Origin of the sequence: Corallococcus exercitus, from assembly GCF_042231735.1 — a bacterium.
Lineage (GTDB): Bacteria > Myxococcota > Myxococcia > Myxococcales > Myxococcaceae > Corallococcus > Corallococcus exercitus_B.
Genome location: NZ_CP102577.1, coordinates 9,773,008 through 9,828,935 on the forward strand (window position 1 = coordinate 9,773,008; position 55,928 = coordinate 9,828,935).

Genomic DNA, 55,928 nt, shown 5'->3' on the forward strand with positions numbered 1-55,928 from the left:
CCGAGCTCCTCCACGAGCTTGAGCACCTTCGCGCGGTGCTCGGGCGGATCCCCCGCGACCGGCAGCGCCACCCGTCCGGGCGTGCCCTTCGGCGTGCCCTTGTCCAGGAGGCTCTGGAAGAAGATGTTGTTGAAGGCCTTGATGACGGGGCGGCCGATGAGCTTCGCGACCCACTCGCTCTCCAGCGTGCCGGCTTCGAGCTCCGGGATGCTTCCGTCACGCACGGGGTAGTAGTTGCCCGTGTCGATGACCACGACGTCCTTCGGCACGCTCGCGAAGAGGCCCTTGGGCAGGTCGGGGACCGCCTTCTGGGGAATGGTCACGACGACGACCTCGCCGGCCTTCGCGGCCTCCTCCACGGTGACGGCCTTCGCGCCCGTCTCCTTCGCCAGGTCCTTGAGCGTCTCCGGTCCGCGTGAGTTCGCGATGAAGACTTCATGCCCCAGCTTCGTCCAGCGCCGCGCCAGGGTCCCGCCGATAAATCCCGCACCAATGATTCCAATCTTCATTGCGTCATCCTCCGGGAAAGTGAGCCCCATGACTCCAGGCGCCGGTCGGATGCGCGACCCGCGTCCGCGATGCGCACGACCTGCCAGGTCTTCCGGAAAGGGACGTCCGTTGTGCCCTGTCGCGAGGGGGGCTTCCGTCCTGGCCGACGCATTCGCTAGCATTCCTGCTTAACCGGAGCTTGGGGCCCGGCCGGTGCCATGACGAACATTCCATCCGAGTGGGTCGCGGCGTTCCGGGGAGCCGCGCGCCCCCTGACCTCCGAAGAGGGGGCGGGGCTGCTGACCGCGCTGACCGCGATCCTGGAGCGCTGCGAGGGGGCGTGGCCCGGCGTCAGGCTCGAGCCCGGGACCTTCGTCGCGCACCTGGGCCTGCACACGCCCGCGGGCGAGCCCCCCGCGCAGGCCCTGGCCGCGATGCACTGCGAGGACCTGTACTTGGCGCTGGCGGCGCTGGAGGGGCAGCGGGCCGCGCTGGATGCGCTGGAGTCCAGCGTGCTGGTGCCCGCGGGCCGCGCGGTGCGCCGCGTGGAGGCCTCGGATGCCTTCGTGGATGAGGTGCTCCAGCTCACGCGCCTGCGGCTGTTGGTGGACGAGGGGGGCCGCGCGCCGCGCCTCACGGAGTACGCGGGCCGGGGGCCGCTGCGCCGGTGGGCCGAGGCCGTGTCGCTGGGCATCGCGCTGTCGCTCAAGCGCAGGCCGGAGCGGAGCACGCCGCTGGATGACGCGCTCATCGCCGCGGACCTGGGCGCGGCGGATCCGGAGCTGGAGCACATCCGCCACCGCTACCGCCCGGCCTTCCGCGCCGCCTTCGCGGAGGCCCTGTCCGCGCTCTCCATGCGCGACCGCAACCTGCTGCGCATGGGGCTGGTGCAGGGCCTGGGCGTGGAGTCGCTGGGCGCGCTGCACCAGGTGCATGCCTCCACGGTGTCGCGGTGGATGGCGAAGGCGCGCGAATCCCTGCTGGAGCACACCCGCATGGCCCTGGCCCGGCGGCTCGCGCTCAACACCTCCCAGCTCGACAGCCTGCTGCGCGTGCTCGACGGCAGCCTGGAGATCAGCCTCGCGTCCCTCCTGAAGGAAGGGTGAGCCTTTCCATGCCTGATTCGACTCCGCACCTCGACGAGGTCGAGCTGCTCGACCTCGCGGACGGCATTCCGTCCCAGACCCTGCGCGAGCGCGCCGAAGCCCACCTGGACACCTGCGCGTCCTGCCGCGCGGCCCTGGCGGACTTCCTGCGCGTGCGCGCCGTCCCCGCGCCGGACGTGCACGCCGCGCGCACCGCGGTGATGGTGTCGGAGCCGCACACGCGCTCCGTCCGGCCGCGCATCCCCCAGGTCGCGCAGGGGACGCTGCTGGGCCGCTATGTGGTGCTGGAGCGGCTGGGCGCCGGAGGCATGGGCGTCGTCCACGCGGCGTACGACCCGAGCCTCGACCGGCGCATTGGCCTGAAGCTGCTGCGCGCGCCGCCCTCCACGGGGGGTTCGCAGGGCATGACGGAGCGGCTGCTGCGCGAGGCCCAGGCCGCCGCGCGCACCCGCCACCCGCACGTGGTCGCCGTGCACGACGTGGGGACGTTCGGGGACGTCGTCTTCATCGCGATGGAGCTGGTGGACGGCGGCACGCTGCGCCAGCACTTGAAGGAGGCTGCCCGGCCGTGGCGCGACGTGGTTCGGCTGTACGTCCAGGCGGGCCGGGGGCTCGCGGCGGCGCACGCGGCGGGCGTGGTGCACCGGGACTTCAAGCCGGACAACGTGCTCGTGGACAAGGAGGGCCGCGCCCGCGTGACGGACTTCGGGCTGGCCCGCCTGGAGTCCACGGAGCCCGAGGACGCCGCCTCGCCGGCCCCCGCCGACGCTGCGGCGCCAAGGGCTGCCCTCGCGCCAGCTCCCGGTGAGGCCGTGTCGCCGAAGGCGGCACCGCTGGTCACCAGCGTCGCGGGCACGCCCGGGTACATCGCGCCGGAGGTGCTCGCGGGCGCACCCGCGGACGCGCGCTCGGACCAGTACGCCTTCAGCGTCTCGCTGTACGAAGGGCTGCACGGCCAGAAGCCCTCCGCCTCCGAAGCCGGAGGCCTGGCGAACCGGAGCAACGTCCCGCGCGCCGTGCACGCGCTCATCGTGCGCGGGCTGTCGCCGGAGCCAGGGGCCCGTCATCCCTCCATGGCGGCACTGCTCGACGCGCTGGAGCGGACAGCCTTCCCGCGCATCGGCGCGAAGGTGGCGGCGGCGAGCGTGGGCGCGGGCCTGCTCGCCATCGCGGCCGCGGTGGTGGTCGCCCGGGGCCCGTCGCCCTGCGCGGACGACCCCACGCGGTTCCAGGGCATCTGGGACGCGGACCGCAAGTCGGCACTGCTCCAGGCCTTCCAGGCCACGGGCGCGCCGGACGCTGTCGCCATCCACGAGAGCACCGCCCGCGCGCTGGATGCCTATGTCTCCGGCTGGAATGACAGCCGCCGCGACGCGTGCCTGGCCACGCACGAGCACGGCACGCAGTCCACGGCGGTGCTGGACCTGCGCACGAACTGCCTGGAGCGCCGCCGCCGGGAGCTGACCGCGCTCACGGAGGTGCTCCTCTCCGCGGACCGGGCGGGCGTCGCCACCGCTCCGGAAGCCGCGCAGGCGCTGAGCCCGCTGTCGCGCTGCGCGGACGTGGAAGCGCTGTCCCAGCCGGTGCCCCCGCCGGAGCGGCCGGAGATCGCCGCTCGCGTGAAGGCCGCGTACGCGAAGCTGGACGAAGCGCGGGCCCGCCTCAGCGCGGACCGGTGGCAGGACGCCGTGGACCGCGTCGCCCCCATCATCAAAGAGGCCGAGGAACTGGGCTACAAGCCGCTCCTCGGCGAAGCCCTGCTCATCGAAGGCGAAGCCCGCGCCTTCCTGCGCGACGAGGCCGCGGAGCCGGCGCTGCGCCGCGCGATGCTCGCGTCCCTGTCCGGGCGCGACGACCTGCGCGCAGCGGAGGCCGCCGTCCACCAGGTCTTCGTCGACGGCGAAGTGACCCAACGCCCGGAGCAGGCGAAGGCCCACGCCGACGAGGCCCGGGCGCTCCTGGCGCGCTCCGGCGGCAACCCGGAGCTGGAGTCCCAGCTGCTCGTGTACGAGGGCAACTCGCTGGAACAGCAGTCGCGTTCCTCGGACGCGCTGCCGCTGATCCAGCAGGGGCTGGCGCTCCAGGAGCGGCTGCATGGCCGCGACTCACCCCGGCTCGCCCGTGCGCTGCTCACGATGGCTTCCACCCAGCGGTCCATGGGGCGCGCGGAAGAGGCGCTCGCGACCGTCCAGCGCGCCCGGGACATCCTGGAGGCCGCCTACGGCCCGGACCACCCGAAGGTCGCCATCACCCTCAACAACATGGGCGGCACCCTGGTGGAACTGCGGCGCTACCAGGAGGGCCAGGAGGCCTTCCTGGAGGTCCTGCGCCGCTATGAGCGCATCTATGGCCCGGATCACCAGCCCCTGCGCTACGTCGCCGGTCTGCGGGGGAACCTGAGCGCGGCGGCCTACCGCATGGGGCGCTACGACGAGGCCGAGCGCCACATGCACGAGGCCCGGGCCATCTACAACCAGCTGTTCCCCAAGGGCTCCGTCTTCCGCATCCGCACGGGCACCAACCTGTCCCAGATCCTCATGAACCAGAGCCGGATCGCGGATGCCCAGGTGCTGCTCCAGCAGATGGAGGAGGAGGCGGTGGCGGGCCGGGCCGCCGGCCGCAAGGACCCCATCTTCGCGGCGCCGGCACGCTGCCAGGCGGAGGCCTGGATGCGGCTGGGGCAGACCGAGCGCGCCGTCGCGGAGGCGAAGCGCGCCGTGGCCATCGTGCGGGAACTGGAGGGAGAGACCGAGCTGGGCGAAGCGCTGCGCGTCCTGACCGTGGCCCTCACCCGGGCGAAGCAGCTCAACGAGGCGCGGGACGCGGCGCGCGAGTACCTGGCCCTGCACCACAAGCTCGCGGGCGAAGAGGCCCGGCCTCCCATGGAGGTGGAGGAGATGATGGCGGAGCTGGCCCTGGCGCGAGGCGAGGTGGAGGAGGCCCGCCACTGGGCGGAGCGCTCCCTGGAGGCCTGGAGCCAGACGGCGGCCCCGCCCCTGGAGATGGCCAACATCCGCTTCATCCTTGCCCGCGCGCTGCGCCGTGCCCACCGCGAGCCGGAGCGGGCCCGGGCCCTGGCCACCGCCGCGCGCGACGCCGTGCTCCCCACCGCCGAGCCCCGGCTGCTCAAGCTCTCCGAGCTGGACGCGTTCCTGCGCGCGCCCTGATAGGGTCCCGCCCCCTATGCGAACCCTCGTCGGACTGACCTCGTCGGGCTGGACGGAGAAGGCCCGGTGGGCGTTGGACCACCACCGCGTCGCCTACCGCTACCAGGACTACGTCCCCCTCATCCAGGAGCGTTGGCTGCGCAAGCAGGTGGGGCCCGGCGTGAAGCCCTCGGTGCCGCTGCTCGTGGATCCGCCCCAGCCGGCCACGCACGGCTCGTTCGCCATCGCGAAGCGCGCGGAGGAACTGGGGCAGGGCAGCCCGCTCTTCCCGGCCGCGCACCTGGACGCCATCACCGCCTGGAACGACACCAGCGAAGAGGTGCTGAACGCGGCGCGCGCCTACGCCATGCCGCGCATGCTGACGAACGCCCGCGCCCAGGCGGAGATGCTGCCGAAGTTCGTCCCCGCCTTCCTGCGCCCGGTGTTCGCGCCCTCCGCGCGCCTGGGCATGCGCTACGTGGTGAAGAAGCACCAGGTGGCGGACGGCAGGCCGGAGGTCATCGAGTCCTCCGTCGCCCCCGCCTACGAGAAGCTGCGCACGGCGCTGGGCGGCCGGCCCTACCTGCTGGACGCGGGCTTCACCTACGCGGACATCACCACCGCGGCGATGCTCGTGCTCCTGGGGCCGCCGGCGGACCGGCACCTGCCCATGGGGGCGGGCACGCGCGAGGTGTGGACGCACGCGGGGCTCGCCGCCCGCTTCCCGGACCTGCTCGCGTGGCGCGACGCGCTCTACGACAAGCACCGCCGCACCTGAAGAAACACCACGGGCCGCCCTCCCGTGAGGAAGGCGGCCCGCGCTGGAATCACCGGTGTGCGTGAAGCGGACTACGCCGTCTTCTTCACGCCCTTGGAGTTGTCCACCAGCACCTTGGCGAAGGTGAGCCCGTCGGGGCCCGCGTCCGCCTGGATGTGCTCGCCCGGCGCGAACTCGCCGTTGAGCACCTTCAGCGCGAGCGGATCCAGCAGGTACTTCTGCACGGCCCGCTTCAGCGGCCGGGCGCCGTACGTCGGGTCGTAGCCGCGCTCCGCCAACAGCTCCCGCGCGCTGTCCGTGAGGTCCAGCGTGAGGCGCTTGGCCTGGAGCAGCTTCTGGAGCTTCCCGAGCTGGATGTCGACGATGCGGTAGATGTCCTTCTTGCGCAGCGGCTCGAAGACGACGATTTCATCCACGCGGTTGAGGAACTCCGGACGGAAGTGGCCGCGCAGCGCCTCCATCACCTCGCCGCGCGTCTTCTCGTTCAGCACGTCCGTGCCCGCCATGCCCTCCTGGATGGCCTGCGAGCCGATGTTGGACGTGAGGATGAGCACCGTGTTGCGGAAGTCCACCGTGCGGCCCTGGCTGTCCGTCACCCGGCCCTCGTCGAGGATTTGCAGCAGGATGTTGAACACGTCGTGGTGCGCCTTCTCGATTTCATCGAAGAGCACCACCGTGTACGGCCTGCGGCGCACGGCCTCCGTGAGCTGGCCGCCCTCCTCGTAGCCCACGTAGCCCGGGGGCGCGCCGACGAGCCGCGACACCGCGTGCTTCTCCATGTACTCGGACATGTCGATGCGGACCATGGCCGTGTCGTCGTCGAAGAGGAACTCCGCCAGCGCCTTCGCCGTCTCCGTCTTGCCCACGCCCGTGGGGCCCAGGAAGATGAACGAGCCGATGGGCCGGTTCGGGTCCTGCAGCCCGCTGCGCGCGCGGCGCACGGCGTTGGACACGGCCTCAATCGCGCTGCGCTGGCCGATGACGCGCTCGGCGAGCCGGTCCTCCATCTTGACCAGCTTCTGCATCTCGCCCTCCATCAGCTTGGAGACCGGGATGCCCGTCCACTTGGCCACCACGGAGGCGATGTCCTCGGAGTCCACCTCCTCCTTGAGGAACTTCTGGTTCTTCTGCAGCTCCGCCAGCTTCGTGTTCTGCGCCGCGACCTCCTTCTCCAGCCCGGGGAGGATGCCGAACTTCAGCTCCGCGGCGCGGTTGAGGTCGCCCTGACGCTCGGCCGCGGCCTGGTCGTTGCGCGCCTTCTCCTGCTTCTCCTTGAGCGAGCGCAGCGCCGCGATGGCCTTCTTCTCCTCGTCCCAGTGGGCCTTGAGCGAGTTGAACTTCTCGTTGAGGTTCGCGAGCTCCTTCTCGATGGTGGCCAGGCGCTCGCGCGAGTGCGGGTCGGTCTCCTTGCGCAGGCCCTCGCGCTCGATTTCGAGCTGCGTCACCTTGCGGCGGATGTCGTCGATCTCCGTGGGCATGGAGTCGATTTCAATGCGCAGGCGGCTGGAGGCCTCGTCGACCAGGTCGATGGCCTTGTCCGGCAGGAAGCGGTCCGCGATGTACCGGTGGCTGAGCGTGGCCGCCGCGACGAGCGCGGAGTCCTGGATGCGCACGCCGTGGTGCACCTCGTAGCGCTCCTTCAGGCCGCGCAGGATGCTGATGGTGTCGTGCACCGTGGGCTCGCCCACGAACACCGGCTGGAAGCGGCGCTCCAGCGCGGCGTCCTTCTCGATGTGCTTGCGGTACTCGTCCAGCGTCGTCGCGCCAATGCAGTGCAGCTCGCCGCGCGCGAGCGCCGGCTTGAGCATGTTGCCCGCGTCCATGGCGCCTTCGGCCTTCCCGGCGCCCACGAGCGTGTGCATCTCGTCGATGAAGAGGATGATCTCCCCGGCCGCGTCCGCGACCTCCTTGAGGACGGCCTTGAGGCGCTCCTCGAACTCGCCGCGGTACTTCGCGCCGGCCACCATCGCCCCCAGGTCCAGGGTGATGAGGCGCTTGTTCTTCAGGCCCTCCGGCACGTCGCCGTCCACGATGCGGCGGGCGAGTCCCTCCGCGATGGCCGTCTTGCCCACGCCCGGCTCACCGATGAGCACGGGGTTGTTCTTGGTGCGGCGGCTGAGCACTTGGATGCAGCGGCGGATCTCCTCGTCGCGGCCGATGACGGGGTCCAGCTTGCCGCTGCGCGCGGCCTCCGTGAGGTCGCGGCCGTACTTCTCCAGCGCCTGGTAGGTGGACTCGGCGTCGGCGCTCGTCACGCGCGCGGAGCCGCGGACTTCCTTCAAGCCCGCCTGCACGCGCTCGCGCGTCACGCCGGAGGACTTCATGGCCTCGCCGACGGCGCCCTTGTCCTGGGTCAGCGCGAGGAGCAGGTGCTCGGAGGACGTGAAGTCGTCCTTCAGCGCCTTGGCCTCATCCTCCGCCTTGTCGAAGGTCTTCATCAGGCGCTGGCTGAGCATGGCGCTCTCGCCGCCCTGGATGCGGGGGAGCTTCTGGAGCGCTTCGCCCAGCCGGCCCGCGAACAGCTTCACGTCCACGCCAATCTTGCGCAGCAGGGGGTCGACGATGCCGTCCTTCTGCCCCAGGAGCGCCGTGGCCAGATGCTCCGGCTCGTAGTGGGGATTGTCGGCCCGGCGAGCCAGGGACTGACCCTCCTGGATCGCCTCCTGTGCCTTCACCGTGTATTTGTCGAGTCGCATGGACTCAACGTAAGGGCCGGGGACCCCTTGGCAAGGCGACACTGCCCGTACGCCCTGCGTTTTCCCCGGAATACTTTGAGCCGCTGGAAGCAGCCGGGTAATCGTGGTGGCGAAGTTGCCAGGGGGTGGGGGGGTCGGTTATAGGCGGCGCCCATCCTCGGGGGCTTCACTCTGGACGCACACGGCGGCTATCTCGTTCGACTCGACACCTTTTCCGGGTTGGCGCTGGTGCGTCTGGCCCGGGAGGCCCTGTCGATGGACAGCGTGCCGGCCGCCACGGCGCTCCGCGTCACCATCAACCGCCGCCGCAAGGTGGTGCGCCTGGCCTTCCTGGGGCCCTTCTCCCAGGGACGGCAGGGCGCCCACTGGTACGCCGCGCACCACGCCCTTGCCCGCCTGCTGTCCGCCGCCGCCAACGCCACCGTGCACGCCTACGTGTACGACGCGGACGAGGGCGAGGAAGTCATCGCCTACGGCAACGGCCGCCGGGTGGGTGGAGAGAAGGTGGTGTACGAGGACGCGGAGCTGCCGTGTCCCCTGGAGGAGCTGGACGACGAGGCGTTCGCCAGGCTCCAGTCCCGCTGGCCCATGGGGCACCTGGCCTACGTCTACGGCCTGACCCGGGACGAGCTCTTGCGCATCCCCCGCGCCCCGCTGGCCCGCGTGCTGCCCCTGGAGGGCACGGCCGCCGGTTCCGAGGCGGACGCGATGGCCTCCCTGGAGGCGCTGCTCCTGGGGCCCGCGCAGCCCCGAGCGGAGACGGACGCGGGCTGAAGCGGGCGGACGGCCTTCCTCGCCGCGCCGCGTCAGCCCCGTGCCAACCCCCTCAGGGGTCTTCGGTGGGCCCGTCGAGCGTGGTGATGGCCTCGCGCACGCCCTCGCTGCGGAAGTACTGGGCGAGCAGGGCGAAGCCGCCGGCGACGAGCACCGTGGGCAGCACCGCGCTGAGGGTCATCAGGGACGGGACGAGCGCGTAGAGCTGCTGGGCGGCGTCCGGGTCCTTGAACTCGGGCAGGCCCTTGAGCCCCTCCACCATGGCCTGGCTGGTGTGCCGGGCCACCACGGTCCACTGGGCCCCGTCGATGGTGCGCATCAGCGCGGCGAAGATGCCCGCGCCGCCGAGCAGCTGCCGGAAGCCATCCCGGGGGATGCCATCCGGGGAGCGCAGCATGCGGCTGGAGGCGAAGAAGAGCAGGGTGCAGGCCACCGTCAGCCCGGTCAGCACCAGGGCGCGAGACTCGCGCATGGGGGAGAGCGCGGACAGCTGCGCCTCCATGATGGCCTGGGTGACGGCGGGGTCCTTGCCCAGCAGGGAGAGGGTGGGGGTGTGCTCCCGCTGCGCTTCCCGGTGGGCCTCGAAGTTCATCATGACGGAGGCCTCGCTGCAGGCGAGGAACCCCGTCAGGGTGGAGAGCACCAGGCACAGCCCGGCGGCGATGCGGACGCCCCGGGGCAGCGCCCCCGGGCGGGTGACTTCAGGGGGCTTCACTTCCGGCTCGCCTCCACGTAGCGCAGGCGCAGGTCGGACAGGAGGTTGTCCACCAGCTTCTCCTCCTCGGCGGTGAGGTTGCCGCGCGTCTTCTCGCGGAGCATCGCCAGGAGGTCCAGGTTCTGCCGGGCCGACGGCAGGTCCTTCTCCATGCGGCCCGTCTCCGGGTTCGGCGCGCCCCCCAGGTGGATGAGGACGGCGGAACCCAACCCGACGACGAAGGTGCTGAACGACAGGGACTCCTCGGAGGCGGGGCTCGCTTCCCCCGTCATCACGAAGGTCTCACCCCGCTTCTCCGAAGGGCTCATTCGGACGCCTTGTCCTCTTCGTCGGCTGGCTCGTCCGCGTCGTCCTCGTCGGAGGCGTCGTCGTCCGTGTCGTCCTCGTCCTCGTCATCGAAGTCGTCCTCGATGTCGCCATCCATCAGCGTCTCGATGGGGACGGCCTTGTCGGCCACGTCCGGCAGCTCCTCGAGGTGCTTCTTGTACGCGTCCTCGTCCACCTGGCCGCTGCGCTGGTAGCGATCCGCGGTGCGCTTGTCGAGGTGCTTCGGGTTGATGCCTTCGGCCATGATTCAAATCCTCGGAATTGCTTGGAAAACAGCGCGGCACCTTATAGCAGGAGGGACGCCTGTCAACGCCGCTGTCCCCAGGCCCGGAATCCGATGAACGTCTCGCCCCGCCCCCCGCTTCCCCAAGGCCCGTACCTGCTGGTGGACGACAGCGTCCGTCCGGAGCTGTCCCTGGTGGACAAGGCCGGGCGCCTGCTCGCTGGCGGCGCCCGCGTCCTCCAGCTGCGCATGAAGCACACCCCGCCCCGGGAGGCGCTGGCCGCGGCCCGGGCGGTGGTGGCCCGCTGCCGGGAGGCGGGCGCGGTGTGCCTCATCAACGACCGGGTGGACCTGGCGCTCCTGTCGGACGCGCACGGGGTGCACGTGGGGGACGAGGACCTGCCCCCGGAGGCCGCGCGGGAGCTCCTGGGCCCGGGCCGCTACGTGGGCGTCACGGCGCGGGGGACGGAAGGGGCCCGGGCGGCCCTGGCGGCGGGGGCGGACTACGTGGGCGTGGGGCCGCTGTTCGGCACCACCACGAAGGTGGTGCAGGCGCCGGTGCTGGGGCTGGAGGCCTTCCGGCGGGTGGTGGCGGAGAGCCCGCTGCCGGTGGTGGGCATTGGCGGGGTGGGCCTTTCGAACATCGCCCAGGTGGCGGCGACGGGGGCGCACGGCGCGGCGGTGGTGTCCGACGCCCTGCTCGCCCAGGACATCGCCGAGCGGGTGCGCCAGCTTTCCGCCGCGTTTGACAGCGTGCGGGGGACTGGCCTCTAACCCGAGGGAGCTCCCCCACCATGAACCATCCACCCTCGCGTCATCACGGGACGACCCCGCGGCGTCCCAACATCGGCCTCAGCCCGGACTGGGTCCAGCCGGCCGACTCCGCCTTCCCCCGCTACGAGCTGAAGGTGCCCTACGCGGAGGCGGTGCTGCGCGCGGGGGGCCTGCCCTTCGTGCTGCCGTACACCGACGACGCGTCCTGCGTGGACGCCTACCTGGAGCGGGTGTCCGGGCTGGTGGTGACGGGCGGCGCGTTCGACATCCCTCCGTCCGCGTACGGCGAGGAGGCCCGTGACGGCATGGGGCCGCTGAAGGAGGGCCGCACGGCCTTCGAGGCGCAGCTCATCCGGGGCGCGCTCAAGCGCAACCTGCCGGTGCTGGGCGTGTGCGGCGGCATGCAGCTGCTGGCCGTGGTGCTGGGCGGCACGCTGTTCCAGGACATCCTGCGCGAGGTGCCGGGCGCGCGCGACCACGAGCAGAAGCACGACCGCACCCAGCCGCAGCACCCGGTGGAGGTGAAGAACGGCACGCTCTTGGCGGAGGCCGTGGGGCACGGGCAGCTGATGGTGAACTCCACGCACCACCAGGCGGTGAACAAGCCGGGCACGGACGTGACGGTGAGCGCGGTGTCGCCGGACGGCGTGGTGGAGGCCATCGAGTCCACCGCGCACGCGTTCGCGCTGGGCGTGCAGTGGCACCCGGAGCTGATGCTGGGGACCATCCCGGTGCACCTGGGCGTCTACAAGTCGCTGGTGCAGAAGGCGCGAGAGCACCGCCGGTGAGGCCGCGCGTCCTGCTCCTGGCGGGACTGGAGCCCACGGGCCGCGCCGGGTTGCTCGCGGACGTGGCCGCGGTGCGGGCGCGGGGCGGCGACGCGGTGGCGGTGCCCACGGCCCAGACGGCGCAGGGCGCGCAGACGTTCGCGGTGGTGCCGGCCTCCCCGCGCATGCTGGCCGCGCAGGTGACGGCCGCGCGCGAGTGGGGCCCCCTGCACGCGGTGAAGTGGGGCGTGGTGCCCGGCCCGTCGCAGCTGTCCACGGCGAGGGCGGCGCTCAAGGACGCGGACGCGTGGTGGGTGGTGGACCCGGTGGTGCGCTCGTCGCGGGGGCAGGTGCTGTCGCGGCTGACGCCCCGGCACTACCTGGCGCTGGCGGGCCCGCGCGTGCTGGTGACGCCCAACCTGGAGGAGGCCGCGTGGCTCCTGGGCCGGCCCGCGCTGGGCACGGTGGAGGACGCCCAGGAGGCCGCGGAGGCGCTGTGTCAGCGCGGCTTCGGCGCGGTGCTGGTGAAGGGCGGGCACCTGCCGGAAGGGCAGGGGCTGGCGGATGTGCTGGTGTACGCCGGGCGCACGGTGGTGATGCGGGGGCGCCGGCTGAAGCGGCCCCCGGAGCGCCGGGGCACGGGCTGCCGGCTGGCGTCCGCGCTGGCCGCGGAGCTGGGGCGGGGCACCGGGCCGGAAGCCGCGGTGCGGGCGGCCCGCGAGCACGTCACGGGCTACCTGCGCACCGGCCGGGACTGACGCGGGACCGCGCTACTCGGTCCGGGCGCGGCTTTCGAAGCGCGTGTACTCCGCGAGGAACACCAGGTCGATGGAGCCGATGGGGCCGTTACGCTGCTTGGCGACGATGAGCTCCACGGGGATGACCGTGCTGCTCGCGCCACCACCGCCTCCGCCGCCGCCGCCCCCTCCACCGCCACCCCCTTCGCCGCCGTCCTCCTCCGTCTCGCGGTGGATGAACATCACCACGTCGGCGTCCTGCTCGATGGAGCCGGACTCACGCAGGTCCGACAGCATGGGCTTGCCGCCCTTGCGCTCCTCCACCTTACGGCTGAGCTGGCTGAGCGCGATGATGGGCACCTCCAGCTCCTTGGCCAGCTGCTTGAGCGCGCGGGAGATTTCGGCCACTTCCAGCTGGCGGCTCTCCACCTTGCCCTTCTGGTGCATCAGCTGGAGGTAGTCGATGACGAGCAGCGACAGGCGCGGGTCCTTCTGCTTCACGCGCCGTGCCTTCGCGCGCAGGTCGAACGGGGACAGGCCACCCGAGTCGTCGATGTAGATGGGCGCGTTGTAGAGCGCACCCGCCATCTCCTGGAACTTCTCCTCGTCGTGCGGGGAGAGCCGGCCGCCGCGCAGCTTCTTCATGTCCACGCGCGCGGTGGACGCGAGCAGACGCATGAGCAGCTGATCCGCGGGCATTTCCAGGCTGAAGATGCCGACCGCCTTGTTCTCCTTGAGCGCCGCGTGCACCGCGATGTTCATGGCGAAGGACGTCTTGCCCACGCCGGGACGCGCCGCGAGGATGATGAGCTCACCGGCGTGCAGGCCCGTCAGCTGATTGTCCAGGTCGATGTAGCCCGTGGACAGGCCCGTCACGCCCGTCGCCGCGGTCTTCATCTTGTCCAGCAGGTCGAGCGTCTGCTCCATCAGCTCGCTGACCGGACGCAGGTCGCCTTCGCGCTTCTTCTCCGCGAGGAGGAAGACCTTGCGCTCGGCCTCGTCGAGCAGGACGTCCAGCTCGCCCGTCTCCTGGCTGGCGAGGTCTTGAATCTCCCGGCCCACGTTGGCCAGGCGCCGGCGCAGCGCCTGGTCCTTGACGATGTGGGCGTACTGCACGGCGTTGGCCGCCAGCGGGACGACCTGGTCCAGGCCCATCAGGTACGCGGGACCGCCCACCGCGACGAGCTGGCCGAGGATCTTCAGCTCCTCCGCGAGCGTCAGGTGGTCCACCTGCTTGCTCTGCTGATCCAGCCGCATCATCGCGGCGAAGATCTGCGCGTGCGAAGGGCTGGCGAAGTCGTCCGCGTGGACGACCTCCGCCACGGGCGTGATGAGCCCGTTGTCCGCCAGCACGGCGCCCAGCACCGCACGCTCCGCGGCGAGATCCTCGTGGACCCGCCGTCCTTCCCTACCGTCCAGGACGTTCTGCATGGCTGCTTGGAACCTCTACAGGCAGCGTCTGACACGTTCCAGCGGACGTCCAGTTTCCAGGCAACAGACCTGTAGCACCCGGTAGGTCCGGGAGGGATGCCGCGACCCGCCGTGCCACCTTTGCCCGTCCCCGAGTGAACCGACCCGGCGCGTCGGGCTACTCGGCGGCGCCCCACTGCTGGAGGAAGGCCTCCCGGTAGGTGCGACTGAGGATCACCGTGGAGCCGTCCTTGAGCACGAGGATGCCGTCCCCGTGCGTCCAGGGCTCCAGGCGGGCCACGGCCTCCAGGTTCACCAGGTCGCCGCGGTGCACGCGCACGAAGCGGGTGGGGTCCAGGCGCTCCTCCAGGGCCCGCAGCGTCTGGCGCACCAGGTGCTCGCCCTGGGCGGTGTACAGCCGCACGTACTTGTCCTCCGAGGACAGGCGCCACACGGTGTCCAGGCGCAGCGGCACCCAGCCCTCGCCCACCTTCACCACCAGCCGCTCCAGGGGGCGCTCCGGGCGGGCCCGGGCCACCGTGGCGAGCAGGGCGTCCAGCGCGGCCGTGCCGTGGGTGCCCGCGCTCAGGAGCGCATGGGCCTTGTCGAGCGCCCGGCTGAAGCGGCCCGCGTCATAGGGCTTGAGGAGGTAGTCCGCCGCGTGGGCCTCGAAGGCCTGGAGCGCGAAGCGCTCATAGGCGGTGGAGAAGATGACGGCGGGGCAGGCGTCCGGCCCGAGCGCCTCCAGGACCTCGAAGCCGGTGAGCCCGGGCATCTGCACGTCGAGCACCACCAGGTCCGGCCGCAGCGCCTCGATGCGCGCGAGCGCCTCCGTCCCGTCCGGGGCCTCGCCCACGCAGGTGAAGCGCGCGTCGGCCTCCAGGAGCCGCTTCACCTTCGCGCGCGCGGGCGCCTCGTCGTCCACCACCAGCACGCGGAACACCGTCATGACGCGGCCTCCATCCGGGGCAGCCACACCGTCACGCGCGCGCCGCCCTCCGGGCCCGCGCCTCGCTCCAGCCCTGCCCGGTCGCCGTGCAGCAGCGTGAGCACGCGCGCCAGCTGCGTCAGCCCCACGCCGGGGCCGGAAGCAGGGGAGGGCGCTCCGAAGCCGCGCCCGGTGTCCTCCACCTCCAGCGCCCAGCGGTCCGCCTCGGCACGCGCGCGGATGCGCACCTCCAGCGCCCCCACCCGGTCCTGGTTGTGCTTCACCGCGTTCTCCACCAGCGTCTGCAGCGCGAAGCACGGCACGCGCTGGGACTCCAACCCCGGCGCCACGTCCCAGCGCACCTCCAGCCGGTCGCCGAAGCGCGCCGCGAGCAGCGCGACGAAGCGCTCGGTGTGCCCCCGCTCCTCGGCCAGCGTCCAGGTGGGCTCGGTGCGCTCCAGGCTCGCGCGGAGGAGCTGGCCCAGGTCACTGAGCAGCCGGTCCGTGCGCGGCAGGTCCTCGTACATCACCGACCCGATGGTGTGCAGCGCGTTGAAGAGGAAGTGCGGGTGCAGCTGGCCCGTGAGCGACTGGAGCTGCGCGGCCCGCAGCTCCCCCTCCAGCTCCGCCGAGCGCAGCGCGCGGGCCTGCCGCTCCCGCCACTCGTACAGGAGCGCGATGACCGCGCAGCCCAGCCCGTAGGTGATGAGGTCCTTCTGGGCCTCCATCGGGAGCGCGTACACGGGAGGTCCCAGGTCGTAGTCCCCCAGCTCCAGCAGCGCGTAGATGACGTGACGCAGCCCCGCCATCAGCGCGATGTGCAGCGACGTGAAGAGGGTGAACGCCACCGCGTGGATGGCCAGGAAGCGCGTCCAGCCCACGCGGGGGGACGGCGCGTTGAGCACCGCCGTCATCAGGAGGGGCAAGAGCAGCGTGACGGCCAGCGCGCTGGTCATCTCCCAGATGAACGCGGGCGCCCAGTGACCGGGGTGCGGCCTCATGAGCTGCGTCAGCCGCACCGCGCTTCCCTGCCACACCCCCAGGGCCAGCCCGAACGCCAGGACCTTCAGCGCCGAACGCAACCGCAGCCGGGGCCAGCGCCACTGCCTCGACGGCATCTCCTCCCAGGCCTTCACCCCACCGCCTCCGGGGCCAGGACGGCCGGACGCGCGGCCCGGGGCTTCATGCCGAACAGAGGCCGCAGCCACGCCACGCGGGACACGCCCTCGCACAGCGCCAGCGTGACGGTGAAGGACGCGGTGAGCACCGCGAACAACATCGCCCACGGCCCCACCGGCAGGCGCAGGCACAGGGAGCCCACGCACACGATGACCGTCTGGTGGAGGATGTAGAACGGATACGACAGCGCCTGCGCGTGCGGCAGCCACGCGGGGGACCCGCGGATGTGGTGGCGCGCGTAGGCCAGCGCCACCAGCAGCCCGCTCCAGATGAGGACGGTGCCCCCCACGATGGCGGGCACCACCGGCATCACCGGCCATGGCCACACCAGCTCCACGACGAGCGCCGCCACCCACAGGGCCAGCAGGCCGTGCCGCAGCGTCACCAGCCGGTCCCACACGCCCGGGCAGCGGCCCAGCAGGTGGCCGTACAGGAAGAGCAGGCCGTAGAGGAGGAAGGTGCGCGGATCATCGAACAGCGCGTGCGTCTCCGGAAAGTCGCGCAAGAGCACCCGGACGAGCGCCAGCGGCACCCCGAGCCACAGCACGTTGACCCCGCGCGACAGCCACGCGTCCGCCCGCGCGAGGAGCCGCTGTCCGGCTTCCGTGCGCAGCGCCGCGAAGAGGGGCAGGGCCATGAGGCAGTAGACGAACAGGTAGGCCACGAACCACAGATGGTGCCAGCTGAAGCTGCCCGCGGGGTAGGGCACGAAGCCGAACACCGTCGGGTAGAACGCGGCGTAGCTCCCCTCGAACCGACCCCGGAACAGCCACTCCACGTAGATCTGCGGCGGCACCACCACGAACATGCCGAACACCAGCGGCAACAGCAGCCGCGTCGTCCGGTCCTTCGCGAACGTCCTCAAGGAGCGCCGCCGGAGCGCGAACGCGGTGCCCGCGCCGGAGATGACCATCAACAGCGGCATGCGCACCAGGTGCAGCACGCCCATGACGGGCTCCAGCACCGGCAGCGCCTGGGGGCTTTTGACGTGCCACTCCCAGGTGTTGAACATCATCCCGGTGTGGAACAGGTGCAGCACCACGATGGCCAGCACCCGGAGCCAGTCCAGGTCGGGGTGGTGCACGGCGGCGGGGCGGGTGGGGGCGTTCATGCGCGCGGGACCTCCAGGCGGTGTCCGCCGTTGAAGTACCCACGCCCGGGCCTTCGCCTCCACGCGGATGCCGTGGAACGGACCCGACGCGGCGCGAGCCGGACTTCCGGAACGCGAAAAGGGCCGCCCGGTTGCCCGGACGGCCCTTCCCGTGAAGCCTTGGAGCGCTTCAGGTGAAGCGGTGGACTACTCGGCCACCACGTCGACCTTGATCTTCGCCGTCACCTCGCGGTGCAGGCGCAGCTCCACGTCGTAGCTGCCCAGCGACTTGATGGGCTCGGCCAGGTGCAGCTGGCGGCGATCCACCTGCTGACCCTGGGACGCGAGCGCCTCGGCGATGTCCAGCACCGTCACGGAGCCGAACAGCTTGTCCTGCTCGCCGACCTTGCGCTTGATGGTGACCTTGACGTTGCCCAGCTTCTTGGCCTGCTCGTCGGCAGCGCCCTTCAGCTTGGCGTTGCGCGCGGTCTGCACGGACTTCTCGTGCTCCAGCTGGCGCAGGTTCTGCTCGCTCGCCAGGACCGCCTTCTTGCGCGGCAGAAGGAAGTTGCGGCCGAAGCCGTCCTTCACCGTGACGAGCTCGCCGGACTTGCCGAGGTTGTCGATGTCCTCACGCAGAATGACCTTCATGTTCCTGTCTCCTGTGTTGCGGACCGGCGGCTAGCCGACCACCGCGTTGTAGGGGAGGAGCGCGATGCCGCGGGCGCGCTTGATGGCGACCGCCACCTCACGCTGGTGCTTCGCGCAGTTGCCGGAGATGCGGCGGGGGATGATCTTGCCGCGCTCGGTGACGAAGTACTTCAGCGTCGCCTGGTCCTTGAAGTCCACCGACGCGTTCTTCTCCGCGCAGAAGCGGCAGACCTTCTTGCGGCCGAAGCCACGACCACCGCGCTTGTCGTCGTCGCCGCCCATGCCGCCGCGGTCGCCGCGATCACCACCACGGTCGCGGTCACCGCCGCGATCACCACCACGGTCGCCACCGCGCGAACCGCCGCCGTAGCCGCCACCGCCACCACCGGGGCCGCGGGAAGCGCCCGCGCCCTGCTTGCTATCCATGCCGTTGCTCATGAACGTTCTCGTTTCCTGGAAGGTTGGGGGAAGGTCCCGTCAGGAGGCTCACGCCTCCTCGGCGGACTCCTCTTCCGAATCGCCACCCGCGAACTCCGGGGCCTCGCCGCGGAAGCCACCCTCGCGCTCGGCGGGGGCGCCCGGACGGGTCTCCTCGACGTCGCCGGCCAGCTTCAGGTCCTCGAGGACCGGACGGGACTCGGGGTCCACTTCGTCCGCGATCTTCACGGAGATGTAGCGGGTGACCTCGTCGAGGTTGCGCAGGTTGCGCTCGATCTCCGCCACCAGCTTGCCGTCACCCAGGAAGCTCGTGTGGACGTAGATGGCGCGCGGCTGCTTGGCCACGGGGAACAGCGTCTTCTTCTTCCCCCACACCGTGAAGCGGAGGACCTTGCCGCCCTCGCGCGAAACGATGCCGCGGACGCGCTCCTTGAGCTTGTCCACGTTGTCGTCGGTGAGGTCCGGCTTGACCAGGAAGATGGTCTCGTACTCACGAAGCCGCTTGGCGGCCTGCGTCTCTGCCATGTTTCTCTCCCCTTGGGGTCGAGTGCCCCCCGGACCATCCGGGGAGCGGGGAAACGGCCGGTGACCCTCGAAGGCCACCACCGGGGACGGGAAATCCTCTCGCGCGCCCGTCACCGTCGCGCCTTGGCCCGTGCGTGAACACGGGAAGCTTTGAAAGAACATCCCCCAGCACGTGTGGGACACACTTCGGGGGAAGGGGCTTCTAAGAGGACCCCTCCTGGAAAGTCAAGCGCAAGCCAGGGGGGCCGGAAGCAGGCAGGCGGCCGGAGCGCTGCTTCAGGCCTTGCGGTTGTGGCGGTTCATCGCCGTGGCCAGCCCGTCGCGCACCCAGCTCTCCGCCATGTCCGCCGCCTTGCCGATGAGCTCCTCCAGCTGGCGGCGCTCGCCGTCGTCGAAGTTGGACAGCACGTAGCCCGCCACGCGCTCCTTGGCGTTGGGCCCTTCCGGCTTGCCAATGCCCACCCGCACGCGGATGAAGGCGTCCTCGCCCAGGCACTGCACCATGCTCTTGAGGCCGTTGTGCCCGCCCGCGCCGCCGCCCGCCTTGAGCTGCAGCCGGCCGAAGGGCAGGTCCAGCTCGTCGTGCACCACGAGCACGTCCTGCACGGCGACCTTGTAGAAGCGCGCGGCCTCCGCCACGGAGCGGCCGGACAGGTTCATGTACGTCTGCGGCTCCACGAAGAGGATGCGCTCGCCGCCCAGGCTTCCCTGGCCCACCCGCGCCTGGAACTTGTCCTGGGTGAGCTCCGCGCGGGCGCGCGCGAGCAGCGCGTCCACCACCATGAACCCGACGTTGTGGCGGTGGCGCTCGTACTCGCGCCCGGGGTTGCCCAGCCCGCAGATGAGCTTCATGGACGGCTCCCAAGGAGGGCCGGGCCGCCCAGGGGCCGCGCCCGGAAAAAAGACAGCGGGGCAGGCCCTGGAAGAGGCCCGCCCCGCGAGGAGACACCGAACGGCGGAAGAGGACTACTTCTTCGCCGGGGCCTTGGCCGCGGCCGCCGCGGGGGCCTTCGCGTCGCCGGCCTTCGCGTCCGCCGCCTTGCCCGCCGCCGCCGGGGCAGCAGCCGCCGCCGCCGCGGGAGCCGCCTCCGCCGCTTCCGGCGCGGAGAGGACCGCGATGGTGTAGTTGACGTGCGTCTTCACGGACACGCCCTCGGGGAGCTTCACGTCGTTCACGTGGATGGCTTCCGCGATCTTCAGGTTGGTGACGTCCACTTCAATCTGGAGGGGGATGGCACCGGGGAGCGCCCAGACCTCCAGGTTGCGGCGGATCTGCGTGAGCAGACCGCCGTCCGCCACGCCCGCGGCCTTGCCGGTGAGCACGACGGGGAGGTTCACCTTGACCTGCTCCTTCTCGCTCACGGCGATGAAGTCCGCGTGCAGGATGTCGCGGGTGAGCGGATCCATCTGGTAGTCCTTCAGCAGGACCTGCTGCTCATTGCCGGCCAGCTTCAGCTGGATGAGCGTGTTCAGCTTGTGCGGGGTGTTGATGGCCGTGCGGATGCCCTTGGGGTCCACGGAGATGTGCAGCGGCGCCTTCAGGTGCTTGCCGTAGACGACGGCGGGAACGCGGCCGGCGGAGCGCAGGCGGCGGGCAACGCCCTTGCCGGAACCTTCACGGGCCTGCGCTTCGAGGGTGCTCTTGTCGGTGGCCATGGAAATCTCTCTTTTCAGTGGGGTACCGCGAATGTCACCGGTCCGTCGGGCGCCCTCGGCATCCCACCCCCATGGTGGGCCCCGAAGACGGCGCCCGGGCCGTCTGGCTGGCCCGTTGAACCGGTGGAGGGGGCCGGACATGCCAGCCCCCGGGGTCCTTCGTCAAGCCGCCCGGCTTCCAGGCGGCCTGCAAGCCTGGCCTGACCTCAGACGAACAGCGAGCTCAGCGAGTCCGCGCGGTGGATGCGCGCGATGGCCTCACCGAAGAGGGCGTCCGTGTGCAGGGCGCGGATCTTCGGGCACGCCTTGGCGTTGGGCGCGAGCGGCACCGTGTCCGTGAAGACGACCTCCTCCAGGACGGAGTCGGTGATGCGCTGGATGGCGGGGCCGGACAGGATGGGGTGCACCGCGTACGCGACCACCCGGCGCGCGCCCTTGTCCTTCAGCGCCGCGGCCGCCTGCGCGAGCGTGCCCGCGGTGTCCACCATGTCGTCCACCAGGATGGCGTCCTTGCCCTTCACGTCGCCAATGAGGTTCATCACCTCCGAGGCGTTGGGGCGCGGGCGGCGCTTGTCGATGATGGCCAGCCCCGTGTTCAGCCGCTTGGAGTAGGCGCGCGCGCGCTCCACGCCGCCGGCGTCCGGGCTGACGATGACCAGCTCGCTCGACTCCGGGAAGCGCTTGCGGATGTCCTCCAGGAACACCGGCGAGCCGTAGAGGTGGTCCGAGGGCATGTTGAAGAAGCCCTGGATCTGCCCCGCGTGCATGTCCATGGACACCACCCGGTTGACCCCCGCGACCTCCAGCATGTCCGCCACCAGCTTGGCGGTGATGGGCGTGCGGGCGGCCACCTTCCGGTCCTGCCGCGCGTAGCCGTAGTACGGCATCACGGCGGTGATGGAGCCGGCGCTCGCCCGCTTGAGGGCGTCGCACATGATCAGCAGCTCCATCAGGTGGTGGTTCGTCGGCGGGCACGTGGACTGGACGATGAACACGTCCTGCCCACGCACGTTCTCGCCGATCTCGACGTGGATCTCCCCGTCGGAGAACGTGTCCACCGTCGCCTGGCCCAGGGGACGCTGGAGGTACTCGCAGATGCGCTGCGCCAACGCCGGGTTGGAGTTCCCGGCGAACACCTTGAAGTCACGCGACGGCTGCATGGGGGCGCTGACTAACCCGTGCGAGCCTGGAAGGGAAGTTCGTTAGTCGAGTTCCGCGGCCACGGGACCGAGCGTCCCGCTCTGCGCCTGGTGAAGGTGTTTCTCGTACTCAATGAGGATGACCCGCTCCATCTGGCTGCGCGTGTCCGCGTTCAACGGATGGGCGATGTCCTTGTAGGTCCCGTCCTTCCGTTTTTTCGCGGGCATCGCGATGAACAGCCCGGTGGAGCCATGGATCACCTTCAAGTCGCGCACGACGAAGCAGTGATCCAGGGTGATGGTGACGTACGCCTTGAGTTTGTCCTCTTCGACCGGAAACACCCGGACGTCGGTGATGTTCATGTCCCCCCCCGAACACTGGAAGATCGGAGCTATGGGGAAGCCTGGGACAGACCGGAGGTGAAAAGCAAGCACCCCCTACCTGTCGCGCTGGGGACCGTTCACTGCCCGCGCAGCCCCTATGCCCCGAAGGGCCAGTGACTCAGCAGGTGGGCGAGGAAGGCCAGGTGGTAGACGACGATGATGGCGTAGACGACGGCGCCCGCGCGGATGGCGAAGCGGCTGGCCTTGAGCCGGCGGTGCAGGCACAAGAGGCACAGCCCCGCGTTCACGATGAGCAGCTTGGAGAACATGAAGAGCAGCGGTGACTGCTCGTACGCCACGCGCATCACCGGGTTGAGCTCCTCCGCCACCCCCAGCTGCAGGAAGAGCAGGGTGAAGAGCCCGTCCAGCAGGTTCAGCATGAGCAGCGCCACCGACGCCGGCGACATGTAGAAAGAAGCCTGCTGCGCCCAACCCCCGCCCTGCACCTCGTTCGCCGTCGCCGCCACTCGCCACCCCCGAAGGTTCCCGTCCGCACTACCCGGGGGCAGGGCTATTCAAATCCCTTGCCAGGGTTCGCGGGGCTTCCCGGAAGCAGGCGGGCAGGCTGCACGGGTGGGGGGCTTGCGCCGCCGGAAACGAAATTGACGGGAAGGGGAGGGTGGCTGAGATTGGCCCCGCTTCCGCCCTTCCCGACGAGTGTCCCTTGCATCAATTCCCCAAAGATATCGGGTGGATAGAGGTCATCTGCGGCTCGATGTTCTCCGGCAAGACGGAGGAGTTGATCCGCCGCGTCAAGCGCGCGCTGTACGGCCGGCAGAAGGTGCGGGTGTTCAAGCCGCGCATCGACACCCGCTATGACGACACGCAGGTGGTCAGCCATTCCCAGTTGAAATTGACGTCCCTCCCCATCGAGAGGGCTGAAGAAATTTTCCGGCACCTGTCTCCCGACACGCAGGTGGTGGGCATCGACGAGGTGCAGTTCCTGGGCGGTGAAGTGGTGCAGGTGTGCGAGGCGCTCGCCCAGCGGGGCATCCGCGTCATCTGCGCGGGACTGGACCAGGACTACCAGGGGCGCCCCTTCGAACCGATGCCGCAGCTGATGGCGGTGGCGGAGTACGTGACGAAGGAGCTGGCCATCTGCGCGGTGTGCGGGAACCCGGCCAACCGTTCGCAGCGCATCATTGGCAGCGAGGAGCGGGTGGTGGTGGGCGCGGCGGGGGCCTACGAGCCGCGCTGCCGCAAGTGTCACGTGGCGGAACCCGCGGAGGCGAGCCCTCCGCAGACGCTGAAGCTGTTCGACTGAAAGCCAGGCCGCCTCTCACCGGCGCGGGAGCCCCATCCGATGCGCGACACCCTCTACGCGAACGTGCCCTTCAGGTTGAACGAGATGACCCACCACTATGGGCCCAACGTCCATCTGGTGGGAAATCCGTTTCTCCTCTCCCAGCTGGCCACGCTTTGCGCCAAGGGCACGCTCCAGCCGCAGATCAACCGGCTGGTGGAGCAGCTGTACGCGGACCTGGTGAAGACGGTCATCAACGCGGAGTTCCCGCGCAAGATGGTGACCCTCCCCACGCGGATGATCGACTCCACGCCCCTGGGCATCTACCAGGGTGAGGTGGTGGACCCGCAGCTGCGCGTGGTGACGGTGAACATCGCGCGGGCGGGCACGCTGCCGTCGCAGGTGACGTACGACCTGCTCAACTTCACGGTGGACCCGTCCCTGGTGCGCCAGGACCACATCATCATGAGCCGGATGATTGACGCGGCCCAGGCGGTGGTGGGCTCGGAGATTGGCGGCGCGAAGATTGGCGGGGACGTGGACGACGCGTTCGTGCTGTTCCCGGACCCCATGGGGGCCACGGGCGGCAGCCTGTCCACGGCCATCACCCTGTACAAGACGAAGGTGCCCGGGCGGGCCCGGCGCATCATCACGCTCAACCTCATCGTCACGCCGGAGTACCTGCGCCGGATGACGACGGAGCACCCGGACGTCATCATCTACGCGCTCCGTCTGGACCGCGGCCTGTCCCCGCCGGAGGTGTTCGGCACCGCGCCGGGCCTGCTCTGGGAGAAGGAGCGGGGCCTGGATGACCGGCAGTACATCGTCCCCGGCGGCGGCGGCTTCGGGGAGATCATGAACAACGCCTACGTGTAGAGGGAGCACCCGGTGACGACGTTCCAAGAGAAGGATGTCGGCGTCCTCATCTCCGAGGAGGCCGTGCAGGCGCGCGTGAAGGAGCTGGGCGCGCAGATCACCCGCGACTACCAGGGCAAGGAGCTGACGCTCGTCTGTGTCCTCAAGGGCTCCGTGTTCTTCGCCATCGACCTGGCGCGCGCCATTGATTTGCCGCTGACGCTCGAGTTCCTGGGCGTGTCCAGCTACCACGGCGGCACGGAGTCGACGGGCGAGGTGCGCATCACCACGGACGTGTCCAAGCCGATGGCGGGCAAGCACCTGCTCATCATCGAGGACATCATCGACACGGGGCTCACCATGAGCTTCCTGCTGGAGAACCTCCAGGCGCGTCACCCCGCCTCGGTGAAGATCTGCTCGCTCCTGGAGAAGCCCGCCCGCGCCAAGACGAAGGTGAACATCGACTACAAGGGCTTCGTCATCGAGGACAAGTTCGTCGTCGGGTACGGCCTGGACTACGGCGAGAAGTACCGGAACCTGCCGTTCATCGGCATCTGGAAGCACGCCTGAGTGCCCGGGCGCCCCACCCTCCGGGGTGGGGGCCATGAGTGTCCGAGGGCCCTGTCCACGCGCCGCAGGGCGGCCGTGTGCAGGGCCTTCGTGCGTTGTGGGGTGGACGCATGCACAGCCTCTCCTTCTGGACACGGAAGGAGGCGTGGGCATGCGAGACGGCAACATGAGGCCCCCCCGGAGGGCGACAGCCGCGGGCGGGGACGCGATGCGGAAGTACCTGGCGGAGGCCGTCGGCACGTTCGTGCTGGTGCTCGGCGGCGTCGGGGCGGCGGTGCTGGCGGGCGACCGCATTGGCTTCCTGGGGGTGTCGTTCGCCTTCGGCCTGTCGCTCCTGGCCATGGTCTACACGGTGGGCCCCATCTCCGGCTGCCACGTGAACCCGGCGGTGACGGTGGGCCTGCTGATGGCGGGCAAGTTCGACAAGCGTCACCTGGCTGGCTACGTCGTCGCGCAGTGCGTGGGCGCCATCGTCGCGGCGGGCGTGGTGCTGCTCATCGCGAAGGGCATGCCGGGCGGGTACTCCGCGAGCGCGGAGGGGCTGGGGAGCAACGGCTACGGGGCCGCGTCGCCGGAGGGCTATGGCGGCGGGCCGGCCTTCATCGCGGAGGTGGTGCTCACCTTCCTGCTGGTGCTGACGGTGCTGGGGGCCACGGACTCGCGCGCGCCGGTGGGCTTCGCGGGCGTGGCCATCGGCCTGGTGCTGACGCTCATCCACCTGGTGGGCATCCCCATCACCAACACGTCGGTGAACCCGGCGCGCAGCCTGGGGCCGGCGCTCTTCGCGGGGCGGGAGGCGATTGGACAGATGTGGTTGTTCATCGCCGCGCCGCTGCTGGGGGCGGCGTTCGCGTCCGCGGTGTACCGGCTGGTGCACCGGCCGGCGGTGCAGATCACCGCCACGCGCGCGGAGCAGGCCACGGACGAGGAGCGCCGCGAGCGCGTCACGGGCCGGCGTGACGTGGAGCACCCTGTCTGAAAGCACGAAGGCCGTGCCTCGCTTCGACGCGGGGCACGGCCTCGAGTGGGTGAAGCAGGGAAGGGGGCGGCCTAGAAGGCGGCGTCGAAGACGACGTCGTTGGCGGCGCCCACGCCCACGGCCACCTGGTAGGACGACACGCGGCGCTCGAAGAAGTTGGTGAGCTCCTGCACGTCCTGCAGGTCCATGAAGTGCAGCGGGTTCTTCGTGTGGAAGACGGGGGACATGCCCAGCATCTGGAGGCGCTGGTCGGCCACGTACTCCAGGTAGCCGCGCATGTCCTGCACGGAGAGGCCCGCGACGCCGCCGCTCAGCAGGTCCTGGGCGAACTGCGTCTCGCACTCCACCGCGTCGCGCATCATCTGCACGACGTCCTTCTCCAGGCTCGCGTCGAAGAGGTCCGGCTCCTCCTTGCGCGCCGTCTTGATGGCCTCGAAGGCGAAGGCCATGTGGGCGGACTCGTCGCGGAACACCCAGTTGGTGCCCGCGGCCAGGCCGTTGAGCAGCCCCTTGCTGCGCAGGAAGTACACGTACGCGAAGGCCGCGAAGAAGAAGAGGCCTTCGATGCAGCCCGCGAAGCAGATGAGGTTGAGCAGGAACTGGCGGCGGTCCGACTTGGAGCGGACCTGGTCCACCGCCTGGATGCTGTCCATCCACTTCATGCAGAAGCGCGCCTTGCGCTGGATGGACGGGATGTTGTCCACCGCCGCGAAGGCCTTGGCGCGCTCGGCCGGGTCCGGCACGTAGGTGTCCAGCAGCGTCAGGTAGAACTGGACGTGCAGGGCCTCTTCGTACAGCTGGCGCGACAGGTACATGCGCGCTTCGGGCGCGTTCAGGTGCTTGTAGAGGTTGAGCACCAGGTTGTTGCCGACGATGGAGTCGCCCGTGGCGAAGAAGGCCACCAGCCGGTGGATGAGGTGACGCTCCGCGTCCGTCATCTTCGAGCGCAGGTCCACCAGGTCCGTGGAGAAGTCGATCTCCTCCACCGTCCAGGTGTTCTTGATGGCGTTGCGGTACATCTCGAAGAAGACGGGATACGCCATGGGGCGCAGCGTCAGGTTCATTCCCGGATCGAGCAGCATTGCTTCGGCACTCCCTTACTCACGGACGACAGGGGATAAGCAGGGTGGGGGACCGCGCCAGCGACTACTGGCAGGCCTCGCACGCCTCGGGGTTCTCCAGCGAGCACGCCACCGCCTCAGCCTCCGCGGTGACCACCTGCGATACCGGAGCGGGCGCGGCGGTGATGGTCGGGCCGCCCTGGCCCACGGTGGCCTTGGCGATGCGGGTCGCCGGGCGCGAGCGCAGGTAGTACGTCGTCTTCAGCCCCTTCTGCCACGCGTAGAAGTACATCGAGGACAGCTTCCCGATGTTGGGCGTCTCCACGAAGAGGTTGAGCGACTGGCTCTGGTCGATGAAGGCGCCGCGGTCCGCGCCCATGTCGATGAGGGCGCGCATGGGGACCTCCCACGCGGTGCGGTAGATGGCGCGCAGCTCCTCCGGCAGCTCCGTGAGGTCCTGCACGCTGCCTTCCGCCAGCTTGATGCGGTTGCGGGTGTTCTCGTTCCAGAGGCCCAGCTGCTGCAGGTCGCGCACCAGGTAGCGGTTCACCTGGAGGAAGTCACCGGACAGCGTCTCGCGCTTGAAGAGGTTGGACACCTGCGGCTCGATGCACTCGTAGCAGCCGGCGATGGACGCGATGGTGGCCGTGGGCGCGATGGCGATCATCAGCGAGTTGCGCAGGCCCACCTTCATGATGCGCGAGCGCAGCGCGTCCCAGCGCAGCGTGTCCTCCGGCACGATGCCCCAGCTGTCGAACTGGAGCTCGCCCTTGGCCGCGCGCGTCTCCGGGAAGGACGGGTGCGCGCCGAACTGCTCCGCGAGGTCCGAGGAGGTGACGAGCGCCGCGTAGTAGATCTCCTCCGAAATCTTCTTGGACAGGTTGCGCGCCTCGACGGAGTCGAAGGGCAGGCGCAGCTGGAAGAAGACGTCCTGGAGGCCCATCAGGCCCAGGCCCACCGGGCGCCAGCGGCGGTTGGAGTCCGCGGCGGTGGAGATGGGGTAGTAGTTGAGGTCGATGACGCGGTCCAACTGCTTGAGCGCGAGCATCGCGTTGGAGCGCAGGAGGTCGAAGTCGAACTTCCCGTCCTTCACCATGCGGCCCAGGTTGAGCGACCCCAGGTTGCACACCGCCGTCTCACCCTGGCTCGTGACCTCCAGGATTTCGGTGCAGAGGTTGGACAGGTGGATGACGTTGCCCGGCTGGCCCGTCTGGTTGCTCTTGCGGTTGCAGATGTCCTTGAAGGTCATCCAGCCGTTGCCCGTCTGGGCCAGCACCTTCATCATCCGGGCGTACAGGTCGCGCGCCTTCACCTTGCGCACGGCCAGGCCCTGCGCCTCGGCTTCCGCGTAGGCCTTCTCGAAGGCCTCGCCGAAGAGGTCGGTGAGGTGGGGCGTCGCCTTCGGGTCGAAGAGGCTCCACTCCTGGTCGGCCTCCACGCGGCGCATGAAGAGGTCCGGCACCCAGTTGGCCAGGTTGAGGTTGTGCGCGCGGCGGGCCTCGTCGCCGGTGTTGTCGCGCAGCTCGAGGAAGTCCTCGATGTCCGCGTGCCACGTCTCCAGGTACACGCAGCACGCGCCCTTGCGCTTGCCGCCCTGGTTCACCGCCGCCACGGACGCGTCCAGCGTCTTGAGCCACGGGACGATGCCGTTGGAGTGGCCGTTGGTGGACTTGATGAGCGAGCCCCGCGCGCGCACACGGCTGTACGCCACGCCGATGCCGCCGGAGAACTTCGACAGCATCGCGATGTCCGAGTACTTCTTGTAGATGGCGTCCAGCTCGTCCGCCGGCGAGTCCAGGAGGAAGCAGCTGGAGAGCTGCTCGTGGCGCGTGCCGGAGTTGAACAGGGTGGGGGAGCTGGGCAGGTACTCCAGCGAGCTGAACAGGCGGTAGAGCTCGATGGCCTCGCGCGCGTTGTCGCCGGAGAGGGCGCACGCCACGCGCAGGAAGAAGTCCTGCGGCGTCTCGATGACTTCGCGCGTCTGCGGGTTCTTCAGCAGGTAGCGGTCGTAGACGGTGCGCAGGCCGAAGTACTCGAACAGGTCGTTGCGGACCGGGTCGATGGCGGCGTTGAGCTTGCGCGCGTTGGCCTGGACGAAGGTGAGCAGGCGGTCCGCGATGAGGCCGTGCTTGTGGCCGGCGGCGACGGACTGGCTGAAGGACTGGATGTCCTGGTTGCTGACCTCCTTCTGGATGAAGGTGGACAAGAGGCGCGCGGAGAGCCGGGCGTACTCGGGCTCCTCGACGATGAGCGCCGCGGCGGTCTGGATGGACAGGCTGTCCAGCTCCCGCGTGGTGGCGCCGTCGTACAGGCCGCTGATGGTCTTGGTGGCCACGCGCATCACGTCCACGCGCGACAGGCCCACGCAGGACTTGCCCACCGCGCGGACGATCTTGTTGAGGTCCACCGGCTCCGCCGTGCCGTTGCGCTTCTTCACCCGCATGGTGGTGGCGAAGTCCCCGGGGGCCGACGCGGCCTGCGTGGCGGGCGCCACGGTGGCGGAGTCGGGGGGGGGCGAGGCGACGGCGTTCGGCTTGAAGGGCGTCTGGACGGTCACGGGCGTCTCACTTCCGGGCAAGGCAATGGCGTAGCCATCAGGGCGGACTGACCCTGTGGGTGACGGCTTCGGAGATGGCAGGGAGGAACTACTTTCCGATCAGGACCCGAGGGTCCTGGCGACAGCGACCCGACATGTAGTTGGGTGTATGGCGGAAGTGGGTGTTTCGCAAGAAAACCACTGCCGCCTCCAGGGTCCAGGACCGCACCCCCCGTGATGGGGGGCGAGCAACCGGCGAACCCAAGCTATGGGGGGTCCCCCGGTGTGTCAACGCTAGATCCTGTGTAAACCTGCCGCCGGGGTCGGATCGATCATTGCAATCTATGATCACTCAACGACACTCTTCCGGGCGTCCTCCGCAGGACATTTACACGCCCGGAAAACCGGGCTTGGGACCGTCTTTTTGAGGCGCTCACCCAACCCCCCGAGATCAGGGCGCGAGGCCCGCGTCGGGGGTTGGGGCGGCTTCCGGGGCGCTGTTGGCGGGGGGCTGCCGTGGGGCCGGTGCTACAGGGGTGTTGTCCGGGGCGCTCTCGCTGTGGACGGCGCGGCGCAGGGCCTCCTCCAGGTCGCGGGCGGTGGGGCCCACGGTGGTGAGCATCTGGTTGGCGGCGCGGGCGTGGCGGTTCTCCGTCTCCGCGGCGAGCTTGAGCTGGGCCAGGCCTTCCGACACGAGGCGGCGGGCGTCCTCCAGCTTCTGGCGCGCCTGGTAGAAGGCGACGTCGGTGAGCATGGACTGGAGGCTTCTGCGCTGCTCCTCCGTGATGCCGGCGAGCTTCTCCGCGCGGCGCAGGTAGTAGAGGCCGCGCTCCACCTTGGCGGGCTCGCCGGACGCGATGCGCGGGCGGGCCAGGTTCTCCAGGAGGGGGAAGAGGGCGCGGTCCAGGTCGTCGCGGTCGGTGAACTTCTGCATCGCCAGGAGGGTGACGTCCTGGCCCTCCAGGGGGAGCGGGGCGTACGCGTCCGCCAGCCGCGGGTCGCCGGGGCGGTAGGCGGCGGCGCCCGTGGGCAGGGCGCGGCCCTTCATCACCACCAGCTCGCCGTTCTCCTGCACGACGGTGAAGGTGCGGGCGTTGAGCTGGCCCAGGAGGAAGACGACGCCGCCACCCAGGCCCAGGATGACGAGGAAGACGAGCAGCCGGGTGAAGGTGCGACGGGCCCGGTAGCCAAAACCCTGCGGTGAATGGGTGGTCATGTCGCCTGCTCTCCGGTCGGTCGGGCGTGGGCCCGTGAGGGTCTGGCCCTGAAATTGGGTCTTCTGGGACTCCAACGCTACAGTTCTCGCCCCCTCGGGAACATCATTTGCAACCCACCTTTCGTCGCATGGGGCCCAGCGAACTGCTGCCCCGCTACATCTTCGCGGAGAGCCTGTTCGCGCGCCGTCGCGTGCTGGAGGTCGACGCCGTGGCCTCCACGGGCGGCGAGAGCGCGCGCTTTCTCGTCGAGCGGGGTGCTCGCACCGTGGTGGCGTGCGACGCGGACGTGGCGGCGGTGGAGGCGGCGCAGAAGGCCCATGCGCACCCGCAGCTGCGCTTCCGCGCCAACGTCTATGACGACCTGGAGGCGGGCAGCTTCGACCTGGTGCTGGTGACGGACCTGGCGCCCTACGTGCGCGCGCCGGAGCTCCTGGCGGAGCTGGCGCGGCTGGTGGCCCGGCAGGGCTTCCTGGTGGGTGGCCTGCGCAACATCGCGGGGCTGGCGCTGCCGCAGCTGGTGGAGCCGGAAGAGACGGTGCCGCCCACGTACGGGCAGCTCCTGGACGCGCTGAGCGCGCACTTCCCGCATGTGGAGGTGGCCACGCAGTCGCCGGTGCTGGGCTACCAGCTCGCGTTCGAACGGGGCGAAGGCTTGCAGGTGGACGGCTCGCTGGTGCGGCACAGCGAGGCGGCGTACTTCGTGGTGATGGCGGGCCTGGAGCCGGCGCGGGTGGTGGACCCCACGTGGGTGCAGCTGCCGCCGGAGCCGCTGGCCTTCACGCGCGGCAAGCTGGACGAGGTCGCGGCCCGCGCGAAGACGTGGGAGGAGCGGGCAGGGCGGCTGAAGGAGGCGGTGTCCAAGCTGCGCGCGGAGATTGGCGACCGCGAGGCGGAGGTGGTCGCGCTCAAGCCCGCGCTGGAGGGCGCGCGGCAGGACATGGCGCGGCTGACCGCGCAGCTGGAGCAGGCGCGGGGCACGGTGGAGTCCGCGCGCGAGCGGGACGACCTGAGCAGCCGGCTGCGCAGGCGCGAGCTGGAGTTGCAGGTCGCGACGGAGCGCATCGCGGACGCGGACCGGCGGCTGACGGCGCAGCGCCTGGAGGTGGAGGCGGCGCAGCGCGCGCAGGCGGACGCGGGCGTGCAGGTGCTGGCCGCGCAGGAGTCGCTGCGGCTGGAGCGGGCTCGGCGCGAGGAGACGGCGGCGACGCTGGACGAGGCGCGCGAGCGGCTGACCCAGGCGTACACGGAGCTGCGCACGCTGCAGGATGAGCTGGGCTCGCTGCGCATCGACCGGGAGCGGGACCGGCTGGCGGCGGAGCGCGCGCAGGACGGGGCCGAGGACCGGCGCCGGCAGGCGGAGGCGGCTCGCGAGCGGGAGCTGCGCATCGCGGAGCAGTACTCGACGGCGCTCGCGGCGGTGGAGCACCTGAAGGCGGAGCTGGCGCGCGCGCAGGAGTCCGCGCGGACGGCGGGCGACGCGGTGCCGGTGAAGGAGGCGGAGCTGGCGAGAGCCCGCCGGGAGCTCGCCGAGGCCCAGCAGCGGATGCACTCCGCCGACGGGGCGCGCAAGGACGCGGAGGCGCGGCTCGCGGAGCGCGAGGCGCTGCTGCGTGGCCTGGAGACGGAGCTCACCGCGGCGCGCGAGGCGGAAGGCCGGCTGCGGCAGGAGCTGGAAGGCCGTGCGCAGTCCGAGTCGGCGGCGCGGGCGCTGGCGGCGCGGCTGGAGGAGGAGCTCCACGCGGCCGGGCTGCGCCTGGAGACGCTGGAGGCGGAGCAGCAGCGCGTCGAGTCCGCGCAGCACGTGGCGGGGCAGCGGCTGGCGGCGGCGGAGACGGAGCGCGTCCGGGTGGAGGCGGCGCTTGTCCAGGCCATCGACGCGGAGCGGGCCCAGGCGCAGGCACGGCTGGAGGAGGCGCTGGCCCAGGCCCGCGCGGAAGCCGATGAGCGGGTGACGAACGCGCTGGCCGCCGCGCACTCCGACGCGGATTCGCGCCAGGAGCGCGCGCTGGCGGAGGCCCGTGAGCAGGAAGAGGCGCGGCTCGCGCAGGCGCTGGAGGAGGCGCGTGAGGCAGCCCGAGCCGATGCGGATGCGCGTGTCGAGCGTGCGAAGGCAGAGGCCGCGCAGGCGCTGACTGAAGTGCGGGCTGACGCGGATGCTCGTGCCGAACAGGCGCTGGCGGAGGCGGTCCAGGCGCTGGATGCGGCCCGAGTCGAGGCGGATGCTCGTGTCGAACAGGCGCTGGCGGAGGCCCGCGTTGATGCGGATGCCCGTGTCGAGCGCGCGGTCGCGGAAGCGGCGCAGGCCCTGGCGGAAGCCCGGGCTGATGCGGATGCGCTGTTGGCGAAGGCGCTGGCGGACGCGGCGGCCGAGCGGGAGCAGGCCCTCGCCGAGGTGCGCGCGAGTGCTTCGGCCCAACGCAGCCGGCATCTGGCGGACGTCGAGGCCCGTGCGGCTCAGGCGCTCGCGGAGGCTCGTGCGGAGGCAGAGGCCCTGCGCGTTCAGGCCCTTGAGGCTGCCCGCGCCGAAGCCGAGGCCGAGCGGGTCCGGCAATTGGAGGAGGCCGAGCTTCGCGCGGCGCGGATGCTCGCCGAGGTTCGTGCCGAAGCCGATGCGGTCCTCGCCCGCCGGTTGGAGGAAACCGAAGCCCTCGCGGCCCGGACCCTCGCGGATGCGCGTTCGGAAATGGAAGCCCAGGCTCGCGCCGAGGCTGAGGCCCGGGTGGCCCGTGCTCTCGCCGAAGCCCGCGCCGAGTCGAGCGGCCAGACGGAGCAGGTGCTCACCACCGTGCGCGCCGAGGCGGAGGCCCAACTCGCGGCGGCCGAGGCCCGTGCCACGGAGGCCCTGGAGTCCGCGGTCGCGCAGGCTCGTTCCGAGGCCCGGGACACCCTGGCCCGTGAGGTGTGGGAACACGGCGCCCGGCTCGCGGAGTCGAACCAGGCGCGCGAGGCCGCGGAGGCACGCAACACGGAGCTGGAGGCCACGCTCCGCACGCTGCGGCAGGAGTTGACCGATTCAGAAGCCCTGGCGGCCCTCATCCAGGAGGACCTGTCGCGGGAGCAGAAGGCCCGCGCTTCGACCCAGGCGGAGTTCGAGGCGGCACGCGAGTCCCTGATCACCGAGCAGGAGCGGGGGGCTCGCTGGGAGGCGTTGCTTGCCGACACCCAGGCGCAGCTCTTGTCGGAGCGCGAGCAGCAGGCCCGCGCGCAGGTGGCGCTGACGAATTTGCAGGAGTCGCTCGACGCCGAGCGGGCCCTGCGTGCCCGGCTGGAAGGCTCCGAGTCCTCGTGGAACGAGGCGCAGAGTGCGCTGGAGGCGGACCGGCTGCGGCTGGATGCCGCGCTGGGCGTGGCTCGTACTGTTCTGGAGGAGGAGCGCGCGCAGCGGATCCGGCTGGAGGCGTCGTTCGCGCAGCTCCAGACGGAGTCCGCTTCAGCGCTGGAAGCGGAACGCGCCCGGGCCGAAGCCGCGCAGGAAGCTCGGACCCAGCTCGAGGCGGACCTGTCGGCGGCACGTGCCGCGCGGCTGTCCACCGAGGCCGCGTTCGAACAGACGCGCCAGACCCTCTCCGAGGTCCAGACCGCCTTCACCGAAGCGCAGCGCACGAACGAAGCCGCGTTGCTGGAGCTGCGGCAGTCGCAGGCGACGGCGCTGGACGAGGCGCGCGCGTACGCCCGGGAGCTGGAAGAGGTCCGTGCCTCGCTGGCGGACGCGAAGCAGGCGCAGTCGGCCCAGGACGCGACGGTGCGCGAGCTGCGCGCGGAACTCACCGAGGCGCGGCGGTTGGAGGTGGAGGCGCTGTCCTCGTTGGATGAGGCCCGCTCGAACGAGGCCGCGCTCCGCTCGGAGCTGGAGACCCTCCGCGCGGAGTCCATGGCGCAGCGGGCGCGCCTGTCCGAAGCGCAGCAGGCACAAGCCGCCATCCAGGCCCAACTGGAATCCGAGCGGCTCCAGTGGGAGGCCACGGCGCGCGAGCAGCAGGCCCGTCTCGCGGAAGTCGAAGCCCGCCGCACCGCGCTGGAAGCATCGCTGTCGGACGCCGAATCCCGGTACACCGAGGAGGCCGCGAGCCTCTCCGCGATGCAGCGGTCTCTCTCGGAGACCTCGGCACGTCTCGCGAGCGAGGCCTCGCGAGCATTCTTGCTGGAGCAGGCGCTGAAGGACGCGGATGCTCATTATTCCGTCGAAAATTCGCGCGCGAGCTTGCTGGGACAAGCCCTGGAGGAGGCGGAGGCTCGTCATGCCGCCGAAGCTTCGCGCGTGCTCTCGCTGCAACAGGCCCTGACGGAGGCCGAGGCGCGGCTTGCCACGGAGACGGAACGCTTCGCCATGAAGGTGGCGGAGGCGGAGTCCCGGCAGGCCACGGACACCGCACGGCAGACGTCGCTGGCCCAGACGCTCGCGGAGGCCGAGGCCCGGCTTGCCGCGGAGTCCTCTCGTCGCTCCGAACTGGAAGCAACGCTCGCGGAGGCGGAGTCCCGGCAGGCTGCGGAGTCCGCTCGCCGCTCGGAGCTGGAGGCGTCCATCACCACGGCGGAGGCCACGATTGCCGCCGAGTCCGCGCGCCGCGCCGAGCTGGAGGCTTCGCTGAAGGACGCCGAGGCCCGCCTCTCCACCCTGGAGCAGGCGCTGGCGGACGCGGAGCAGCGCGCTGCCTCCGAGACGTCGCGCCGCGTCGGACTGGAAGCTTCGCTGACGGAAGTGGAGTTCCGGCTCGCCGCCGAGACCGCGAACCTTAGCGCGCTGGAGGACTCGCTCGCGCAGGCGGAGGCCCGGCTCGCCGCGGGCTCGCAGTCGCAGGACGCGGCGCGCGAGGCCGAAGCCCGGGCCGCGCGTCTCACGGAGTCCCTGACGGCGCGCGAGCAGGAGCTGCGCGAGGCCAGCGCCCTGCGGGTCTCCATGGAGGCGCAGCTGGAAGGCGCGCTCTCGCGGACCGAGCGTCAGCAGCAGGATCTGAACGAGCTGCGCGAGCAACTGGGCTTGAAGGAGCAGGAGCTGACGGCCCTGCGCGCGGAGACGGCCCGACTGGGCGCCGCGCACCTGGAGTTGATGCGCCTGGGATCCGAACTGCAACGGGCACACGCCGCGCTGCATGAGCGGAGCCAGCAGGTCGGCCGGCTGGAAGCGGAGTTGGTGGACGCCAGCGACCGGCTCGCCGCGACGCGCGAACACGCGGAGGTGCTCGTGGTGCAGCTTGAAACCGCGCGCCGCTTCGCGGGCAAGGCCACGAACCTGGAGGCGTCGCTGGAAGGCCTGCGCGCCGAACTGGAAGCCGCGCGCGCGGAGACGGCCCGGCTCACGGAGACCGGGAACGAGCGCACGGCCTCCCTGGAAGGACAGCTCGCGGACCTCACCGCGCGCGCGGAGCAGGAGCGGGCCGAACTGGAGGCCCGGCTCACGAGCGTCACCGCCGAGAAGGCCGAGCTGCAGGTGCGCCTCGCGGAAGTGTCCTCGCAGGCCGGCACGGAGCAGGCGGAGCTGGAGCTGCGCCTCACCGAAGCGCTCACGAGCGCCGGGACGGACAAGGCGACGCTGGAGCTGCGTCTCAACGAAGCGCTCGCAAGGGCCAGCCTGGAGAAGGCCGAGCTGGAGACGCGCCTCAACGAACTGCTCGCCAACGCCGGGACGGAGAAGGCCGAACTCGAAGCGCGCCTCACTGAAACGCTCGCGCAGGCCGTCACGGAGAAGGCCGAGCTCGAAGCCCGCCTCCACCAGTCCTCCGAGCAGACCCGCGAATCCCTCGCCGCCCTGGAGGCCCGCCTCGCTGCCGCGCTCGAGGAGGCCCGGACCGAACAGGCCGCGCTGGAGTCCCGCGTCGCCGCCCTGACCCAGGCCGCCGCCGACGCCGAGGCCCAGGTCCGCCGCGCGGACGCCGAGCGCACCGCCATGGCCTCCGAACGCGAGCGCCTCCAGTCAGACCTGACAGTCGCCCGGGCCGCCCGCGTCCGCCTGGAAGGCCGCGCCAACTCCCTGGAGACCGCCGCCGCGGATGCCGTGCGCATCCTGGACGCGGAGCGTGCTGAACGCGACCAGCTCGCCGCGCGGATCCGCGAACAGCAGGCCCGGCTGGAAGCGCTCGAAACCGAACGCGAGACGCTGGTCCAGGCCCTGGAGGAAGCGAAGACCTCCGCCGCCGCGCCCCCGGAGGACGTCCTGGAGATGGCCGCGGAGATGGAGGTCCTCCAGGCCCACGTAGAGAAGATGCAGGACCAACTCGCCGCCCGGGAGGCCGAGCTGGCCGAGCTGCGTCGCGCCATGCCGGCACTGGACGTTCCGTCCGCGCCCAAGAAGGTCGGCGAGCGCGAATAACCGCCGCCGTCTACACTTCCCCCCGTGGACGCAAGCGAACGCATCTTCAAGTACCACGGGCTGGGCAACGACTTCGTCGTCCTGGACCGCCGCCGCACGGGCGTGGACATCGACGCGGAGCAGTCCCGCTGGCTGTGCGACCGGCGCCGGGGCATCGGCGCGGACGGGGTGCTCTCCATCCTCCCGTCGTCTCGTGGCCTTGCCCGCATGGTCGTCCACAACGCCGATGGCAGCATCGCGGAGATGTGCGGCAACGGCCTGCGCTGTGCGGTGAAGTATCTGGTGGACCAGTCCGGCCAGCACCCCGCGCTCATCGACGTGGAGACCGGAGCGGGCGTGCTCACCTGCGAGCCCGGTTACGGCGACGGCGGCGTGGTGGGCGTGGACATCTCCATGGGCCCGGCCCGGCTGGTGGCCGCGAACCTGCCCTCCGGGACGACCGGACAGCCCTTCGTGAACGCCCCCGTGCCCGGCCATGAGGACCTGCTGGGGACCGCGGTGAACATGGGCAACCCGCACCTGGTGCTCCTGGATCAACCCCTGGAGGCCGCCGAGCGCCTGGGCCCCACCCTGGAGCGGCACCCGGCCTTCCCGGACCGCACCAACGTGGAGTTCGTCCGCGTGGACGAGGACGGCCTCACCGTCGTCGTCTGGGAGCGCGGCTGCGGCCTCACCCAGGCGTGCGGCACGGGCGCGTGCGCGTCCGCGGTAGCGGCGGTGCTGGCCAATCGCCTGCCCTCGAACGCCTGGCTGCGCGTCACCCTGCCGGGCGGCGACCTGCGCATCCGCGTTCCAGGCGACCTGTCCGACATCCGGCTCCGGGGCCCGGTGGCCTTCGTCTTCGAAGGCGTTGTAGCGCTTCCAAGGGCCCGATAACCTTCGGCTTTCCTCCCTTCTCCCCCCGAGCGCCGTGGCCGGTCCCATCCTCGTCGTCGACGACGACCTGTTCTTCCGAAACCTCGCCACGGACCTGCTGTCGCGACGCGGGCACCGCGTGGTGGCGGTGGAGAACGCGACCCTCGCCCTGGAAGAGGTGGCCCGGGCGACGTTCGACCTGGTGCTCACCGACGTGGTGATGCCCGGCGTGGACGGCTTCGCGCTCACGGCGCGCCTGCGCGAGCGCGACCCCGAGCAGGAGGTCATCCTCGTCAGCACCCGCGACGACGTGCAGGGCTCGGAGGTCGCGCTGCGCCTGGGCGTGGCGGACTGCCTCACCAAGCCCATCGAAGAGGCGGACCTGCTGCTCGCGGTGGACCGCGCCATGGAGCGCGCCCAGCTGCGCCACGAGCGCGCGCGGCTCCAGGACGAGAACCTGGAGTTCGCCCGCTTCCACAACCTCCAGCAGCGCTGCCTGGAGCTGCTCTCCCATCCGGATTTGGAATGGCTCCAGGAGCGCGTCATCGCGGACCTGGGCGCGGTGTGCGACGCGCAGAGCGCCGCGCTGTGGGTGGTGGACGACCGGGGAGACCTGGCGCTGCGCTCGTACCGGGGCCTGCTCGACAAGCAGTTCCTGCCGGAGAAGATGAGCCCGGAGGGGCCGCTGTCCCTGCGCCTGCGCGAGGCCGCGCCGTGGCTCGCACGCGACGAGCGCTCCCCGGTGCTGTACGTGCCGCTGGTGGCCTCGGGCGAGGTGATGGGCCTGGCGCAGCTGTCGGATCCGCTCACCGGCGACTTCCGCCTGGAGCACACGCGCGACGCGAAGGTGCTGGCGGACTTCGCCGCGGTGGGCGTGAAGAACGGCCGCAAGCTGATGGCGCTCCAGCGCCTGGGCCTGCGCGACCGCGACACCGCCGCGTACAACCTCAGCTACTTCACCGACTACGCGTCCAAGGAGATCTACAAGGCGCGCAGGTACGGCCGCACCTTCTCGCTGCTGACCTTCAGCATCGACAACCTGCCGCTGGTGCGCGTGCGGCTGGGCGCGCAGGACGCGAAGAAGGCGGTGCGCGGCATCATCAAGGCGCTCAGTAAAATCATCCGCGACTCGGACGTCATCGCGAAGGCGAGCGACCAGGAGTTCTACCTCCTCTTGCCGGAGACGGACTTCTTCGGCGCGATGATGTTCGTGCGCCGCGCGGTCGCCGCCGTGCGCGACGAGCCGGACGTGCAGGACGTGGAGCAGCGCCTGCCGCTCGCGCTCGTGGGCGGCGCCAGCACGTTCCCCAAGGACGGCGAGGACTTCGACGAGCTGGTGCACCGCTGCCGCCGCCGCATGGACGAGCGCCGCGCGTCGCTCCAGCGCCGGCTGATGCTGGACGGGCTGCCGTTCTGGGACGAGGTGGACCTGCTCCTGGGCACGCCCAACAGCCCACGCCTGCCCACGGATGACCGCGCCGAGCCCAGCCGCCGGGGCAAGGTGGCGGACGTGCTCTTCGACGAGCTCCAGGTGGAGATCGCCCGGGAGCTGGTGCGCGACCCGGGCTCGCGCGGGCTGCTGTATGTGGGCGGCCCGGAGATTCGCGCGGACCTGCCGCTGGCGGTGGGGCTGGAGCAGGCGCCGCCGGACCTGTCCTCGCGCATCTACCTGTTGGGCCGGCGCGTGGACCTGGAGTCACACGCGGCGCTCACGCCGGTGTTCCTGGAAGGGGATGAACGGGTGGCGCGCCACGAGTTCATCCTCTGGCTGTCGGAGAGCGCGTCGTACGCGCTCATCCAGCGGCGGGGGCGGGGCGCGACGTGGGGGTTCCACACCTCGGACACCGCGGTGGTGGACGGGCTCATCTCCAAGCTGCAGGCCGAATACGACCTGCAGCCCTACTGACGTCACGAAGCGGAGCAAGCGACCTTGGCCCAGGTGCGGAAGATCCTCATCGCCGACCCCGACCTCGACTCCGTGCGCGCCCTGTCGCGGGCGCTGCGCACGAAGGGCTATCAGGTGCACTACGCGCCGGATGGCTCGCGGGCCCTGGAGGTCGCGGTGCTCCGGCACCCGGACCTGACGCTCTTCGACGAGGCGTGCCGGCTCCTGGACGCGCGCACGTTCGTTCAAATCCTGCGCACCAACCCGCGCACGGAAGACATCCCGGTGGTGCTCACCACGTCCAGCCTGGACACGGACCGGGCGCGGGGCATGCGGGACGGCACGCTGCGCAAGCCGTTCAACCTGGACGAGGTGCTCAGCCGCATCGAGCACATCTTCCGGCGCAACGAAGCGGCCAAGGACCTCAAGAGCGAGCAGCAGGAGATTGAAGGCTCGCTCAGCCAACTGAGCATCCCGGACCTCATGCAGATTCTGGGCATGAACAAGCGCAACGGGCGCCTGGCGCTGGAGCGCGGCTCGGAGCGCGGCGAGATCACCGTCTCCGACGGGCGCACGGTGAACGCGCGGCTGGGGAGGGTGGAAGGGGAGAAGGCGCTGTTCCGGCTCCTGGCGTGGACGGAGGGCAACTTCACGTTCACCCCCGGCACCAGCGCCGCGCGGCCGCGCATCAACCGCGCGATGGACGACGCGCTCCTGGAGGGCATGCGGCAGTCGGATGAAGTGAACCGCCTGCTGCCGGGCCTGCCGCCGCGCCACACGCGGCTGATGCTGGCGCCGGAGGTGGACCTGTCCGAGGAGCAGCACCCGGTGACGGCGCAGGTGATGGAGCTCTTGCGTCAGCCTCGCGCGCTGGGCGAGGTGCTGGACCTGGCGCCCGCCACGGACATGGAGGTGCTGGGCGTGCTGTCCACGCTGCTCCAGAAGGGCGTGGCGCGGCCGACGGAGAGCGAAGGCCAGAACCTGGGCGCGGGCGACCTCATCGGCGCGGCGGAGGTGCACGCGCTGCGCGGGCGGCTCTTGCGCACGCGGACGCTGGCGAAGGTGGCGACGGCGAAGGTGTTTGTCTGCGGCAGCGGTTCGTCCGCGGCGCGGCGCATCCTGGCGCGGGTGCCGGGGCTGGAGGCGATGTCGGCGGACCCCACCGCGGTGAAGAGCGGCTTCGGGACGCTGGGCCGCCTGGAATTGAGCGACGTGTTGAACGTGGACTTCTGCGTGCTGCCGCCCGCGGAGGCCGCGCGCCCACTGTGGCGTCCGTTCAGCGCGGGGGCCATTGGCGCGCTCTTGATGGACAACTCGGAGCCGGCGGTGCGGCTGGCGCACTACCTCGCCTGGGAGGTCCGCATCCCCATCGTGGTGGTGGGCACGGAGGTGCCGGCGCCATTGCAGGGCGCACCGGCCGGCGTGAGCGCTCCGGGTGAAGACCTTACGGAAGCGCTGCGAGCGATGCTGGTCCAGGCGCTCAACCCCGCGCCCACGCTGCCCGGCGTCACGCAGGTGCAGCGCGCCTCCGTGACGCCTCCCTGAGACGCAGGCTCAGGTCCGGCGCTCCAGGTACATGGGGAGCGCCCCCTTGGGCCGCAGCGTCAGGTGCGAGTCCGGCTCCAGCGTGAAGCCGGGCGCTTCGCGCAGGCGGTAGCGCTGGGCCACGGTGGCCAGCACGAGCTGCGCCTCCATCATCGCGAAGCTGTTGCCGATGCACTGCCTGGGCCCGCCGCTGAAGGGGAAGTACGCGAAGCGGTGGCGCTTCGCGGCGGCCTCGGGGGCGAAGCGCTCCGGACGGAAGGCCTCCGGCTCCTCCCAGAAGTCCGGGTGGCGCTGCGTGACGTAGGGGCTCACGTCCACCGAGGTCCCCTTCGGGATGCGGAAGCCGCCGATGACGTCGTCCTCCTGCACGCTGCGGCTGAAGATGACCGCGGCGGGGTACAGCCGCATCGACTCCTCCACCACCTGCTTCGTGTAGACGAGCCTCGGCACGTCCTCCGCCGTGGGCGCGCGTCCCCCCAGCACCGTGTCCAGCTCCGCGTGCAGCCGGGCCTCCACCTCCGGGTGCTTCGACAGCAGGCCCCACATCCAGCTCAGCGACGTGGCCGTCGTCTCGTGGCCGGCGAGGAGCATCGTCATCACCTCGCTGCCCAGCTGCTCGTCCGTCATGCCCTCACCGGTGTCCTCGTCGCGCGCGAGCATCAACATGGACAGCAGGTCCCCCGTGTCGTCGCCGCGCTGGCGCCGCGTGGCGATGATGCCCCGCACAGTCCCCAGCAGCGTGGCGCGCGCGTCCCGGAAGGCCCGGTCGTAGCGCGTGGGCAGCACGGGCGGCAGCACGCGGAAGGTGCGGAACCGCTCGGCGATCTGCCGGCTCAGCTCGGTGAAGGACGCGCCCACCTGTCCGGCCTGGCCCTCCACGGAGGTGCCGAAGAGGGCCTCCCCGACGATGGCCAGCGTCAGCCGCATCATCTCCTCGTTGATGCCCACGGGCGCGCCGTTCGCGGCGGCCGTGTCCCAACGCTGGAGCAGCGCTTGCGTCTGCCGCACCATGCCGGCGGCCATGCCCGCGATGCGCTGCCGGTGGAAGGCAGGCTGGGCCAGCCGCCGCTGCCGGAGCCAGAAGTCCCCCGTGCTCGTGAGCAGGCCGTTGCCGGTGATCCACCGGCCCATGCGGTACGTGATGTGGTCCTTCGTGTAGTTCTTCACGTGGTCCTGCAACACGTGCTTCACGGCATCCGGATGCGCGACGAGGTGCGAGCGCATGGGGCCCAGCCGGTAGCGCACCACGTCGCCGTACTGGCGATGGAGGCTTTCCAGGCAGCCCAGGATGTCGCGGCGCACTTCGGGCAGGATGCCCATGAGCAGGTGGCCCCGGGGGCCCGGGGGCTGGCGGGTGACGGTGGCGGTGGCGGCGGCGGTGGTCATCGGGCGCTTCCTCCTGGAGGGAGGTATCGCGCCCCGGCGCCCGGCGTGCATGGTCCCGGGGCGCCAACGCATTGTCCTCCGGCGCCAGGGCGCATTGCGAGGCGAGGGGGCGTCAGGCCATGCTGGCCCGCGATGCGTCCCCAGACGCTCCAGTCCTCGCTGTTCCGCCCCCTGTTCCAGGTGGGCATGTCGCTGGGCATCGCCCGGGAGCGGCTGCTCGAGGCGGTGGGCGTGGACGAAGCCCTGCTCGCGCGGCCGGACGTGCGGCTGCCCTACACGGCGCTCCAGCGCGTGTGGACCCTGCTCGTGGAGGTGGGCGGCTCCGAGCCGCTGGCCGTGCGGCTCGCGCAGGCCCTGGAGCCCACGCACGTGGGGCTCGTGGGCTACGTGCTGGTCAACAGCCCCGACCTGCGCACGTCCCTCCAGCGCTATTGCCGCATCCACGCGCTGCTGGACCCGCGCACGATGTGGCGCGTCCTCCAGCTGCCCGGAGTGATGCGCGTGGAGCTGGAGCTGGATCCCCAGGATGAATGGGCCTCGCGCCTGAAGCACCCGGTGGAGGGGTTGCTCGTGGCGATGGTGGCCAGCGGCCGCGCGCTCAGCGGCGAGGACTGGCGCCCCACGCGCGTCTGCGTCACGCACCCGCGCCATGCGGCCTCCTCGGTGGTGGAGGCGTTCCTCGGCGTCGGCATCGAATACGGCGCGAGCGCCAACCTCGTGCAGGGCGACGAGGCCGCCGCGAACCTCCCCATCCGCCACGCGGACATCGAGCTGGGCAACCTGCTCCACGCCCGCGCGGAGGCGGAGCTGGCGCGGGTGGAGGCCCACGAGGTCCGCTCCTGGCGCGAGCGCGTGGAGGAGGTGCTCGCGGCCCAGCCCCGCACGGGGGACCTGGTCCCCGTGGACGTCGCGACGCGGCTCGCGGTGAGTGAGCGCACGCTCCAGCGCCGCCTGCGGGAGGAGGGCGTCACGTTCGCGGGTCTGGAGGACGCCGTGCGCCGCGACCGCGCCTTCCAGCTGCTGCGCGACGGACAGCTGCCCCACTTTGAAATCGCCTTCCTCCTGGGCTTCAGCGACCCCAGCGCCTTCACCCGGGCCTTCCGCCGCTGGAGCGGGACGACGCCGGGCCAGTGGCAGCAGGCGCAAGGCCCGAAGCCGTGAAGGAGGCGGGCGCCGGAATCCGCCCCCGGCGCGGAATGTTTTCCCCATAGGGCGCGGCACCCGCCGCACCGGAGAGGGGAACACGGATGATCAAGACGCTGAGGGACGCGGAAGAGCTGGTGCGCACGCGCCACGTCATCACCGAGGTGCCCACCCACGGGCCCACGTCCCTCGTCGAGCAGGTCATGGGCGGCCGGCCCACCGGCAGCTGGCGTGACCATGCGAAGGGACGCCTCGCGTACCGGCTGGGGCGCATGTTGCGCGCGTCGAAGGACGTGCTCGCGGTGCGGCTCGTGGAGGGCAAGGTCGCCTTCGTGGACTCCACGCTATGGCCCGCCGTCTACCGCGTCGCCATGGAGCCCGCGCGCCGCCGCCCGTCCCTCCAGGGGCTGTCCGCGGACGCCCGCGCGCTGCTGTCCACCGTGGAGCGGGACAAGCGCGTCCAACTGGACAAGGAAGGGCCGTGGACCAAGGCGCGCGAGGCCCTGGAGGAGCGCTTGCTGGTCCACTTCTCCGAGGCGCAGGATGACGACGGACGCCACGTCGCGGTGCTGCGCTCGTGGCGGGACTGGGCCTCCGTCACGCTCAAGGCGGACGCGGCCCGGCTGTCCTACGAGGACGCCCAGGCGCGGCTGCGCGCGGCGTGTGACGGGGCGCCCACGGGGCTGGGGCCCTGGGTGTTCTGACGCGCGCCGGGCCTCAGGCCGCTTCGTCCAGGATTTCCAGCGCGTCCCTTACGCCCGGCAGCCGGGCGAGCAGCTCGTACTCCGCGGGCTGGAGCATGGACACGCGGCGGCCCGCGACGCGCTCCATCCACAGCTCGATGCGGTGGTCGCCCTCCGGGTTGACCTGGCGGCTGATGCGGGCGCGGCGGCCCTCCTTGTGGCAGGCGAGGATGTCCTGCTGGAGGCTGCGCAGACGGCGGAACACCTTCAGCGCCATTCGACCCTCGGGGGTGTCGAACGTGTGGAAGTGCCGGTTCCGCGACAGCGGCCGGCTGGGGTCATGAAGCCTCTCCACGAGGCGGCGCACGAAAGGGTCCATCGACGGAGAACGATAACATCCGCTACCCTGTCCCTCAGCGATGCCCCATCGATTTTTCCCCCGTCCCTGGACGCTCGTCCTGCTCCTTCCGCTTGCCTGCAAGGACCCGGAGACGGCGGCCGCCCAGAAGCAGGCCGTCCAGGTCCAGAACTCCCTCTCCCAGGGCCGTGACGCGCTCTCGCAGGGCCAGTACGTCCGCGCCATCGCCGCGCTGCAGAAGGCCGCCAACGCCGCGCCGGAGAGCGTGGAGCCGCTGCTGCTGCTGGCCAAGGCCCACCAGGGCGCGGGCAACCCGGGCGCCGCCATCCTGACGCTCAAGCAGGCGGAAGGCCTGCTGCCCGGCACCGACCCGGTCATCCAGAAACAGCTCGCGGACCTCTACCTGGGGGAAGGGCAGATCTCTCCGGCCATCTCCACGCTCGTCGCGCTGCGGGACGAGGGCAAGCTGCCCAACGAGGACATCCTCGCGCTGGCCCGCCTCCAGGCGCGGCAGGGACGCCCGGACGAGGCCTTCACCACGCTGGAGCGCATCCTCCGGGAGAGCCCGGACGACGCCGCGACGAAGACGGTGGAGGCCGAAATCCTGCTCATGAAGGGCGAGGAGCTGCTCGCGGCCAACCTGATGGACCGCGTGCTCCAGGGCACGCCTGGCTTCACGCCCGCGCGGCTGTTGCGCGCACGCTACTTCCTGATGAGCGGCGTCTACGACATGGCGGAGGCGGACCTCCAGGCCGTGCCGCCCGAGGACGCGGACACCACGGACGTGGTGGCGATGAAGGCCCGCGTGCTCATGGCGATGAAGCGCCCGGCGGAGGCGGAGGGCGCGCTCAAGAAGCTGGTGGAGGACGACGCGGACAACGCGGAGGCCATCGCGTGGCTCGCGGAGATCGTCTGCGCCCAGGGCCGCGCGTCGGAGGCCCAGCAGCTGGTGGACCGCGCGCTGCACCTGCGCCCGCGCTTCGGCCGCGCGCTGTACGTGCGCGGGCGCGTGCTGGAGGAGCAGGGGGACGCGAGAGCGGCGGAGGACAGCTACCGCTTCGCTCTCAAGACGGAGCCCGCCTTCGCGCCCGCACTGTCGCGCCTGTGGCGGCTGCACCTGAAGGCCGGCCGCAAGCCGGAGGCGCAGGAGGTTCTTGAACGGCTGTTGGGCCTGGGAGAGGCGTCCGCGGAGGAGAAGGCCGCGCTCGCGAACCTCTACGCCCAGTTCGAGACGCAGCTGCCGCGCGGCAAGAAGCTCATCGAAGAGGTCCTGAAGCGCGAGCCGCAGAACCCCGAGTACCTGCGCATCCAGAAGGCCATCGACAAGGCGACGCCCAGGAAGAAGAAGGCCCCGTCCGGGCCCATCATCATCCGCGGGCGGCGCTGACCAGGACGGACCCGGACCCGGAGGAGGGCAGCCCCTCCGCGTCCGCGACGACCTTCTCCAGCGCCTTGAGCCCCTTGCGCTGGCCCACCGCCACGACGAGCAGGTTCTCCCGCGTGAAGTAGCGCCGGGCCACCTCGCGCACGCGCGCGGCCGTCTGGCGGTCCACCTGATCCGCGCGGTGGCCGAACGTCTCCGGCGTCCGGAACAGCTCCACGCCGCCGAACCACCCGGCCAGCTCTCCCGGCGAGTCCTGGGAGAACTCCAGCAGCATGCGGTGGCGGCGCTTGGCGCGGTTCAGCTCCTCCTCGCTCGCCTCCTTCTCGCAGAGCTCCGCGAGGACGCGCAGCGCTTCGGCCACCACGAGCGACGCCTTCTCCGGCGCGCTGGCCGCTTCAATCTCGAAGAGGCTGATGTCGTGGTACGTGTCCAGCCCGGCCTGCACCGAGTACGCGAGGCCGCGCTTCTCCACGATTTCGAAGGGCAGCCGCGACGACAGCCCGTCGTCCAGCAGGCGCCGCAGAATCTGGAGCGCGGGGAAGTCCTCGTGCTGCTCCGGCACGCAGCGGAAGGTGAGCTTGAACTCCGTCTGCGACTCGTCGTGGGTGACGAAGTGGAAGTGCGGACCGGGGCCCAACAGGGCCGGCGCGCTCTCCGTGGTGGCGCTGCCCTTGGGCAGGTGCGCGAAGGCGCGCTCCGCCAGCTCCAGCACCTCCGAGTGCTTCACGCTGCCCGCGGCGGACACCACCAGGTTGCCGGCCACGTAGTGCCGGGCGAAGTGCTCCAGCACCTGGGCGTGGGTGAGCGCCGTCACGGACTCGCGGGTGCCGGCGATCTTCAGGGAGAGCGGGTGGCCGGGGAACAGCAGCCGCTTGGACAGGTTGTCCAGGTCGATGTCGCGGCCCTTCTCGTCCACCTCGTCGAGCATCTCCTCGAGGATGATCTGCCGCTCCACCTCCATGTCCGTGAGGCGGGGGCGGGTGAGCATGTCGCCGATGACTTCCAGGCCCACGCGCAGGTGCGCCGGGTGCAGCGGGGTGTAGTAGTAGCCGTGGTCGCGGGTGGTGGCGCCGTTGAGGTTGCCGCCCACCTCCTCCACGGCGGCGTTCATCTTCACCGTGTCCGGCCAGCCCTCGCTCCCCCGGAAGAAGAGGTGCTCCAGGAAGTGGCTGACGCCGTTGTTCTCCACCGTTTCGTGGCGGCTGCCGGTCCGCACGTAGACGGCCAGGAGGGCGGTGTGCAGGTGGGGCGTTTCGACGGTGACGACGCGCAGCCCCGAGGGCAGCACGTCCCGGTACGGTGTAAAGCTCATGCGCAGGGAAGCCTTAACACGAAGGTCGTTCCCTGGCCGGGAATACTCTGGCAGGAGAGCGAGCCCCCGTGGGCCTGGAGGATCTGCTGGCTCACCGCGAGCCCCAGGCCGGTGCCGCCCTCCTTGGTGGTGAAGAAGGGCTCGAAGAGGTGGCGGCGGACCTCCTCGGTCATGCCGTTGCCGGTGTCGCGCACGGTGACCTCCACGTCGCCGTCGCGCGGGGTGGTGGCCACGGTGAGCCTGCCCCCCGTGGGCATGGCCTCGCGGCTGTTGCGCAGGAGGTTGAGGAACACCTGCCGCAGCTGCCCCTGATCCGCGAGCACGCGGGGCGTGTCGGGCGCGAAGTCGCGCACCACCTCCACGCCCGCGCGCACCAGCTCCTCGCGGGTGAAGTCGAGCACGCCGTCGAGCACCGCGATGATGTCCTCCGGCTCCAGGTCCGGCCGGGCGGGGCGGGCCATGCGCAGGTACTGCTCGGTGACGTCGGTGAGGCGGTCCACCTCGTGGGTGACGGCGGAGAGCAGCTCGCGCGCCTCCGTGGCGGTGTCCTGCGAGTCGAACCGCGCGCTGTCCACCGCGTCCTGGAGCAGCTCCACGTTGAGGCCGATGGAGGATAGGGGGTTGCGCACCTCGTGGACGATCTGCGCGGAGATGCGGCCCACGGCGGCCAGCTGCTCCGCGCGCATCAGCGCCTCGGCCTGGGACTTGAGCTGCGCCTCGCGCGTCTGGAGTGAGCGGGCCATCTGGTCGAACTCGCGCGCGAGCAGCGCGACCTCGTCCTCGCCGCGCACGCCCAGTTGGGCGGAGTAGTCACCCCGGCCGATGCGGGACACGCCTTCAATCAGCGTACGCACCGGGCGCAGCGTGCGGGCGGACCATGCGGTGACGCCCACGCCCACGCCAATGGCCATGATGGACAGCGCGATGATGGTGAGGCCGGTGCGGCGCTCACGCTCCTCCGCGCCGTCCACGCGCTCGCGGATGCGGTTGCCCAAGGTCGCGCGCAGCACGCGCAGCTCGCGGCCGATGGCGCTCTCCAGCTGGCGCAGCTCGGCGGTGGCGCGCGCCACCTCCTGGCTTTCGGGGGACTCGGACGCGAGCGCGGTGAAGACGGCCTCCACCGCGTGGCCGTAGGCCTGGGAGTTGCGTGCCAGCTCGGCGAAGCGCGCGTCCAGCTCCTTCACGAAGGGCACCTCGCCCTCGGGGGCGAAGGTGAGCACCTCGCGGGCCTTGGCGCGGGCGGCCTCCAGGCGCTGGGCCATCTGGGGCGCGTAGTAGAGGCTTGCCAGCCGGATGAGCGCGCGGCGCGTCTCCACGCTGTTCTGCTCCAGCACGCGCTCGGTGTCCTTCTCCTGGCTGGTCTGGAAGGTCTCCAGCGCGGCGGCGTCCTGGGACAGCTGGAGGTAGCCCTGGCTGACGAGCCGGATCTCCAGCCGGTTGCGGTGCAGCTCCGCCACGCTGAAGAGGGACACGGCCCCGAACGTCAGCAGCACCAGCGCGTAGCCCAGGAAGATGCGGGTGGCGAGCGAGAGCTTCATGGAGGAGGGGACAGGACATACGTCCTGGGGCGGGCGCATTACAGCGCAATCCCCGCCGCGCCGCCTGCTTCCGGCCGTCCGGACTCCACCCCTCCGGGGAAGGGGGCTGGTAGCGTCCACCGCATGGCACCGCGCTTCGTCCGCTCCACGCTCCTCGCCGCCGCCCTCGTGGCCCTCACCCCCGCCTGCGGGGAGAAGGAGGTCCGGCCCGGCCTGATCCTCCTCTCCGCGTCCTGTGCCGGCACCCAGCCCCTGGCCGGGGTGACGCACCTGCGCTTCCGCGTGACGGGCCCGGGCCTCGACACGCCCCGGGAGCGGGTGTCGACGGTGAACTGGACCTGGGCGAAGGACGTGCCCACCGTTCCGCCTGGCGCCGACCGGGTGCTGGAGGTGCGGGCCTACGTGGGGGCACCGGATCAGGGCGGCCAATTGGTCTCGCTGGGCCGCTCCTCGCCGTTCCCTGTGTGGGCCGGGGAGGATGAGCCGAATCCCCAGGTGCGAGTGCTCCTGCGACGGCTGGGCGAGTTCGTGCCGGTGAACCTGGCGTCGGATCCGGAGACATGTTCGACGCCGACGGAGGCCCGCGCGGCGCACACGGCGACGACGCTGCCGGATGGACGGGTGTTGTTCACCGGAGGCTACCGGCCCCAGGGGGATGGCTCGCGGCCCGTGTCCGCGACCACGGAGGTGTTCGACCCGAGGGAAGGCACGTTCATCCCCGGGCCGGACGTGGGCGCGCGGGCCTTCCACACGGCGTCGCTGCTGCCGGACGGTCGCGTGTTCCTGGCGGGCGGAGCGGAGTCCTTCGCCCCGGTGACGTTGCAGCCCACGTCACGCCTCCTGGACCCGGAGACAGGCGCGAGGAGTGACCTGACGCCGAAGGTCGCGCGCTACCAGCACGCGGCGGCGGTGGATGCGGCAGGGCACGTGCTGCTGGTGGGCGGGCGGGCGGCGGACGGCAGCGGGGTGTTCACGGCGGAAGCCTTCGACAGCGCCTCCGGCCGCTTCGTCGACGTGGCCGGTGAGGTGCGCCGTGTCGACACGACGCTGACGGTGAGGGACGACGGAAAGACCTTCTTGATCGCGGGCGGTGCCGACACCACGGGGCCCGCGCCGGAGGTCCTGGCCGTCGGCTTCAACGGCACGGACCTGGAGCGCCTGTTGAACGTCCCGCCCCGGCTGCGGGTGCCCCGGGTGGGCGCGGCCGTCGCGCTGCTGGGACGGCCGGAGGAGACACCCCGCCCCTTGTTGATGGGCGGCTTCGACGGCGTGGATCCATCCCAGGGAGCACAGGCGGTGGGCGCCTCCGAGGTGCTGGAGGACGTGATGACCGTGAGCGACGGCCCCGCGCTGATGCCTCGGAGCAACCCCTGCGCGGTGACGCTGCCGGACGGCCGCGTCGTGGTGCTCGGAGGACGGGGCACCGCCATCGGCTCGACGTACGCGGTGCCGTGGGTGGAGCTGATCACCCCGCACGCGGGCTCGCAGCCCACCGTGCTGGGCCTGCCGCTGATGCCGCAGCCGCGCGTGTGGCACACGTGCTCCGCGCTGCCGGACGGCTCCGTGCTCGTGGTGGGCGGCGTGGACGACAGCACCGGGGAGCCCCGCGCCAACACCGAAGCCCTGGTGGTGATGCCGCCGCCGCGCGACTGAAGCTGGCCTGTCCCAGGCCTACCTCGTCCTGGAACAGCGTTTCATCCGGGAGTAGATCGACGCGACATGAACGCACCGCGCAAGTGGTCCCCGGTTGCCCTCGTGCTGGCCCTGTCGCTGGGCTGCACCACGACGCGAGGAGGCGTGGGGCTTCGTTCGGATGGGACGCCCAAGCCCGAGGACTGTCCCGAGGATGCGCTGAACACGATGCGGATCCTTCGCCTGCGCGTGGGCGACGGAGCGAACGTCGCGCTCGACATCAACCAGGACGACGTCAGCCCCATCACGCTCTACGACGGCCCCGTGGAGAGCATGCTGATCTCCGGCCTCGGGCCTCTCGAAACGACCACCCGGCTCTACGGACGGGTGTGGACCGGCGGTCCGCAGGTGGTCGTCCGCTACTACGAGGCGCATCCTCCGGACGGCGACAAGGTTCCCATCTGTGCCGTGGCGCGGCTCTCCAAGGGGCAGCTGCGGAAGCGGCCTGACTCCAAGCCGGGGACGGCCATCCTGGAGTTCGCCTCGGCGGGCGTCGACATCGTCGAGTCCTTCCGCTGAAACACGAAGGCCCCGCGTCCCGGTGAGGGGACGGCGGGGCCTGGGTGCTTCAGGCTGGGACGCGGATCAGGCGTTGGACGGCGGGGACTCGGAGGGCTTCGCCTCGCCCTCGCTGGACGCCGGGGCGGCGGCGGGGGCTTCCGTCGGCGTGGCCGCGGCGGCGGCGCGGGCCTCCGCTTCGGCGCGGGCGCGGGCCTGCTCGTCGCTGCGCTGGTCGCTGGCGGCGACCTCGTCCGGCGTCAGCTCCGTGCGGTCCGCGAGCATGCCCGTCTTCTTCTCCAGGTCCTTGATGGCCCGGCGAAGCAGGTCGCGCTCCAGCAGCGTGCGGTTGAGGCGCTTCTCCAGCGCCTTGTACTTGTCCTTGCCCAGGTCGGCCTCGGACTTCGTCACCGCCAGGATGCGCGCCTGCGTGTCCGCGCGGCCCTTGAGCCGGCGTACTTCCTTCTCCAGCTCCGCGGCGCGCGCGCGGTCCTTGTTCGCCGCCTGCTCCAGCCGGTTCATCTTCTCGCGGTCCGCGTCGTTCAGCTCGCGGTAGCGGCGCACGGGCTCCGCCGGGGCCACGGGCACGGGCGTCACGGACACCGCCGCGCTCACCACGGGCTCGCTCGCGGGCGCGGCGATCTGCTCCGTCGTCGCGGGGGCGGCGGCCGCGGGCGCGGACGTCTGCGCGGGGGCGGCGGCCGGGGCCTCACGGCGGCGGGGGCTGTTGCGCGACTCGGTCTCCGCGCGCAGCCGGGCGTTCTCCGTCAGGGCCTGTGCCAGCTCCGAACGGGTCTGCTCCAGCTGGATGCTGGCGTTGCGCTCCACCTCGGCGCGGGCCTTGGCCAGGTCGTTCGACCCCTTGTCGCCTTCCTTCTGCTCGAAGAGCTTGCGCTTGGTCTGCTTCAGCTGCTCCTTGACCTCCTGGAGCTGCGCGCGCTGCTCGTCCAGCTCCTTCTGCTTGCGCTGGACCTCCGATTCCGCCTTCGCGCGCGCCTTGCTTTCGGACTCCAGCTCGCCCCGGAACGACGACGGCGCGGAAGAGGAAGAAGAGAGCGAGGGACGGCCCGCGTTGGCACCAGCGCCGCTCTTGTCTCCGAAGAGCAGCAGGCCGAGCGTCACGGCGAACCCGACCGATACGAGGATGAGTGCAACCAGCAAGGGAACGACCTCCACAGAAGGATGCAAAAAGCGGGGCAGCCTACCGCTGGGACATGGCGCGTCAAGGCTTCACTGGCGGGCAACCCGGCGGGCCCCACCCACCGTGCCGGCCGGGCCGCGCCGTCCGCCTGTTTTCCGGCTCCCCCGTGAGCGCCGTCCTGGGGCACGCTCCCGCCCATGGCGCACCTGGAGCTGAAGCCGAAGCAGGACGTGTCGAGCTTCCGCAAGCTCGCCATCGGGAGCTGGACGACCGCGTATGACCCCACGGTCTACGGCACGCTGACGGTGCGCATGGACGCGGCGCTCGCCTGGCTGGACGCCTTCCACCAGCGCACCGGCGTCCGGCTCACCGCGACGCACCTGGTCCTCAAGGCCGTGGGCGAAGCGCTGCGCCGCTGCCCGGACGCGAACGCGCTCCTGCGCTACCAGCGCATCTACCTGCGCCAGCGCATCACCGTGTGCGCGGTGCTCCCCGGCGCGGATCAGCAGGGCCTCACGCCCGTGCGCATCGAGGACGTGGACCAGAAGCCCGTGCGCGAGCTGGCGCTGGAGGTGGAGGCCACCGCGGCGCGCGTGCGCGAGGGCCGCGACGCCCGGGTGGAGCAGGGCCGCCGCCTGCTGTCGCGCGTGCCGCACCTGCTGCTGCACCGCTTCACCGGGCTGGTGTCGTTCCTCACGTACACGCTGAACGTGGATCCGTCATGGCTCGGCATGCCCAGGGATCCATTCGGATCAGCAGTCGTGGTGGACGTGGGCGCGCTGGGGCTCGACACGGCGTACCTGCCGCTGGCGCCGTTCACCCGTGTGCCCATCTTCCTCGCGCCTGGAGCGGTGCGGGAGGTGGCGGTGGTGGAGGAGGGGCGGGTGGTGCCTGGCCACGTCATGAACATCAACGCGTCCTTCGACCACCGCTTCCTCGACGGCTACCACGCGGGCGTCATCGCCAACACGCTGCGCGAGATGCTGGAGCACCCGGAGGAGTCCTTCGGTCCACTCCCGGCCCCGCCGCCCGGATAGCCTCCGTCAGCGCGGCTCGCGCACCCGCCGGCGTCGCACCGTCTCCGCGCCGCCCAGCGACTCCAGCACGGCGGCGAGCACCCGGCGCGTCTCATCCACCACCCGGGCCCCCTGCGCGCGGCGGAAGCGGGTCTCGAACTCCGCCCGGATGGCGCGCGTCGTGTCCACGGCGGCATGGCCCCGCTCGGACAGGCGGATCCGCCGCGTCCGCGCGTCCTCGGAAGGCGCCGGCTCCACGATGCCCAGCGTCCGCAGCTCCGAGACCGTCTTGGACGCCGCCTGCTGCGTCACGCCCAACAGCTCCGCCAGCTCGCTGATGGTGCGCGGCGCCCCCAAGAGGTGCTGCACCACGTAGCCATGCCCCTGCCGCAGCCCCGGGAAGCCCGCCGCGTGCACCCGCTCCAGCACCAGCGCGTTCACCCGCATGCCCACGAAGAGGGCCAGGTGTCCCAGGTCCAACGCCTCCAGCTCCGCACTTCCCCTGCGCGCCCGACGTGCCATGACCCTCCGTCTTGCATCCACAACTTGGGTTGTGCAATGACGGTTGTGAAACCGGGGTTGTGGAAATTCCTCCTGAAGCCCGGTCCAGGGAGCCCGCCATGTCCCAGCCCTCGCCGAACCTGGAGTTCACCCGGCGCTACTTGCAGGCCCTCGAAGCGGGGGCGACCGGGGAGGCGCTCGCGGCCTTCTTCCACCCGGAGGTGCGCCAGCACGAGTACCCGAACCGCCTGACGCCCCAGGGGACGACGCGCGACCTGGCGGCGCTGCTGGCCTCCGCGGAGCGGGGCCAGAAGGCCGTGGCGGCCCAGCGCTACGAGGTGACCTCCGAGCTCTGCGTGGGAGACACCGTGGCGGTGGAGGCGGAGTGGAGCGCGACGCTGCGGGTGCCCGTGGGAAGCCTGCCCGCGGGCGGGACGATGCGGGCGTCGCTGGGCATGTTCTTCACCTTCCGCGACGGCCGCATCGTCTCCCAGCGCAACTACGACTGCTTCCAGCCCTTCTGACCTAGTACGCGTACTCCCAGCCGCCGCGGGAGCGCGTGCCGTGGCCCATCCGCGCGCTCATCTCGCGCAGCCGGCGCACGCGCTCCGGGATGGGCGGGTGCGTGGAGAACAGCGACATCACGCCGCCGTGGTGCAGCGGGTTGACGATGAACAGGTGCGACGTCGCGGGCGCCCGGTCGTACGGCATGGCCTCCGCGCCGCGCTCCATCTTCAGGAGCGCGCTCGCCAGCGCATCCGGGTCGCCGCACAGCTCCGCGCCCGTGGCGTCCGCGCCGTACTCGCGCGAGCGGCTCACCGCCAGCTGCAGCAGCGTGGCCGCGATGGGCGCCACCAGGAGCAGGCCCAGGTTGGACATCGCTCCCGCCAGGCCGCCGCCCTCCTCGTCGTCGCCGCGGCTGAGCATGCTGCCGCCGAACCAGAAGAGCATCTGCGCCGCGTAGCTGATGATGCCCGCGAGCGTCGCCGCCACCGTGCCGATGAGCGTGTCCCGGTTGCGCACGTGGCCAATCTCGTGCGCGAGCACGCCCTCCAGCTCGCGCCGGTCCAGGATGTCCACGATGCCCGCCGTCACCGCGACGGCCGCGTGGCTGGGGTTTCTGCCCGTGGCGAACGCGTTGGGCTGCGCGGTGGGCAAGAGGTACACCTTCGGCTTCGGCATGCCCGCTCTCGCGGCCAGCCGCTCCACCATCTCGTGCAGCCACGGCGCCTGCTCGTACGGCAGCGGCTGCGCGCCGTGGATGGCCAGCGCGATGCGGTCGCTGAACCAGTACGAGCCGAAGTTCATCACCACCGCGAAGAGGCCCGCCATCGCGAGCCCCTGCGCGCCGCCTAGCCGCTGGCCGATGACGAGCACCAGGCCCGTCAAGCCCGCCAGGAGGACGGTCGTCTTCAATGCGTTGCCCAGCCGGTGCCACCCGCCGCCCTTGAGCGCCGGTGCCGCCGGTCCTCGGGATGTCATGTGGGGGTCACGCCAAGCCATGGTCCTCGTTCCGTGCCTTTCGCCCCGTCAAGGGGGCCACACGAAACGTAAGCAGGCGCAAGGGGGCGTCAACGTAACGGGTCCAAGCTACCCCGGAGGCCCATGGCCCCTGGCACCGCTCGTCTCAAAGGTAGAAACGATCCGTCACGCCCGCCGTACGCTGGAGGATGGCGCTCCAACCGAGCCAGACGTCAATGCCACTGTCGCCCGCCTTCGACTCGCTCCCCAGGGCACCGAGCGAGCCCGTGCAGCCCGCCACCGTGCCCAGGCCGGACTCGCGCACGTGCTCCAGGAGCGCGCGCACGGTGGGCATGCCGCGCGCCTCGAAGCGGTCCGCCACGTCCTCGCGGCCGGTGAAGTCCGGCTCGTCCAGCCTGTCCATCAGGAAGCGTTCCAGGGCCCACCAGAACAGGTACACCTCCACGCGCCGTCCGGCCGCGGTCGCCGCCGCGGCGATGGAGAGCCCCTGGTGCACCCGGTCGTACTCGCCACTGTGCAGGAAGACGACGACCCTGTTCTCCGGCGTGCTCACGCGGTGGCTCATACCGTCCAGAAGCCACCGCGTCCATCCGCGCCCCGGGGGCGACCGCTGGGGCCCTTTGGCTTGCACCCCGGCCCGGGCACTTGCTAGGAACCCAAGGACCTTCCAGGCTTACACGTTTTTTGCAGCGACAGCGCGGGCGGCATTCAGGGACATGGGCGACGAGACGACAGCCAGGCGGAAGGATGCCCACCTCGACCTGTGCGCGACCGGCGACGTGGAGCCGGCGCAGAACTCCACGCTGCTG

General features: G+C 71.2%; 51 protein-coding genes (2 of these 51 only partly in view). 23 read left to right on the top strand and 28 right to left on the bottom strand.

Annotated features, from left to right (window positions below; genetic code table 11):
- Nucleotides 1-509, bottom strand: the 5' portion of a protein-coding gene (locus NR792_RS39300; protein WP_375757817.1) for an NADPH-dependent F420 reductase. The gene continues 190 nt to the left of window position 1, outside the view; only the first 509 of its 699 coding nucleotides appear in the window; its start codon is at nt 507-509; its stop codon lies beyond the left edge, outside the window.
- 198 nt (nt 510-707) lie between these two features.
- Here NR792_RS39300 and NR792_RS39305 point away from each other — a divergent pair, with 198 nt between their 5' ends.
- Genes NR792_RS39305 through NR792_RS39315 form a run of 3 tightly spaced genes read left to right on the top strand, consistent with a single transcriptional unit; the run spans nt 708 to nt 5,519 of the window.
- A complete protein-coding gene (locus NR792_RS39305) occupies nt 708-1,595 on the top strand; it encodes a hypothetical protein (protein WP_375757818.1) in 888 nt (295 codons plus the stop codon).
- 8 nt (nt 1,596-1,603) lie between these two features.
- Nucleotides 1,604-4,762 (top strand): tetratricopeptide repeat protein, encoded by a 3,159-nt coding sequence (locus NR792_RS39310; protein ID WP_375757819.1) that lies wholly within the window; start codon nt 1,604-1,606, stop codon nt 4,760-4,762.
- Between the two features lie 16 nt (nt 4,763-4,778).
- The gene (locus NR792_RS39315) at nt 4,779-5,519 is read left to right on the top strand and encodes a glutathione S-transferase C-terminal domain-containing protein (protein ID WP_375757820.1); all 741 of its coding nucleotides are present in this window, start codon (nt 4,779-4,781) and stop codon (nt 5,517-5,519) included.
- Between the two features lie 71 nt (nt 5,520-5,590).
- On the opposite strand, the gene clpB is transcribed toward NR792_RS39315, so the two are convergent.
- Nucleotides 5,591-8,215 (bottom strand): ATP-dependent chaperone ClpB, encoded by a 2,625-nt coding sequence (clpB, locus tag NR792_RS39320; RefSeq protein ID WP_375757821.1) that lies wholly within the window; start codon nt 8,213-8,215, stop codon nt 5,591-5,593.
- A gap of 255 nt (nt 8,216-8,470) precedes the next feature.
- Here clpB and NR792_RS39325 point away from each other — a divergent pair, with 255 nt between their 5' ends.
- Entirely contained in the window at nt 8,471-8,989 is a 519-nt protein-coding gene (locus NR792_RS39325) for a hypothetical protein (RefSeq protein WP_375757822.1), read from the top strand.
- Between the two features lie 52 nt (nt 8,990-9,041).
- On the opposite strand, the gene NR792_RS39330 is transcribed toward NR792_RS39325, so the two are convergent.
- From NR792_RS39330 to NR792_RS39340, 3 genes are read right to left on the bottom strand one after another with little or no spacing between them, the layout of a single operon-like run.
- Complete coding sequence (locus NR792_RS39330) at nt 9,042-9,704, bottom strand: hypothetical protein (RefSeq protein ID WP_375757823.1); 663 nt, start codon at nt 9,702-9,704, stop codon at nt 9,042-9,044.
- Nucleotides 9,701-10,012: a DUF1844 domain-containing protein gene (locus tag NR792_RS39335; protein WP_207049529.1), complete on the bottom strand. Its 312-nt coding sequence runs from the start codon at nt 10,010-10,012 to the stop codon at nt 9,701-9,703. The genes NR792_RS39330 and NR792_RS39335 overlap by 4 nt, the downstream gene beginning before the upstream one ends.
- On the bottom strand, nt 10,009-10,275 hold the full coding sequence (locus NR792_RS39340) for a hypothetical protein (protein ID WP_338280091.1): 267 nt from the start codon (nt 10,273-10,275) through the stop codon (nt 10,009-10,011). Before NR792_RS39340 ends, NR792_RS39335 begins: the two co-directional genes overlap by 4 nt.
- Nucleotides 10,276-10,368: 93 nt before the next feature.
- Here NR792_RS39340 and thiE point away from each other — a divergent pair, with 93 nt between their 5' ends.
- From thiE to NR792_RS39355, 3 genes are read left to right on the top strand one after another with little or no spacing between them, the layout of a single operon-like run.
- Entirely contained in the window at nt 10,369-11,028 is a 660-nt protein-coding gene (gene thiE / locus NR792_RS39345; protein WP_375757824.1) for a thiamine phosphate synthase, read from the top strand.
- Nucleotides 11,029-11,048: 20 nt separating this feature from the next.
- The gene (locus tag NR792_RS39350) at nt 11,049-11,816 is read left to right on the top strand and encodes a gamma-glutamyl-gamma-aminobutyrate hydrolase family protein (protein WP_375757825.1); all 768 of its coding nucleotides are present in this window, start codon (nt 11,049-11,051) and stop codon (nt 11,814-11,816) included.
- Complete coding sequence (locus tag NR792_RS39355) at nt 11,813-12,553, top strand: hydroxymethylpyrimidine/phosphomethylpyrimidine kinase (protein ID WP_375757826.1); 741 nt, start codon at nt 11,813-11,815, stop codon at nt 12,551-12,553. Before NR792_RS39350 ends, NR792_RS39355 begins: the two co-directional genes overlap by 4 nt.
- Before the next feature lie 12 nt (nt 12,554-12,565).
- On the opposite strand, the gene dnaB is transcribed toward NR792_RS39355, so the two are convergent.
- The 12 genes from dnaB to NR792_RS39415 all read right to left on the bottom strand — a co-directional run bounded on the left by dnaB (nt 12,566) and on the right by NR792_RS39415 (nt 22,399).
- Entirely contained in the window at nt 12,566-13,963 is a 1,398-nt protein-coding gene (dnaB, locus tag NR792_RS39360) for a replicative DNA helicase (protein ID WP_375757827.1), read from the bottom strand.
- A gap of 157 nt (nt 13,964-14,120) precedes the next feature.
- Nucleotides 14,121-14,891, bottom strand: coding sequence for a LytR/AlgR family response regulator transcription factor (locus NR792_RS39365; protein ID WP_375757828.1), 771 nt, complete (start codon nt 14,889-14,891; stop codon nt 14,121-14,123).
- Entirely contained in the window at nt 14,888-16,006 is a 1,119-nt protein-coding gene (locus tag NR792_RS39370; RefSeq protein ID WP_375757829.1) for a sensor histidine kinase, read from the bottom strand. Before NR792_RS39370 ends, NR792_RS39365 begins: the two co-directional genes overlap by 4 nt.
- Nucleotides 16,003-17,160: an acyltransferase gene (locus NR792_RS39375; RefSeq protein ID WP_375757830.1), complete on the bottom strand. Its 1,158-nt coding sequence runs from the start codon at nt 17,158-17,160 to the stop codon at nt 16,003-16,005. Before NR792_RS39375 ends, NR792_RS39370 begins: the two co-directional genes overlap by 4 nt.
- A 186-nt stretch (nt 17,161-17,346) precedes the next feature.
- Complete coding sequence (gene rplI, locus NR792_RS39380; RefSeq protein WP_171420862.1) at nt 17,347-17,790, bottom strand: 50S ribosomal protein L9; 444 nt, start codon at nt 17,788-17,790, stop codon at nt 17,347-17,349.
- 30 nt (nt 17,791-17,820) lie between these two features.
- Complete coding sequence (gene rpsR / locus NR792_RS39385; protein ID WP_120524744.1) at nt 17,821-18,228, bottom strand: 30S ribosomal protein S18; 408 nt, start codon at nt 18,226-18,228, stop codon at nt 17,821-17,823.
- Nucleotides 18,229-18,276: 48 nt separating this feature from the next.
- On the bottom strand, nt 18,277-18,753 hold the full coding sequence (rpsF, locus tag NR792_RS39390; protein ID WP_375757831.1) for a 30S ribosomal protein S6: 477 nt from the start codon (nt 18,751-18,753) through the stop codon (nt 18,277-18,279).
- Between the two features lie 276 nt (nt 18,754-19,029).
- A complete protein-coding gene (gene pth, locus NR792_RS39395; protein WP_120524746.1) occupies nt 19,030-19,605 on the bottom strand; it encodes an aminoacyl-tRNA hydrolase in 576 nt (191 codons plus the stop codon).
- A 114-nt stretch (nt 19,606-19,719) separates the two neighbouring features.
- Entirely contained in the window at nt 19,720-20,409 is a 690-nt protein-coding gene (locus NR792_RS39400) for a 50S ribosomal protein L25/general stress protein Ctc (RefSeq protein ID WP_375757832.1), read from the bottom strand.
- A gap of 206 nt (nt 20,410-20,615) precedes the next feature.
- Nucleotides 20,616-21,569 carry a ribose-phosphate pyrophosphokinase gene (locus NR792_RS39405; protein ID WP_375757833.1) on the bottom strand — a complete coding sequence of 318 codons (954 nt, stop codon included), beginning with the start codon at nt 21,567-21,569 and terminating at the stop codon, nt 20,616-20,618.
- 42 nt (nt 21,570-21,611) lie between these two features.
- Nucleotides 21,612-21,911: a septation regulator SpoVG gene (gene spoVG, locus NR792_RS39410; RefSeq protein ID WP_120564020.1), complete on the bottom strand. Its 300-nt coding sequence runs from the start codon at nt 21,909-21,911 to the stop codon at nt 21,612-21,614.
- 116 nt (nt 21,912-22,027) lie between these two features.
- Nucleotides 22,028-22,399: a DUF5658 family protein gene (locus tag NR792_RS39415; protein ID WP_207049597.1), complete on the bottom strand. Its 372-nt coding sequence runs from the start codon at nt 22,397-22,399 to the stop codon at nt 22,028-22,030.
- A gap of 197 nt (nt 22,400-22,596) precedes the next feature.
- Between NR792_RS39415 and NR792_RS39420 the strand changes: the two genes are divergently transcribed.
- The 4 genes from NR792_RS39420 to aqpZ all read left to right on the top strand — a co-directional run bounded on the left by NR792_RS39420 (nt 22,597) and on the right by aqpZ (nt 25,579).
- Nucleotides 22,597-23,196, top strand: coding sequence for a thymidine kinase (locus NR792_RS39420; protein ID WP_120524751.1), 600 nt, complete (start codon nt 22,597-22,599; stop codon nt 23,194-23,196).
- A gap of 39 nt (nt 23,197-23,235) precedes the next feature.
- Nucleotides 23,236-24,051 (top strand): uracil phosphoribosyltransferase, encoded by an 816-nt coding sequence (locus NR792_RS39425; protein WP_375757834.1) that lies wholly within the window; start codon nt 23,236-23,238, stop codon nt 24,049-24,051.
- A 12-nt stretch (nt 24,052-24,063) separates the two neighbouring features.
- A complete protein-coding gene (gene hpt / locus NR792_RS39430; protein ID WP_375757835.1) occupies nt 24,064-24,600 on the top strand; it encodes a hypoxanthine phosphoribosyltransferase in 537 nt (178 codons plus the stop codon).
- Between the two features lie 151 nt (nt 24,601-24,751).
- Nucleotides 24,752-25,579 (top strand): aquaporin Z, encoded by an 828-nt coding sequence (gene aqpZ, locus NR792_RS39435; RefSeq protein ID WP_375757836.1) that lies wholly within the window; start codon nt 24,752-24,754, stop codon nt 25,577-25,579.
- A gap of 71 nt (nt 25,580-25,650) precedes the next feature.
- Here aqpZ and NR792_RS39440 read toward each other — a convergent pair whose 3' ends face one another.
- The 3 genes from NR792_RS39440 to NR792_RS39450 form a co-directional block, all read right to left on the bottom strand.
- Complete coding sequence (locus NR792_RS39440) at nt 25,651-26,661, bottom strand: ribonucleotide-diphosphate reductase subunit beta (RefSeq protein ID WP_375757837.1); 1,011 nt, start codon at nt 26,659-26,661, stop codon at nt 25,651-25,653.
- Between the two features lie 64 nt (nt 26,662-26,725).
- Nucleotides 26,726-29,083, bottom strand: a complete 2,358-nt coding sequence (locus NR792_RS39445; RefSeq protein ID WP_375761760.1) for a ribonucleoside-diphosphate reductase subunit alpha — start codon at nt 29,081-29,083, stop codon at nt 26,726-26,728.
- 544 nt (nt 29,084-29,627) lie between these two features.
- Nucleotides 29,628-30,392: an IF-2 protein gene (locus NR792_RS39450; RefSeq protein WP_375757838.1), complete on the bottom strand. Its 765-nt coding sequence runs from the start codon at nt 30,390-30,392 to the stop codon at nt 29,628-29,630.
- 128 nt (nt 30,393-30,520) lie between these two features.
- On the opposite strand from NR792_RS39450, the gene NR792_RS39455 reads away from it, so the two are divergent.
- From NR792_RS39455 to NR792_RS39470, 4 genes are read left to right on the top strand one after another with little or no spacing between them, the layout of a single operon-like run.
- Nucleotides 30,521-36,700: a methyltransferase domain-containing protein gene (locus NR792_RS39455; protein ID WP_375757839.1), complete on the top strand. Its 6,180-nt coding sequence runs from the start codon at nt 30,521-30,523 to the stop codon at nt 36,698-36,700.
- A gap of 24 nt (nt 36,701-36,724) precedes the next feature.
- Nucleotides 36,725-37,576, top strand: coding sequence for a diaminopimelate epimerase (dapF, locus tag NR792_RS39460; protein WP_375757840.1), 852 nt, complete (start codon nt 36,725-36,727; stop codon nt 37,574-37,576).
- Between the two features lie 34 nt (nt 37,577-37,610).
- Nucleotides 37,611-39,461: a response regulator gene (locus NR792_RS39465; RefSeq protein ID WP_207049621.1), complete on the top strand. Its 1,851-nt coding sequence runs from the start codon at nt 37,611-37,613 to the stop codon at nt 39,459-39,461.
- A gap of 24 nt (nt 39,462-39,485) precedes the next feature.
- On the top strand, nt 39,486-40,985 hold the full coding sequence (locus tag NR792_RS39470; RefSeq protein ID WP_375757841.1) for a DUF4388 domain-containing protein: 1,500 nt from the start codon (nt 39,486-39,488) through the stop codon (nt 40,983-40,985).
- A gap of 9 nt (nt 40,986-40,994) precedes the next feature.
- On the opposite strand, the gene NR792_RS39475 is transcribed toward NR792_RS39470, so the two are convergent.
- Nucleotides 40,995-42,371 (bottom strand): cytochrome P450, encoded by a 1,377-nt coding sequence (locus NR792_RS39475; protein WP_375757842.1) that lies wholly within the window; start codon nt 42,369-42,371, stop codon nt 40,995-40,997.
- 132 nt (nt 42,372-42,503) lie between these two features.
- On the opposite strand from NR792_RS39475, the gene NR792_RS39480 reads away from it, so the two are divergent.
- Complete coding sequence (locus NR792_RS39480) at nt 42,504-43,532, top strand: AraC family transcriptional regulator (protein ID WP_375757843.1); 1,029 nt, start codon at nt 42,504-42,506, stop codon at nt 43,530-43,532.
- A gap of 86 nt (nt 43,533-43,618) precedes the next feature.
- Nucleotides 43,619-44,218 (top strand): RNA methyltransferase, encoded by a 600-nt coding sequence (locus tag NR792_RS39485; protein WP_375757844.1) that lies wholly within the window; start codon nt 43,619-43,621, stop codon nt 44,216-44,218.
- Between the two features lie 13 nt (nt 44,219-44,231).
- Here NR792_RS39485 and NR792_RS39490 read toward each other — a convergent pair whose 3' ends face one another.
- Entirely contained in the window at nt 44,232-44,576 is a 345-nt protein-coding gene (locus NR792_RS39490; RefSeq protein ID WP_375757845.1) for a hypothetical protein, read from the bottom strand.
- Nucleotides 44,577-44,616: 40 nt separating this feature from the next.
- Between NR792_RS39490 and NR792_RS39495 the strand changes: the two genes are divergently transcribed.
- Nucleotides 44,617-45,942 carry a tetratricopeptide repeat protein gene (locus NR792_RS39495; protein ID WP_375757846.1) on the top strand — a complete coding sequence of 442 codons (1,326 nt, stop codon included), beginning with the start codon at nt 44,617-44,619 and terminating at the stop codon, nt 45,940-45,942.
- Here the strand turns inward: NR792_RS39495 and NR792_RS39500 are convergent.
- Together NR792_RS39500 and NR792_RS39505 are read right to left on the bottom strand one after the other, a co-directional pair.
- Nucleotides 45,923-47,251, bottom strand: a complete 1,329-nt coding sequence (locus NR792_RS39500; protein ID WP_375757847.1) for a M16 family metallopeptidase — start codon at nt 47,249-47,251, stop codon at nt 45,923-45,925. The two genes, NR792_RS39495 and NR792_RS39500, sit on opposite strands and share 20 nt — an antisense overlap.
- Nucleotides 47,248-48,789 (bottom strand): PAS domain-containing sensor histidine kinase, encoded by a 1,542-nt coding sequence (locus NR792_RS39505; protein ID WP_375757848.1) that lies wholly within the window; start codon nt 48,787-48,789, stop codon nt 47,248-47,250. Before NR792_RS39505 ends, NR792_RS39500 begins: the two co-directional genes overlap by 4 nt.
- A 123-nt stretch (nt 48,790-48,912) precedes the next feature.
- Between NR792_RS39505 and NR792_RS39510 the strand changes: the two genes are divergently transcribed.
- Nucleotides 48,913-50,442: a hypothetical protein gene (locus NR792_RS39510; RefSeq protein ID WP_375757849.1), complete on the top strand. Its 1,530-nt coding sequence runs from the start codon at nt 48,913-48,915 to the stop codon at nt 50,440-50,442.
- Between the two features lie 66 nt (nt 50,443-50,508).
- Nucleotides 50,509-51,000 carry a serine/threonine protein kinase gene (locus NR792_RS39515; protein ID WP_375757850.1) on the top strand — a complete coding sequence of 164 codons (492 nt, stop codon included), beginning with the start codon at nt 50,509-50,511 and terminating at the stop codon, nt 50,998-51,000.
- Between the two features lie 66 nt (nt 51,001-51,066).
- On the opposite strand, the gene NR792_RS39520 is transcribed toward NR792_RS39515, so the two are convergent.
- A complete protein-coding gene (locus NR792_RS39520; RefSeq protein WP_375757851.1) occupies nt 51,067-52,140 on the bottom strand; it encodes a cell envelope biogenesis protein TolA in 1,074 nt (357 codons plus the stop codon).
- 177 nt (nt 52,141-52,317) lie between these two features.
- On the opposite strand from NR792_RS39520, the gene NR792_RS39525 reads away from it, so the two are divergent.
- Nucleotides 52,318-53,157 carry a 2-oxo acid dehydrogenase subunit E2 gene (locus NR792_RS39525; RefSeq protein ID WP_375757852.1) on the top strand — a complete coding sequence of 280 codons (840 nt, stop codon included), beginning with the start codon at nt 52,318-52,320 and terminating at the stop codon, nt 53,155-53,157.
- Between the two features lie 6 nt (nt 53,158-53,163).
- Here NR792_RS39525 and NR792_RS39530 read toward each other — a convergent pair whose 3' ends face one another.
- Entirely contained in the window at nt 53,164-53,658 is a 495-nt protein-coding gene (locus NR792_RS39530; RefSeq protein WP_375757853.1) for a MarR family winged helix-turn-helix transcriptional regulator, read from the bottom strand.
- 98 nt (nt 53,659-53,756) lie between these two features.
- Between NR792_RS39530 and NR792_RS39535 the strand changes: the two genes are divergently transcribed.
- Complete coding sequence (locus NR792_RS39535; RefSeq protein WP_375757854.1) at nt 53,757-54,161, top strand: nuclear transport factor 2 family protein; 405 nt, start codon at nt 53,757-53,759, stop codon at nt 54,159-54,161.
- 1 nt (nt 54,162) lies between these two features.
- On the opposite strand, the gene NR792_RS39540 is transcribed toward NR792_RS39535, so the two are convergent.
- A complete protein-coding gene (locus NR792_RS39540) occupies nt 54,163-55,119 on the bottom strand; it encodes a zinc metalloprotease HtpX (protein WP_375757855.1) in 957 nt (318 codons plus the stop codon).
- Nucleotides 55,120-55,264: 145 nt separating this feature from the next.
- On the bottom strand, nt 55,265-55,684 hold the full coding sequence (locus NR792_RS39545) for a hypothetical protein (protein ID WP_171437172.1): 420 nt from the start codon (nt 55,682-55,684) through the stop codon (nt 55,265-55,267).
- Nucleotides 55,685-55,835: 151 nt separating this feature from the next.
- Here NR792_RS39545 and fni point away from each other — a divergent pair, with 151 nt between their 5' ends.
- On the top strand, nt 55,836-55,928 hold the 5' portion of the coding sequence (gene fni / locus NR792_RS39550; protein WP_375757856.1) for a type 2 isopentenyl-diphosphate Delta-isomerase. The gene runs 966 nt beyond the window's last position; the window shows 93 of its 1,059 coding nt (coding positions 1-93); the start codon lies at nt 55,836-55,838; its stop codon lies beyond the right edge, outside the window.

Excerpts from the sequence above, each read along its gene's own strand:
- NR792_RS39515 (WP_375757850.1), top strand. The coding sequence starts at position 50,509 with ATGAACGCACCGCGCAAGTGGTCCCCGGTTGCCCTCGTGCTGGCCCTG.
- NR792_RS39540 (WP_375757855.1), bottom strand. The coding sequence starts at position 55,119 with ATGACATCCCGAGGACCGGCGGCACCGGCGCTCAAGGGCGGCGGGTGG.
- NR792_RS39495 (WP_375757846.1), top strand. The coding sequence starts at position 44,617 with ATGCCCCATCGATTTTTCCCCCGTCCCTGGACGCTCGTCCTGCTCCTT.
- NR792_RS39400 (WP_375757832.1), bottom strand. The coding sequence starts at position 20,409 with ATGGCCACCGACAAGAGCACCCTCGAAGCGCAGGCCCGTGAAGGTTCC.
- pth (WP_120524746.1), bottom strand. The coding sequence starts at position 19,605 with ATGAAGCTCATCTGCGGGCTGGGCAACCCCGGGCGCGAGTACGAGCGC.
- NR792_RS39530 (WP_375757853.1), bottom strand. The coding sequence starts at position 53,658 with ATGGCACGTCGGGCGCGCAGGGGAAGTGCGGAGCTGGAGGCGTTGGAC.
- NR792_RS39445 (WP_375761760.1), bottom strand. The coding sequence starts at position 29,083 with ATGCGGGTGAAGAAGCGCAACGGCACGGCGGAGCCGGTGGACCTCAAC.
- NR792_RS39490 (WP_375757845.1), bottom strand. The coding sequence starts at position 44,576 with ATGGACCCTTTCGTGCGCCGCCTCGTGGAGAGGCTTCATGACCCCAGC.
- thiE (WP_375757824.1), top strand. The coding sequence starts at position 10,369 with ATGAACGTCTCGCCCCGCCCCCCGCTTCCCCAAGGCCCGTACCTGCTG.
- NR792_RS39425 (WP_375757834.1), top strand. The coding sequence starts at position 23,236 with ATGCGCGACACCCTCTACGCGAACGTGCCCTTCAGGTTGAACGAGATG.
- NR792_RS39480 (WP_375757843.1), top strand. The coding sequence starts at position 42,504 with ATGCGTCCCCAGACGCTCCAGTCCTCGCTGTTCCGCCCCCTGTTCCAG.
- spoVG (WP_120564020.1), bottom strand. The coding sequence starts at position 21,911 with ATGAACATCACCGACGTCCGGGTGTTTCCGGTCGAAGAGGACAAACTC.
- NR792_RS39440 (WP_375757837.1), bottom strand. The coding sequence starts at position 26,661 with ATGCTGCTCGATCCGGGAATGAACCTGACGCTGCGCCCCATGGCGTAT.
- NR792_RS39405 (WP_375757833.1), bottom strand. The coding sequence starts at position 21,569 with ATGCAGCCGTCGCGTGACTTCAAGGTGTTCGCCGGGAACTCCAACCCG.
- NR792_RS39455 (WP_375757839.1), top strand. The coding sequence starts at position 30,521 with ATGGGGCCCAGCGAACTGCTGCCCCGCTACATCTTCGCGGAGAGCCTG.
- NR792_RS39450 (WP_375757838.1), bottom strand. The coding sequence starts at position 30,392 with ATGACCACCCATTCACCGCAGGGTTTTGGCTACCGGGCCCGTCGCACC.
- NR792_RS39510 (WP_375757849.1), top strand. The coding sequence starts at position 48,913 with ATGGCACCGCGCTTCGTCCGCTCCACGCTCCTCGCCGCCGCCCTCGTG.
- NR792_RS39485 (WP_375757844.1), top strand. The coding sequence starts at position 43,619 with ATGATCAAGACGCTGAGGGACGCGGAAGAGCTGGTGCGCACGCGCCAC.
- NR792_RS39365 (WP_375757828.1), bottom strand. The coding sequence starts at position 14,891 with ATGACGGTGTTCCGCGTGCTGGTGGTGGACGACGAGGCGCCCGCGCGC.
- rplI (WP_171420862.1), bottom strand. The coding sequence starts at position 17,790 with ATGAAGGTCATTCTGCGTGAGGACATCGACAACCTCGGCAAGTCCGGC.
- NR792_RS39535 (WP_375757854.1), top strand. The coding sequence starts at position 53,757 with ATGTCCCAGCCCTCGCCGAACCTGGAGTTCACCCGGCGCTACTTGCAG.
- rpsF (WP_375757831.1), bottom strand. The coding sequence starts at position 18,753 with ATGGCAGAGACGCAGGCCGCCAAGCGGCTTCGTGAGTACGAGACCATC.
- NR792_RS39525 (WP_375757852.1), top strand. The coding sequence starts at position 52,318 with ATGGCGCACCTGGAGCTGAAGCCGAAGCAGGACGTGTCGAGCTTCCGC.
- NR792_RS39315 (WP_375757820.1), top strand. The coding sequence starts at position 4,779 with ATGCGAACCCTCGTCGGACTGACCTCGTCGGGCTGGACGGAGAAGGCC.
- NR792_RS39310 (WP_375757819.1), top strand. The coding sequence starts at position 1,604 with ATGCCTGATTCGACTCCGCACCTCGACGAGGTCGAGCTGCTCGACCTC.
- clpB (WP_375757821.1), bottom strand. The coding sequence starts at position 8,215 with ATGCGACTCGACAAATACACGGTGAAGGCACAGGAGGCGATCCAGGAG.
- NR792_RS39340 (WP_338280091.1), bottom strand. The coding sequence starts at position 10,275 with ATGGCCGAAGGCATCAACCCGAAGCACCTCGACAAGCGCACCGCGGAT.
- NR792_RS39325 (WP_375757822.1), top strand. The coding sequence starts at position 8,471 with ATGGACAGCGTGCCGGCCGCCACGGCGCTCCGCGTCACCATCAACCGC.
- NR792_RS39335 (WP_207049529.1), bottom strand. The coding sequence starts at position 10,012 with ATGAGCCCTTCGGAGAAGCGGGGTGAGACCTTCGTGATGACGGGGGAA.
- NR792_RS39305 (WP_375757818.1), top strand. The coding sequence starts at position 708 with ATGACGAACATTCCATCCGAGTGGGTCGCGGCGTTCCGGGGAGCCGCG.
- NR792_RS39545 (WP_171437172.1), bottom strand. The coding sequence starts at position 55,684 with ATGAGCCACCGCGTGAGCACGCCGGAGAACAGGGTCGTCGTCTTCCTG.
- NR792_RS39375 (WP_375757830.1), bottom strand. The coding sequence starts at position 17,160 with ATGAACGCCCCCACCCGCCCCGCCGCCGTGCACCACCCCGACCTGGAC.
- NR792_RS39475 (WP_375757842.1), bottom strand. The coding sequence starts at position 42,371 with ATGACCACCGCCGCCGCCACCGCCACCGTCACCCGCCAGCCCCCGGGC.
- NR792_RS39500 (WP_375757847.1), bottom strand. The coding sequence starts at position 47,251 with ATGAGCTTTACACCGTACCGGGACGTGCTGCCCTCGGGGCTGCGCGTC.
- NR792_RS39505 (WP_375757848.1), bottom strand. The coding sequence starts at position 48,789 with ATGAAGCTCTCGCTCGCCACCCGCATCTTCCTGGGCTACGCGCTGGTG.
- aqpZ (WP_375757836.1), top strand. The coding sequence starts at position 24,752 with ATGCGAGACGGCAACATGAGGCCCCCCCGGAGGGCGACAGCCGCGGGC.
- dnaB (WP_375757827.1), bottom strand. The coding sequence starts at position 13,963 with ATGCAGAACGTCCTGGACGGTAGGGAAGGACGGCGGGTCCACGAGGAT.
- rpsR (WP_120524744.1), bottom strand. The coding sequence starts at position 18,228 with ATGAGCAACGGCATGGATAGCAAGCAGGGCGCGGGCGCTTCCCGCGGC.
- NR792_RS39350 (WP_375757825.1), top strand. The coding sequence starts at position 11,049 with ATGAACCATCCACCCTCGCGTCATCACGGGACGACCCCGCGGCGTCCC.